Raw genomic sequence first — 57,671 nt, 5'->3', positions numbered from 1 at the left:
ACCGCAAGGCGTTGCCACGACCGCAGGGCGCGCCGGCGGCGGGCGGGGAGGCTCCGCGCGGCGCCGCCGAAACCGCGCTGGCGGCGATCTGGCGCGAGCTGCTGCGCGTCGAGGAAGTGGGAAGGGATGACGATTTCTTCGCCCTTGGCGGCAATTCGTTGATGGCGTTGCGGTTGCTGCGGCAGGTGCAGCAGCGTTTTGGCGAGGGTTGCCTGGCGCTGGCCGACGTGTTCAACACGCCGACCTTGGCGGGGCAGGCTTTGCGCCTGGATATACACGAGACACCGCGCTGCGAAGTGGTGCACATGAACCGCGACGGCGCCGGCATGCCGCTTTACTGCTTCCCTGGATTGAATGTCAATTCGAGCGAGTACGCTGCGGTGGTCGAGGCGCTGGGGCAGGACCGGCCGGTGCGCAGCTTCGTTTGCCACGCGCTGACCGGTGCACGCTGGGACGGGCTGGAGCTGGATCAACTGGCGCGGCGTTACGCTGCCCATATCCGCGCGGAGACGGGTGGGAAGCCTTGCGCTTTGCTGGGCTGGTCGTTCGGCGGCGATCTGGCGTTTGCGACGGCGCGTGAACTGGAGCGCGACCAGCCGCCGGCGCTGGTGTGCGTGGTCGATGTGTTCGAGGGTTACGCGCCGGTGGGGCGCGTGTTGACGGTCGAGGAAAGCGCTGCGGCTGAATTGAAACTGGCGCGCTGGCTCGAGCGGTCGGCCATGGCCGGACGCTGGGATGCGCTGTTTGCGCGCATGACGGCGGACGAGCGCAACGCGGCGCTGTGTCATTTGTTGGACGAAGCCGAACTGCCGCTCGACGGCCCGGCGTTGGGCAGCGGCGAATATAGTTTATGGGTGGCGTTCGATAACGCCATGATCATGGGGCGTTATCGCTATGGCACGTTGGGCGCGCCGTTGCACGCGTTTATGGCCGGCGCGTCGCTGGAGCGCCGTGCGCCCGGGTTGCGGGATTGGAGTGTTCATGCCACGTCGTTTAGCCACAGTGTCGTAGATGGCGTCGACCATCGCGCGATTTTGCTGGCGCCGGCGTTTCAGCAGGAGGTTAAACGGCGCTTGTTGCAAGTTGACGTGTGATTGGGCTTACGTTTGGGGCCTCCGACGGAGCTTGGCGGATTACGCTGCGCTAATCCGCCCTACGTGTTTTAGACGTGTTCAACGTGTGGGGCCGATGGACGGCTTGCTGACGGAGCCCCGCATCGATACCGTGACCGGGAACTTGCGCGTGATGGCGTGCTGCGTGTTGTAGCATTGGTTGAGCAGCCAGCGCACGGCGTTCTGCGTCAGCTCCCGTATCGGTATGTGCACCGACGTCAGGCCCGGCGACGAGAATTCGGCCGAGTAGTCGTCATCGTAGCCGACGATGGATACCTCGTGCGGCACGCTGATGCCGGCGCGGTGCAGGCAGGACATGGCGCCCACGGCCATTTCATCGTTGGCGCAGAATAAACCGGTGAACGGGCGCCGCGCGTCGATCAGTCGCTGGGTGGCGCCGAAACCGCCTTCGCGCGAGAAGTCCGACTCGATCAGCTGCACCGACGCGCGCTCGATGCCGCCGCGCGCCAGCTCGTCGAAGAAGCCATCCATGCGGGCCTTGTTGTCGGAGGTGGCGGCGGGGCCGGAGATGACGGCCAGTTGGCGATGTCCGGCCTCCAGCAGGGTTTGCGCCGCCAGCGCGCCGCCGTGGCGGTGGTCGGGACAGAACGAGGCGTCCTCGAACTGCGCGCTGTGGCGGTTGAGGAAGGCCAGCTTCGGCTGCATTTTGCGCAGCGCCAGCATGTCTTCGTCGTGCAGGTCGTGGCCCAGCACGACGATGCCGTCGCAATCGCGCCCGATCAGAAACTCGACCGCTTCGATCGCCTCGTCGCGCGGCGTGCCGTCGCCGCAGCCGGTGGCCACCACCACGTGGCGGCGCACGGCGCGCAGCTCGATGTCGGTCTGTTTGAGGATGGTGCCATAGTACGCGCCGAAGAACGACGGTACGTAGATGCCGATGATGCCCAGCGATTGCGCCGACAGCGAGCGGCCGATGGACGAGGGGCGGAAGTTGAGCTGTTCGATCGCCGCCTGGACCTTCCGCATCGACTCGGCCGACACCGGGCCGGCGCCCGAGATGGCGCGCGATGCCGTCGACATGCCGACGCCGGCGAGCATTGCGACGTCTTTCAGCGTTGCCACACATTCTCCTGAAGTTATGTAAAGTATATCGGTAAGCCTTATCCTAGCATGATCTCCCTATGAGAATAGGGTATAATCGTCGATTGCTCGTAATTTTCATGGCGCATTTAGCAACCCCAGGCAACCTATCATGCAATCGCAACCACTCTCCCGTATCACCCAGCCCGCCGCCGCCAGCACCTCCGTGACGGGTGCCGCACCGAAGGTCGGCTTCGTCTCGCTCGGCTGCCCCAAGGCGCTGGTCGACTCCGAACAGATCCTCACCCAGCTGCGTGCCGAAGGCTACGAGACGGCCAAGTCGTACGATGGCGCCGATCTGGTGATCGTCAACACCTGCGGCTTCATCGACGCCGCCGTGCAGGAGTCGCTCGACGCCATCGGCGAGGCGCTGGCCGAAAACGGCAAAGTGATCGTGACCGGCTGCCTGGGCGCGAAAAAAGACGCCGCCGGCGACGACATCATCATGAAGGTGCACCCGAAGGTGCTGGCCGTGACAGGCCCGCACGCGCTGGCCGAGGTGATGGACTCGGTCCACTTCCACCTGCCGAAGCCGCACGAGCCGTTCATCGACCTGGTGCCGGCGCAGGGCATCAAGCTGACGCCGAAGCACTACGCCTACCTGAAAATCTCCGAAGGCTGCAACCACCGCTGCAGCTTCTGCATCATTCCATCGATGCGCGGCGACCTGGTGTCGCGTCCCATCGCGGACCTGATGCTGGAGGCGGAAAACCTGTTTAAATCGGGCGTCAAGGAACTGCTGGTCATCTCGCAGGACACCTCGGCCTACGGCGTCGATGTCAAGTTCCGCACCGGCTTCTGGAACGGCCGTCCGATCAAGACCCACATGACGCAACTGACCGAGGCGCTGGGCGAGCTGGCCAAGTCGTACGGCGCCTGGGTGCGTCTGCACTACGTTTATCCGTACCCGCACGTCGACCAGGTCATCCCGATGATGGGCGACGGCCATATCCTGCCGTACCTGGATATCCCGATGCAGCACGCGCATCCCGATGTGTTGAAGCGCATGAAGCGCCCGGCCAGCGGCGAGAAAAACCTCGACCGCATCCAGGCGTGGCGCAAGATGAATCCGGACCTGACCATTCGCTCGACCTTCATCGCCGGCTTCCCCGGCGAGACCGACGCCGAATTCGAATACCTGCTGGACTTCCTCAAGGAAGCGCAGATCGACCGCCTGGGCTGCTTCGCCTACTCGCCAGTCGAAGGCGCCACCGCCAACGAACTGGCCAATCCGGTGCCGGAAGAACTGCGTGAAGAACGCCGCGGCCGCGTGATGCTGCTGCAGGAAGAGATCTCGAAGAACCGCCTGAAGGCCAAAGTCGGCAAGACCGTGCGCGTGTTGATCGATGAAGTCAACCGCAGCGGCGGCATCGGCCGCTCCAGCGCCGACGCGCCGGAAATCGACGGCGTGGTGTACGTCAAGCCGCCGTACGAGCCGCACAAGAAGCTGGTGGTCGGCCAGTTCATCGACGTCAAGATCACCACCTCCGACGCCCACGACCTGTGGGGCGAGGCGCAGTAATCATCACGAAGGCGGGCCCGTTGCGGTCCGCCTTTTTTTTCACTTGGTTTAAACATGACGATCAAAAAATCCCCGCAGACGGCATTGATACACTCCGATTACCAGGCGCCGGAAGGCTTTGCCGCGTTCCCGAGCGCGATCCACCACGCGTCGACGGTGCTGTTCAAGAACGTCGCCGCCATGCGCTCGGGCGACTGGAAAGAGAAGAACGCTTATACCTACGGGTTGCACGGCACGCCGACCACCTTCACGCTGGAGGCGCGCCTGGCCGAGATCGAGGACGGCAAGCACTGCCTGCTGGCGCCGAGCGGCCTGGCGGCGATCGCGATGGTCGATTTCGCCGTGCTCAAGGCCGGCGACGACGTGCTGTTGCCCGATAACGTCTATAACCCCAACCGCGAGCTGGGACGCTGGCTGTCGGCCGATTTCGGCATCACCGCGCGCTATTACGATCCGCTGATCGGCGCCGGCATCGCGGCGCTGATCCAGCCGAACACAAAGCTGATCTGGACCGAGGCGCCGGGCTCCGTATCGATGGAGGTGCCGGACCTGCCGGCCATCTGCCAGGCGGCGCACGCGCGCGGGGTGCTGGTCGCGCTGGATAACACGTGGTCGGCCGGCCTGGCGCTGCGCGGCTTCGATCTGGGCGTCGACATCATCATGCAGGCGCTGACCAAGTATCAATCCGGCGGCTCGGATGTGCTGATGGGCGCCGTCATCACGCGCGACGCCGCGCTGAACGAGCGTTTGAGCATGGCGCACATGCGGCTCGGCATGGGCGTCGGCGCCGACGACGCCTATCTGGTGTTGCGCGGCCTGCCGTCGATGCGTTTGCGCTTCGACGCCCACGACGCGGCCGCGCGCAAGCTGGCCGCCTGGCTGCAGGCGCGTCCCGAAATCACCAAGGTATTGCATCCGGCCTTCGCCGATTGTCCCGGCCACGACATCTGGAAACGTGACTTCAGCGGGGCGGGGGGCTTGTTCTCGGTGCTGTTCGATCCGCGCTTTACCGAACAGCAGACCGACCGCTTCGTCGATGCGCTGCAACTGTTCAAAATCGGCTACAGCTGGGGCGGCGCCAACAGCCTGGTGATGCCGTATCGGATACAGCACATGCGCAAGGACTGGAACGACCAAGGTATACTTGTGCGCTTCAACGTCGGCCTCGAAGACGTCAATGATTTGATCGCGGATATCGAACGCGCAATGGGAGAGATGCAGTGAGCCGTTTTTGGAGCGACATCGTTCATGAACTGACGCCGTACACGCCGGGCGAGCAGGTTCGCATGCCCAACCTGATTAAACTGAACACCAACGAGAATCCGTACGGCCCGTCGCCGAAGGCGGTGGCGGCGATGCAGGCCGCCGTGGGCGACTCGCTGCGGCTGTACTCCGATCCGGCCAACGCGACGGTCAAGGATGCCGTGGCCAAGCGCTTCGGCCTGACGCGCGAGCAGGTTTTCGTCGGCAACAGCTCGGACGAGGTGCTGGCGCATACCTTCCACGCGCTGCTCAAGCACGACAAACCGCTGCTTTGCCCGGATATCAGCTACAGCTTCTATCCAACCTATTGCAGCCTGTATGGCATCGAGGCGGTCCAGGTGCCGCTGAACGTCCGGTTCGAGATCGACGTGGCCGACTACGCGCAGCCGTGCGGCGCGATCATCATCGCCAATCCGAACGCGCCGACCGGCATCGCGCTGCCGCTGAGCCAAATCGAAGCGCTGCTGGACGCGCATCCGGACCAGGTGGTCGTCGTCGACGAGGCTTATGTGGACTTCGGCGCCGACAGCGCCATCGCGCTGCTGGACCGCTACGACAATCTGCTGGTGGTGCAGACGCTGTCCAAATCCCGCTCGCTGGCAGGTCTGCGGGTCGGTTTCGCGGTCGGTCACCCTGATCTGATCGCCGGGCTTGAGCGGGTCAAGAACAGTTTCAACTGCTATCCGCTGGGCCAGGTGGCGCAGGCCGGGGCGGTGGCGGCGATCGAAGACGCGGCGCATATGGCGCGGACGTCGCAAGCCATCATCACCACCCGTGCGTGGCTGACCGCGCGCATGGTGGAACTGGGCTTCGAGGTGCTGCCCTCGCAGGCGAACTTCATCTTCGCGCGCCATCCGCGGCATGACGGCGCGGGCATCGCGGCGGCGCTGCGCGAGCGGGCCATCCTGGTGCGGCATTTCAAGCAGGCGCGCATCGATCAGTTCCTGCGGATCTCGATCGGCACCGACGCCGAATGCGCCGCGCTGATTGATGCGTTAAAAGCGATAGTTTTCTGAATTACGTAGGGCGGATTAGCGGAGCGTAATCCGCCATGCATGTTCCGTCGGCGGCTCATCGATGGCGGATTACGGCGTTCCGCCTAATCCGCCCTACGTGGTTGTAATACCGGGTCAATAGCCGGACAGACCGCACACCGGACGCCATTTTGCGGCCGATCATTGATATACTGTATCTTTATACAGTGTTAAAAGATTGAGGCGACCATGGAGTTGACGGACAAGCTGGAGATCCTGGCGGATGCCGCCAAATACGACGCGTCCTGCGCCAGCAGCGGCGCGCCCAAACGCCATTCCATCGGCAAGGACGGTTTCGGCGCCACCACCGGCATGGGCATCTGCCACAGCTACACGCCGGACGGGCGCTGCGTCTCCCTGCTCAAGGTCCTGCTGACCAATTACTGCCTTTACGATTGCCAGTACTGCGTCAACCGACGCACTTCCAACGTGCCGCGCGCCCGTTTCACGGTGGCCGAAGTGGTCAAATTGACCACCGATTTCTACCTGCGCAATTACATCGACGGCTTGTTTCTCAGTTCCGGCATCATCCAGTCGGCCGACTACACGATGGAGCAGCTGGTGCAGGTCGCGCGCGAGCTGCGCGAGGTGCACCAGTTCCGCGGCTATATCCATCTGAAGACCATTCCCGACGCCGATCCGGCGCTGATCGCCGCCGCCGGCCGCTATGCCGACCGCTTGAGCGTCAATATCGAGCTGCCCACCCAGGACAGCGTGCAAAAGCTGGCGCCGGAAAAAAGCGTCCATACCATCAAGCTGGCGATGGGGTCGATCCGCCGCAAGCTCGATGAAAAGGCCGAGGAGCCCAAGTCGCCGCGCTTCGCACCGGCCGGGCAAAGCACGCAAATGATCGTCGGCGCCGACGCCAGCGACGACCAGCAGATACTGACCACGGCGGAGACGTTGTACGGCAGCTACAAGCTCAAACGCGTGTACTACTCCGCCTTCAGCCCGATCCCGCAAAGCCCTAAAAGCGTGCCGCTGGCGCCGCCGCCGATGCTGCGCGAGCACCGTCTGTACCAAGCCGATTTCCTGCTGCGCAGTTACGGCTTCCAGGTCAACGAGCTGTTGCCGGCGACCGGTAACCTGGCGCTCGACATCGATCCCAAGCTGGCCTGGGCGCTGGAGCACCGCGAGCATTTTCCGATGGACCTGAACCGCGCCGAGCCGCACATGATCGCGCGCATCCCCGGCATCGGCCTGCGCAATGCGCAGCGGCTGATCGACTTGCGGCGGCTGAGGCAAATCCGCTACGCCGATTTGTCGCGCCTGCGCTGCAGCATGAAGAAGATTTCGCCCTTCATCATCACGGCCGATTATTTTCCGTCCAACGACGCCGGCCCGTCCGAACATCTGCGCCGCGCCATGGCCGACGCGCCGCAACAGATGAATCTTTGGCCGGAACTGCAGGCGGCATGATACGGCGGGTGGCCTCGTCGTTCGAGGAATGGCGCGACGCCGCGCGCGGACTAATCGCGCGCCGCGTCGCGCCTGAATTCGTAGAATGGCTATCTAAGCCGGAGGACGGCGATTTGTTCTCTGCCATACCGGACGAGGAAGCCGGCACGACGCCAGCCCGCGATGCCAATCGGGGTCGTACCCCGGATGGGGTACGACCCCTAAGCGGTGGCGAGGGCGCGCCGGCGATGGCAGGCGGGGGTGAACCGCCAGCGACCCTGCGCTTGCCGCGCCAGTTGATGGAACTACTCGACAGCGCCGCCTGTTTCAGCGCACCGGATCGCTGGGCTTTTCTGTACAAGGTGGTCTGGCGCTGGCAACTGGGCGAACACGATGTGATCTCGCCGGCCGATCCGGATGGCGCGCGGCTGCACGGGATGGTGAAGGCTGTTCATCGGGAGGAGCATGACATGCATGCGTATGTGCGTTTCCGCGAGCGCAAGGAGGAGGACGGCGCGCCGCGTTTCGTCGCCTGGTTCGAACCCACCCACGAGGTGCTGCCGCAGGTGGCGCGGCATTTCGCCCGCCGCATGGGCAACGTCACGTGGATGATCGCCACGCCGGATAAAGCCGTGCTGTGGGACGGCGAGCGGCTGCACGAGGCGCCGTCGCTGATGCGCAGCGCGGCCGACATCGACGACGCCGGCGAGGCGTTGTGGCTGACCTATTACCGCAGCATCTTCAACCCGGCGCGCCTGAACGCCGATCTGCTGCGCAGCCATATTCCGTCGCGCTTCTGGAAAAATCTGCCGGAAGGGGCGATCGTGCCGGTCATGGTCAGCGCCGCGGCCAATGGCGAGCGGCGCACCGGCCAGACCGGCACCGTGGGCCGGCGCGGTGGCGCGACCACGATCCCGATCGCCGCCGAGCGCGCGCAGCCGAAGCGCGAGCATCCGACCACGCTCGATCAATGCCGCCGCTGCGATCTGTGGGAGAACGCGACGCAGGCGGTGCCCGGCGTCGGGCCGAAGCGGGCCCGCATCATGCTGGTCGGCGAGCAGCCGGGCGATCAGGAGGATTTGCAGGGCTTGCCGTTCGTCGGCCCGGCCGGCGCGGTGCTGGAAAAAGCGATGGCGCAGGCGGGCATGGAGCGCGACAGCATCTACTTGACCAACGCCGTCAAGCACTTCAAGTGGGAGTTGCGCGGCAAACGCCGGCTGCACAAGACGCCCGCGCAAAAGGAGATCACCGCCTGCCATCTATGGCTGGAGGAGGAGCTGGAGCGCGTGCGTCCCGATGTGGTGGTGGCGCTGGGCAGCACGGCCTTGAAATCGGTGCTGCAGGACGGCGCCGTCACGATGAAATCGGTGATGGGCGCGCCGGTGCAGCACGACGGCCGCTGGGTGGTGACGGTGTACCATCCGTCGTATGTGCTGCGCGCGCCCGACGAGGCCACGCGCCAGCAGGCCTACGAGGTGATCGTCGAAGGCCTGCGCCAGGCGCTGCGCCTGTCGAACGGCTAAACGGCGGCCGCCTCGTTGTTGTTCAGCCGGATGAAGCCGACGATCAGGCGGTAGGCTTTCCAGACCCAGGCGCCGACGAACACCAGCCACGCGACCGGGATGCCGATGATGGTGGCGAACAGCACGCCGCCGACCGCCATCCAGACCACGTACCACCAGAACGAACGGATCATCCAGGTGTGGTGGCTGTGGACGAAGGTGCCCTCGGTGCCGGGGCGCTGCACGTAGTTGATGATCAGCGGGATCACGGAGAACAACCCCAGCGAAAAGACGAAGCTCACGCCGTGGATCACGTAGAGCCACCATGCGGTGGTTTTTGCGGAGCCGACGCGGCTATCCAGAACCAGTTCCTGCGACATGGTATTTCCTTTAAAGTTGGTGGACCTGGTTCAAAGTATAACAACGTCAATTCGGCTTGGGCGGACAAATCGCGCGCAAACGGCGGCGATGGCCGGCAAACGTGCGGCGCCGCACACATGCCGGCCGGCGGTTCGGACCTACAGCGGCCGCACCGGGATGCAGATATCGCACACGATCCGGCCGTTTTCCGGGTTGGTCATGGTGTCGAGGCTGAACATCTCGAAGCAGGGCCGGTCGTCGCACAGCAGGCCGCTGTCGGGCAGCCAGTTGCGCGTCAGCCAGGTCCAGGCGTTGGCGATGGCGGCCGGCTCGCCCTCGAAGCGGGCCACGGCGTAGCGGCCGCCGGGCAGGGTGGTCAGGTCGGCCGAGCCGGCGGCGTCGAAGCCGTCCGGCACCGTGACGCAGGCGTCGTGGTCGGGCGCCGCCAGCGCCTGCGCGGCCAGGCGCTGGCGCGTATCGCGCCGCCATTCGGTGGGCGTGCAGCCGAATTTGAGCTTGAAGGCGCGCGCGAACGCCTCGCCGGAACCGAAGCCGGTGGCCAGCGCCGTCTGCAGCACCGACTCCGCGGGCTTGCAGGCGAGGCGGAAGGCCGCCTTCTCGAGCCGGCGGCGGCGCGCATAATCGCCCAGCGTTTCGCCCATCCACGCGGCGAACACGCGGTGAAAATGGAAGGGCGAGAAATTGGCCACCCCGGCCAGCTGTTGCAGGTCCAGCGGCTGGTCCAGATGCAGGTCGATATGGTTGAGCACTCGGTTCATGCGGCGGGTGTATTCGGCGCGCGGGGAAGGCGGATTGGTGTTGGTCATCTGCTAATTATAGCAATGCGATGGCGTTCCCCGCGTCGCTGGCGTAAAGTGGCGGCTTCCATCTTTTTTTAGAGTGTCGTCATGGGTAAAGCTGTTTCGGTGCTGTTTGTCTGCATGGGCAATATCTGCCGCTCGCCGACGGCGGAAGGGGTGTTTCGTCACCGGGTCGAGGCGGCCGGCCTGGCCGGGCGCTTCATCATCGACTCGGCCGGCACGCACGGCTACCATGTCGGCGAGCCGCCGGACACGCGGTCGATGGAGTACGCGGCCAAGCGCGGCTACGATCTGTCGGCGCAGCGCTCGCGCAAGGTGGCGGCGGCCGATTTCGAGGCCTTCGACCACGTGCTGGCGATGGACCACGACAATCTGCGCCTGCTGGAGGCGGCCTGTCCGCCGCAACACCGGCATAAACTGGGGCTGTTCATGGCGCACGCCAGCCGCGCCGCATCGGACGTCGTCCCCGATCCGTATTATGGCGGCGGCCGGGGTTTCGACCTGGTGCTCGACTATATCGAGGACGCCTCCGATGGCTTGATCGCCTTCCTGAGGGAGAAGTAGGATGGCGGCCCTCGTCGGTGACGGCCTTTGTCTGCGCCCTTTGTTAATGGCGGACGCGCCGGCGCTGGCGCGGGCCGCGCTGGAATCGGTATCGACCGTCGGCGTCTGGCTGCCGTGGTGCGACGCCTCCTTCACCGAGGCCGACGCCGAGCACTGGGTGCGGACCTGCGAAGAGGACCGCGCGGACGGCAGCGCCTACAGCGTGGGCATCTTCGACGCCGCCGGCGGCGAGTACCTGGGCGGCATCGGCATCAACCATATCAACCGCGAGCACGATTTCGCCAATCTGGGTTTCTGGGTGCGGCAATCGCGCCAGGGCGAGCGCATCGCGCCGCGCGCGGCGCGCCTGATGGCCGCTTATGGATTCGGGAAGCTCGGGCTGACCCGATTGGAGATCGTCGCGGCCGAGCAGAATACGCGCAGCCGCAAGGTGGCGGAGAAGGCCGGCGCGCGCTTCGAGGGCATCCTGCACAACCGCCTGGTCATACGCGGCGTGGCGGTGCCGGCGGCGATGTACGCGCTCTTGCCCGAGAGCGGAATCACGTAGGGCGGATTAGGCGGAACGCCGTAATCGGCCATGCATGAGCCGCCGACGGCCCAGCCATGGCCGATTACGCTGCGCTAATCCGCCCTACGAATACAATTGGCGACGCTCAGGTCAGCAGTGGCAGGATGCCGTCCAGGCCGACGAAGTTGAGCGCCACGTTGGCCTGCTCGCGCACCACCGGCTTGGCGCGGAACGCCACCGACATGCCGGAAATGCCCATCATTTTCAGGTCGTTGGCGCCGTCGCCCATGACGATCGCCTGCGACGGCGAGATGCCCAGTTGGGCGCACACCCGTTCGACGGTGCGCTTCTTTTCCTCGGCGTCGACGATGGTGCCGATCACCTTGCCGGTCAGTTTGCCGTCCACCACTTCCAGCTCGTTGGCGTTGGTGTAGTCCAGCCCCAGGCGGGTTTTCAACCGCTCCGTGAAGAAGGTGAAGCCGCCCGATACCAGCAGCGTTTTGAGCCCGGCCTGGCGCACCGCCGCGAGCATGGTCTCCGCGCCCGGCGACAGCTGCAGCCGTTCGTCGTACACGCGCTCGAGCGCCGACGCGTCCAGTCCCTCGAGCAGCGCGACGCGGCGCTTGAGGCTTTCGGCGAAATCGAGCTCGCCGCGCATGGCCGCCTCGGTGATCTCGGACACCTGCGGCTTTAAACCCTGCATGTCGGCGATTTCGTCGATGCACTCGATGGTGATCAGGGTCGAATCCATATCCATGGCGACCAGCTTGAATTCGCTCATCTTGTGGATGCCGATGGAGTAGGTGGCGTCCAGTTGCGCGGCCTGGGCGGCCACCTCGATGGTTTGGCGCAGCGCCGGCGAGAAGGTGATGCCCTCGCAGCGCAGCGCGCGCTCGCCGAGCCAAGTGATGGTTTTCGGCGCGGTGAGGGCGGCGATGCGCTCCAGCCTGGCCTTGCAATCGTCGATCCCCTGCAAAACCAGGTTCATGGTGTCTTTTACGTTTTTCATAGATTTAGCGTTGTTTGGGCTAAGTGGTCAAGGTACGACGCCCGGCTCAAGCGGTCAACTGTTTGATGGCGCCTTTGATCTGGGCCACGCGCGCCGCGAGATCGGGCATGTTGGCGGTGATCTTGAGTTTGTCCTGACCATTTAGCTTGATCTGGCGGTTTTTTTGTATCAGTTCGATGATGCGCATCGGATCGATCGGCGGCTTGGCCATGAACTGCAGCGTGGCCGCCTCGCCGTGGGCGTCGATCTTGACGATGCCCACCGTCTTGGCGGCGATGCGCAGGCGGTGCGTTTCGATCAGCGCCTTGACCGCGTCCGGCAGCTTGCCGAAGCGGTCGATCATCTCCTCCTGCATGTCGTCGATCTTGTCCTGGCTGTTGCAGTTGGCCATACGCTTGTAGATCGATAGCCGTTCGTGCACGTCGCCGCAGAAATCGGCCGGTAGCAGCGCCGGCACGTGCAGGTTGATCTCGGTGGTAGTGGCCAGCGGCGCGGCCAGGTCCGGCTCCTTGCCGGCCTTGAGCGAGCGCACCGCCTCGTTGAGCATGTCCGAGTACAGCTGGAAGCCGATCTCCGTCATCTCGCCGGACTGGCTGTCGCCGAGCACCTCGCCGGCGCCGCGGATCTCCAGGTCGTGCATGGCGAGATAGAAGCCGCTGCCCAGTTCCTCCATCTGCTGGATGGCGTCGAGGCGACGCTGCGCCTGTTTGGTCAGCGACTGCACGTCCGTCACCAGCAGGTAGGCGTAGGCCTGGTGATGCGAGCGGCCCACGCGCCCGCGCAGCTGGTGCAGCTGCGCCAGGCCGAACTTGTCGGCGCGGTGCATGATGATGGTGTTGGCGGTCGGCACGTCGATGCCGGTTTCGATGATGGTGGTGCACAGCAGGATGTTGAAGCGCTGCGCCACGAAGTCGCGCATGACTTTTTCCAGGTCGCGCTCGTGCATCTGGCCGTGGGCGACGGCGATGCGCGCCTCCGGCAGCAGCTCGGTGAGCATCGCCATGCGGTTCTGGATGGTTTCGACCTCGTTGTGCAGGAAATACACTTGCCCGCCGCGTTTCAGCTCGCGCAGGCAGGCCTCGCGGATGATCGATTCGCCCTCGCTGCGCACGAAGGTTTTGATGGCCAGCCGCTTTTGCGGCGCGGTGGCGATGACGGAGAAGTCGCGCAGCCCCTCGAGCGCCATGCCCAGGGTGCGCGGGATCGGCGTGGCCGTCAGCGTCAGCACGTCGACCTCGGCGCGCAGCGACTTGAGCGCCTCCTTCTGGCGCACGCCGAAGCGGTGCTCCTCGTCGATGATGACCAGGCCCAGACGGGTGAACTTGACGTCGTCCGACAGCAGCTTGTGGGTGCCGATGACGATGTCGAGGGTGCCGTCGGCCATGCCCTTGATCGCCTGCGTGATCTCCTTGCCGGTGCGGAAGCGCGACATTTCGGCGATGCGCACCGGCCAGTCGGCGAAGCGGTCGGCGAAGGTTTGCGCGTGCTGTTCGGCCAGCAGCGTGGTCGGCGCCAGGATGGCGACCTGCTTGCCGCCCATGACGGCGATGAAGGCCGCGCGCAGCGCTACCTCGGTCTTGCCGAAGCCGACGTCGCCGCACACCAGCCGGTCCATCGGCTTGCCCGAGGTCATATCCTTGATGACGTTGTTGATCGCCTCCTGCTGGTCGGGCGTCTCGTCGAAGCCGAAGCTGTCGGCGAAGCGCTCGTAGTCGTGCGCCGAATATTCGAACGAATGGCCCTGGCGCAGCGCGCGGCGGGCGTACAGGTTCAATAGCTCGGCGGCGGTGTCGCGCACCTGCTCGGCGGCCTTGCGCTTGGCCTTTTCCCACTGGCCCGAGCCGAGCGAATGCAGCGGCGCGTCCTCCGGCGAGGCGCCCGAGTAGCGCGAGATCACGTGCAGCTGCGACACCGGCACATACAGCTTGGTGTCCTTGGCGTATTCCAGGTGCAGGAATTCGGTTTCGCCCTCGCCCAGGTCCATGCTGGTCAGGCCCATGTAGCGCCCGATGCCGTGGTTGATGTGCACCACCGGATCGCCGATCTTGAGCTCCGACAGGTCGCGCACCATCGACTCGACCTGGGTGACGGCTTCCTGCTTCTTTTTGCCGACGCGGCGGCCCGAGCCCGCATACAGCTCGGTCTCGGTGATGAAGATCAAATTCTCGTTCGGCGTCGACAGCTCGAAGCCGGCATGCAGCGGCGCCACGCCCAGCGCCAGCTTGGCGCCGGAGGTGGCGAAGCCCTCGAAGCCCTCGACCGGCGTCAGCGCCAGGTCGTATTCGGTGAAGTACTGCTGCAGCGTTTCGCGCCGGCCGTTCGATTCGGCGCAGATCATCACGCGGCGTCCGGCCTGCAGCAGGTAGGCCCGCAAATTGGCCAGCGGGTCGTCGTTGTGGCGGTTGACGGCGATGTTGGGCACCGGCGCCGACAACTCGGAGGCGCCGAGGTTATCATCCTTGGCGTCCTTCGAGATCACCAGCCGGCCGTACGGCTTGGCCAGCGTGAAGAACTGCTCGTCCGACAGGAACAACGCCTCCGGCGCCAGGATCGGGCGTTCGCGGTCGGCGCGCAGGAAGCGGTAGCGCGAGCCGGTGTCGGTCCAGAAGCGTTTGATGGCGGCGTCGATGTCGCCCACCAGGGCCAGCGCGGCGCCCTGCGGCAGGTAGTCGAACAGGGTGGCGGTGTCCTCGAAGAACAGCGGCAGGTAGTATTCGATGCCGGCCGAGGCGATGCCGCTGCTGATGTCCTTGTAGACCACCGAGCGCGATGGGTCGCCCTCGAACTGTTCGCGCCAGCGGCTGCGGAAGGTGGTGCGCGCCGCCTCGTCCATCGGGAACTCGCGCCCCGGCAGCAGGCGCACCTCGGCCACCGGGTACAGCGAGCGCTGGGTGTCGGCGTCGAAGGTGCGGATGGTCTCGATGGTGTCGCCGAACAGGTCGAGCCGGTAGGGCAGGGCGGAGCCCATCGGGAACAGGTCGATCAGGCCGCCGCGCACCGAGTATTCGCCCGGCGACATCACCTGCGTCACGTGGGTGTAGCCGGCCAGCGTCAGTTGCGACTTCAGGCGCGCCTCGTCGAGCGCTTCGCCTTTTTTGAAGAAGAAGGTGTAGGCCGCCAGGAACGACGGCGGCGCCATGCGCACCAGCGCCGTGGTGGCCGGCACCAGCATCACGTCGCACTGGCCGCTGGAGATCTCGTGCAAGGTGGCCAGGCGCTCGGACACCAGGTCCTGGTGCGGCGAGAAGGCGTCGTAGGGCAGCGTTTCCCAATCGGGCAGCAGGTGGCAGCGCAGCTGGTCGCCGCCGAACCAGGGGATCTCGTCGCGCAGGCGCTGGGCGTCGCCGGCGTTGGCCACCACCACGGCCAGCATGCGGCCCTGCGACTTCAGTTCGAGCGCGGTGAGCGCGAGCGCGTAGGCGTCCGAGGAGCCGTGCAGCGTGGGCAGGGCGAAGCGGTGACCGGGCTTGGGAATCGATTTGGCTAAGACTAAAGACACAATAAGGGCGACGCAGCTTTAACGGTTACGGGTGGTTGGCCGGCGGCCGGGGCGCGCCGCCGTGGCGGCGACGCCGATGGCGACATTATAGACGATGCGTCGCAGGGCGGTGGGGCGCTCGACCGGGTGCAAGCCCCAACCCGCACCCCGTGGGGTCGGACCCCGTCGGGTCCGACCCCGGCATGCCGGTTGCGACCCCGGCATGCCGCCGTGCGGGGTCAAACGGGGATCGGCGGCCGGTTGGCCACGCCGAACGGCACGTGCACCATCGGGATGTTGCCGCCGACCGACTTCAAATGACTAAGCTGGTCGTCGAAGAAGATGTGCGGCTTGAAGATGCCCAGCACGCGCGACTTCTCCATGCCGCCGAGGAAAAACGTCTCGTTGGCCGACACGCCCCAGCTTTTGAGCGTGGTGACGACCCGCTCGTGCGAGGGCGCGCTGCGCGCCGTGATGATGGCGATGCGCAGGATCTTCTTGTAGCCGGGATCGCGCCGCTGCGCGCGCTCCTCGAGCCGCTGCATCAGCGACAGCTTCTGGAACAGGTCGGCCAGCGGCCCGGGCTGGTGCGGGATGGCGACCCGCTCGCGCTCGTGGGCGTGGAACTCGGCGACGTCGTTGTTGCGCTTGAACACGGTTTCGGATTCGTCGTCGGCGATCACGCCGTCGAAGTCGAAGGCCACGCGCAGTTCGCCGTCGTCGTCGTCGTCCTCGGTGCGCGAGGGCAGCACCAGGCCGGCCGGGTAGTTGGCCGCGAGCGCGTTGCGCACGTCCTCCTCGTTGGCGCTGAGAAACAGCGACGTGTTGAAGGCGGGCAGGTAGGTGTACGGCGACTTGCCGGTGACGAAGCAGGCGCGCGAGATGTCGAGCTGGTAGTGGGCGATCGAGTTCATCACGCGCAGGCCGGTCTCGGGCGAGTTGCGCGACAGCAGCACGACCTCGACCGGCGACGATTGCGCGTAATGCTTGTTGATGCTCAGGAAGCGGCGGATGAAGGGGAAGGCGACGCCCTTGCCCAAGATTACGTCGATGTGGCGTTCCTGATACTTTCGGTATTCCTCGGCGCCGCCCTCCAGATAGATCTTGTGCGATTCGGTCAGGTCGAACAGCGCGCTGGAGGCGATGCCGATCACCAGTTTGTGTTCAATTGGGTAAGCCATGGTTACAGTGACGGGATGGACGTGCCAGGTTGCAAGAGTCACCACTGTACCCGATCCGCGCCGACCGCGGCGGCCATATCGGAAATTTCATCGCGGCAACTGTCGTTTGGTTTTATACTGCCGCTGTTTTCGACCAATCCGCGCCCGTCGCGGCCCCTCCGGCGTGCTCCATCTCGATACCCTGTTACTGGTCCATTTGTGCGTGACGCTGCTGACCACGGCGCTGGTGGCGGCGTCGGCCAACTACGCCGACAGTCCGCCCGAGCTGCGCTGGTGGGCCGCCGGCAACGTCTGCGTGTCGCTGGGGGTGGTCATGTCGCTGGTCGAGACCTTGCCGGCGCTGCTCACCAGCGTGGCCGGCTACGGCGTCATCGCCTTCGGCCTGGCGCTGGTGTTGCGCGGGTTGCGGGTGCACGGCGCCTCGACCTTGCCGTGGCCGGCGATCGCCGCCATCACCGGCGTGGCGCTGCTGGTGCCGTGGTATTACACGGTGCTCGCGCCCAGCCGCGCGGCGCGCCTGGTGTTTAGCGGCTTTTATTTCGGCGCCCTCGATTTGTGGTGCGCGGCGGCCATCGCGCGCCACGGCGGCTGGCGCGTCAACGCCATCGCCGTGACCGGGTTTGTCGCGCTGGGCTGCGCGTTGTTACTGCGCGGCACGGGCATGCTGCTCGACGCCGACCTGGCCGGTCCGGCCAACGCGCTGATGATGGGCGTGACGGCGCTGGTGATCCCGCTGGCGCAGATCTGCATCGCGTTCGGGCTGATCGTGATGGTGATGTGGCGCTACGCCGAGCGGCTGCGGCGGCTGTCGACGCTCGACACCTTGACCGGCACGCTCAACCGCGCCGGCCTGGAGCTGCAGGGCAAGCGGGTCGGGCTGCGCGCCCAGCGCGGCGGGCGCAGCCTGGCGGTGGTGATGATCGACGTCGACCATTTCAAGAGCATCAACGACAGCCACGGCCACCTGGTCGGCGACGAGGTGCTGCGCCATTTGTCGGCGCTGCTGCGGCGCGAGTTGCGTCCGCACGACGTGCTGGCGCGCTTCGGCGGCGAGGAGTTCGTGCTGGTGCTCGACGATTTGCGCCTGGCCGACGCGCTGGTGCTGGCCGAGCGGCTGCGCGCGCGCATCGCCTCGACCGAGGTGGCGCTGGCCGACGCCGTGGTGCGCTTCACCGCCAGCCTGGGCGTGGCCGGTTCGGACCGGCACGGCTACGACCTGATCCGGTTGATCTCGGCCGGCGACGCGGCGCTGTACCAGGCCAAGCGCGACGGCCGCAACCGGGTGGGCGCCGGCTGAGCGCCGGGTGGACGCCGGGGCGGGTGTTCCAGCCACGCCACAACGGCCACGATAGTTGTTGACGTGGCATCGGCCGGGCCGCATATTGTGGGGGATTCAAATAATAAAGCAAGCCACTATCTGGCGCAGCAGCAAAGTGAAGCAGCCTTCTTGGCTGCTTTTTTTTGTGACGCGCGTCAAACGCAGCGCGCGCCGACCGTGTTAACTTGGTGATTCCGCCCGTGCCCCGAGGAGCGATCATGCCGGTCAACAACGAAGAGAATCCGATTGAAAACCCGCACCGTGGCGACTATGATGGACGCGTCGAGGGACGTCTGGCCGTGGTGGAAAAACGCGTCTCGGCGGTGGAGGTGGACGTGGCCGTCATACGCACCAGCTTTGCGACCAAGGAGGATGTGCAGTCGCTGCGCAACGAGATCCACGCGTTGAGCGAGCGCGTCCTGACGGCTTTGCATGAGCAAAAGCTTGAATTCAATCAGGCGCTGGCCAGCCAAAGGGAGGATTTTTACGCGGCCCTGGCGCGGCAGGGGGAGCAGTTCCACGGGGCGCTGGCCGAGCAGCGCGAGGAGATCCTGGCGGCGCTGGCCAGGCAGCGCGAGGAGGTCTTTGCCGCGCTCGCCAAACAGCGCGAGGAGTTCCACGCCGCGCTGACCAAACAGCGCGAGGAGTTCCACGCCGCGCTGTCCAGGCAGCGTGATGACTTGCACGCCGCGCTGGCCAAACAGCGCGACGAGTTCCTGGCCGCGCTGACAAAACAGCGCGACGAGTTCCAGGCCGCGCTGACAAAACAGCGTGACGAGTTCCTGGCCGCGCTGACCAGACAAGGCAACGAGCTCCATGCCGCGCTGTCCAGGCAGCGCGAGGATTTCAACGCCGCGCTGGCCGACAACCGCATCGATTTGTACAAAATGCAGATGGCCCACATGTGGAAGCTCTACGGCTTCGCCTCGCTGCTGATTGGCGGCGTCTATTTCATCGCCCGCTACGTGCATTGAGCCGCTAGACGGCGCTGACGATGATGGTCACGCGGCGGTTCTGCGCGCGGCCGGCCTCGGTGGCGTTGTCGTCGATCGGGCGGGCGTCGCCGTAGCCCTTGCGGCGGATGTCGCCCTCCTTGAAGCCGGCCGCCTCGAACACCCGCGCGGCGGCGGCGGCGCGGCGCTCCGACAGCGCCAGGTTGTAGGCGGGCCGGCCCTGGTTGTCGGTGTGGCCTTCGATATCGAGCTCGCGCACGCCGACCGACAACAGCACCGTGGCCGTGGCGCGGATGTCCCGGGTCCCCTCGTCGGTCAGCTTGTCGCTGTCGAAGCCGAACGTGACCCTTGCGCCGAGCTCGCCGCCGCCGTCGGTCGTCAGGCTTTTTTCCCAGCCGCGCGCGGTCGGCTTGAAGCCCAGCGACTGCAGCGCCGCCTGGCGCGCCGGGACGACCGGCGCGGCCGGCGGCGGCGGGGTGGCGCAGGCGCCCAGCAGGGCGCCCGCCAGCGCGGCGGCGAACAGGTGGACCAGGGCCGCGCGGGCCGGGCGGCGGGAAAATGCGATCTTCATGGAGACACTTCTATAACGAGGGTTGGAAAAGGGCGTCGCTGCCGCGCGCGCGGCTCTTGGCCACGTACATGGCCGAATCGGCCGAGCTGACCAGGGCCTCGATGCTGTCGCCGTGGTCCGGATAGATGGCGCCGCCGATGGTCACCTCCAGCGGCAGCAGCTGGCCGTCGCCCAGGCGCAGCGGCTCGCTGAGCGATTGGCGGATGCGCGCGATCGACGACAGCACGTCGGCCGGTTCGCCGATCGGGTACAGCAGCACGACGAACTCGTCGCCGCCCTGGCGCGCCACGAAGTCGGTCTCGCGCACCGCCGCGCGCAGCCGCTGCGCCAGCACTTCGAGCAGGGCGTCGCCGACCGCGTGGCCCATCGAATCGTTGACCTGCTTGAAGCGGTCCATGTCGATGAAGAGCACCGCCGCGCGCTCGCCGAGGCGGCGGCAGCGCGCCAGCGCCTCGCGCAGGTGCTCGGCCAGGTAGCGCCGGTTGGGCAGGCCGGTCAGGCCGTCGTGCAGGCTGGTGTGGCGCAGGCGCCGGTTGGCGCTGCTGAGCTCCTCGTGGCGCTCGGCGATCTCGTGCTGGTGCGATTGCAGCTCGGCCAGCAGGTCGTTGAAGTCGGCCGCCAAGGTGTTGATCTCGTGCACCGCGCTGACGTCGGCGCGGGCGTCGAAGCGGCGGTGCCGGCGCAGCTCCTTGGTCAGGCGTACCAGCGCGTACACCGGGTCGACGATCTGGCGCGCCAGCCGGCGCGACCACCACCAGGCCGCCACGGCGCTCAGCGCCAGCGACGACAGCAGCGCCGCCAGCAGGCCGGCCAGCGAATCGAGCAGCACGCGGCCGTCGGCGCCGAGGCGCACCTCGCCCAGCGGGCGGGCGCCGGCCGCCACCGGCGCCGACACCGTCATCGGCAGCAGCCAGCCGGCCACCCGCCGCGCCAGCGCGTCGCGCCGCCCGGCCGCCGGCCGCTCATAGCGCAGCAGCAGCGCGCCGTGGCGGTCGAGCACCTCGACGGTGGCCAGGCGCTCGCTGTCGGCCAGCGGCTTGACCAGCTCCATCAGCGCGTCGACGTCCTTGAAGCGCAGCGCCGGCTCGCCGGCGTAGGCCAGCGAGCGGGCCGCCAGGGCCAGCGCGTGGCTGGCTTGCTGTTGCAGGTGGTAGAGCGTGACGCCGCCCATCAGCGCGCTCGCGCAGCCGAGCGCCACCAGCGCGCTGCGCCACTGGCCGTTGCGCACCAGGGTGGCGATGTGGTGTCGGCCCGGCTTCATCGGGCGCCGCCTTCGCGCACGCCCAGCTGCAGCATGCGCGGGTTCAGGCGCAGGCCGCTGAAGGCGATGGCGTCGAGGTTGGCGCGGAAGCGCAGCCCCTTGGGGCCGTCGATCAGGCAGATCTGGCCGGCGTAGGAGCAAAAGCCCTCGCCGCGGCCCAGGGTCAGGATGGGGCGTTTGTTCAATTTGAGCAGCAATTCTTGTCGGGGCCCGGCCGCCATGTCCGGAAACAGCACCGCCTGGCAGTCGAACAGCTCGGCCGCCTGCGCCGGCGCCATGTGGCGCAGCGCGACGCGCACCGGCGGCGCCGGCGCCAGCGCGCCCAGGGCGCCGGCCAGGCCCGCCGCGGCGGCGTCGTTGTCGGCCAGGCACAAGGTGATCGGCGCGGGGGCGGCCGGCCAGCGCGTGTAGTGGATGATGCCCAGCACCAGGTCGGCCAGCTCGTCGGCGCCGGCGGCGGCCTGCGCCAGCGCGCCGCCGGGCAGCTGGGGCAGCGCCAGCGCCAGGGCCGCGATCAGCAGGCGCCGCAGGGGACGAAGTCGGAGGGGTGGCAAGGGGGCGTATCCGTGGTGGGGGAATCGAGCCGGAATTTTGCGGTGAATGTGTCCGAAAGACAAGTGAAATATGCGCCGGGCAGCGATCGGGCCGAAAATGGCGCCGCGCGCCTGTGCTAAGATGCCCGCGCAGGTTATCAATACAACACCACAGCAGGGACTATCTTGCAGGCACACTTCAACCTAGAGCAATTCCGGGGCATGACGCCGCTCGACGGCGTCAACATCTGGTCCTACGTGCTCGACCGCAACGCCGCGCGCATCACCGTCAAGCGCCGCAAGCCGGCGCTGGAGAACCTCGAGCGCATTTTCAACGCCACCTTCAAGCTGGCCAACGAGGTTGGCTTCCGTGCCATGACCTTGCGCGACCTGTGCCACGAGACCGGCCTGTCGATGGGTGGGCTGTACGGTTATATCAGCAACAAGGACCAGCTGGCCGAGATGATCGAGGACGTGGTGCGCCACGCCACCCACGAGATGCCGCGCCTGTTCGACGGGCTGGCCGCGCCGCTCGACAAGCTCGAGGCGCTGATCCGGGCGTCGATCTACGTGTCCGAGATCCTGCAGCCGTGGTTTTATTTCGTCTTCATGGATTCGCGCGTGCTGCCGGCGCAGCACCGCCACACGGCCAAGGCCTCCGAGCTGCACGTGCAGGCGCTGTTCGCCGGCGTGATCGCCGCCATCCCCGGGCGTCCGGCCGGCGACGCCGAGCTGGTCGCCGCGCACCTGATCGCCACGTTCCAGGACTGGTACGTCAAGCGCTGGAAGTACCGCGCCGCCAACGTCGACCCCGACCTGTTCGCCGACAGCGCCGTGCGCATGATGCGCGGCTATCTGTCGGCCTGAGCGCCGGCGCGGCCGTCACCGCTTAGTGGGCCGCTACTGGGCCGCGACCGGGCCGCTACTGGGCCGGCGGCGCCGTGCCGGCCGGCACCGGCGCGATGTTTTCGGCGCCCGGCGCCGTCTCGTCGATGTCGAGCGTGCGGCGCGCGGCGTCGCCGGTGAACTCGTCGTACAGCCACTCGCCGTCGACCTGCGTCAACCCGGCCGGGGCCGGGCGCTCCTGGGCCGGCCGGTCGCGCATCGCCACCTTCATGTAATCGATCCAGATCGGCAGCGCGGCGGTGGCGCCGAACTCCTTGCCGCCGAGCGATTTGGAGTCGTCAAAGCCCATCCACGACACCGCCACGATGCCGCCGCCGTAGCCGGCGAACCAGCCGTCGACCGCGTCGCTCGAGGTGCCGGTCTTGCCGGCCAGGTCGTGCCGTCCGAGGCGCGCCACGGCGCCGCCGGTGCCGGTGCGGGTGACCTCGCGCAGCATGCCGTCGGTGACGAAGGCGTTGCGCGGATCGATCACGCGGGCGTCGTCGGGCAGCGTGGCGCGCGGCTTGGTCTCGCTGATGATCTTGCCGTCGCCGTCGACGATCCTGGCGATCAGGTAGGGCTCGACCGTGTAGCCGCCGTTGGCGAACACCGCGTAGGCGCCGGCCATCTGCGCCGGCGTGACCGAGCCGGTGCCCAGCGCCATGGTCAGGTTCTTCGGATGCTTGGCCAGGTCGAAGCCGAACTTGCCCAGGTAGTTGTGCGCGTACGGCACCGTGATGGCGCGCAGGATGCGCACCGAGACCACGTTCTTGGATTCGGCCAGCGCGTAGCGCATGGTGATCGGGCCGTCGAACTTGCCGTCGTCGTTGCGCGGGCTCCACGCCTCGTTGCCGGTGTCGGCGCCGGTCAGCTCGAGCGGCACGTCGTTGATCAGGGTGGCCGGCGAAAAGCCTTTTTCCAGCGCGGCCGAATAGACGAACGGCTTGATCGCCGAGCCGGGCTGGCGCCAGGCCTGGGTCACGTGGTTGAACTTTTGCAGGTTGTAGTCGAAGCCGCCGACCATCGCGTGGTAGCCGCCGCTGACGGCGTCCACCGACACGAACGCGGCCGCCACCTGCGGCACCTGCGAGATGGCCCAGGCGTTCTTGGCGCCCTGGGTGATGCGGATCACGGCGCCGGGGCGCAGGCGCAGCGCGTCCTTGGCCTTGTCCGACAGCGCGGCGGCGGCCAGGCGCAGGCCGTCGCCGCTGATGGTGATCTCCTCGCCGCCGGGGTTTTGCACCTTGACCGCCTTCGGTCCGGCCTCCAGCACCACGGCCGGGATCAGGCGGTCGCTGCTCGGGCGGCGCTGCAGCGCCTCCTCGATGGCGTCGTCGCGCTCCTCCTCGCCGGCCGGCAGCGTGATGAACGCCTCCGGGCCGCGGTAGCCGTGGCGCTGGTCGTAATTGAGCACGTTGCGGCGCACCGATTCGTAGGCCGCGTCCTGGTCGGCCTTGACGATGGTGGTGTAGACGCTGATGCCCTTGGTGTAGGCGTCCTCCTTGAACTGGGCGTAGACCGCCTGGCGCGCCAGTTCGGCCACGTATTCGGCGTGGGTGTCGAACTGCTGGCCGCGATTGCGCACGTGCAGCGTCTCGTGCAGCGCCTTTTGGTACTGGTCCTCGGTGATGTAATTGAGCTCGCGCATCGACTTGAGCACGACGCGCTGGCGCTGCTTGGCGCGCTTGGGGTTGACCGCCGGGTTGTGGCGCGCCGGATTTTGCGGCAGCCCGGCCAGCATGGCCATTTCGGCGACATCGAGCTCGCCGAGCGACTTGCCGAAATAAGTCTGCGCGGCGCTGCCGAAGCCGAACGAGCGCTGGCCCAGGTAGATCTGGTTCATGTACAGCTCGAGGATTTGCTCCTTGCTGAGCGCGGCCTCGATTTTCAGGGCCAGCATCACCTCGTTGAGCTTGCGGCCGTAGAATTTGTCGCGGGTCAGGAAGAAGTTGCGCGCCACCTGCATGGTGATGGTCGAGCCGCCCTGTTTCGAGCCGCCGCCCAGGTTGGCGCGGGCGGCGCCCAGCGCGCGCCGCCAATCGATGCCATTATGTTCATAAAAACGCTTGTCCTCGATGGCCAGCAGCGATTTCTTCATCATCTCCGGCATGTCCTTGATGGCCACGAAGTCGCGGTGCTCCTCGCCGAATTCGCCGATCAGGGCGTTGTCGGCGGTGTAGATGCGCAGCGGGATCTTGGGCCGGTAGTCGGTGATGGCGTCGAGCGCCGGCAGGTTCGGCGCCACCACCAGCAGCAGGTAGGCCAGCAGCAGGGCGCCGGCGATGAGCGCGGCCACGCCGGCAAAGATGAAGCCCCGGATGGCGTTGCGGCGGTTGATCCACTGGGGCAGGGCGGTAGGGGAAGCTGTCAAAACTTTATCTCGCGGTGGTGATCGTGGCCCGATTATAGACCATCAAAATTTGCGTTCCCTTAAACCGAACGTGGCTTTTTGGGGTGGCCCCCTATGATGAAAGGCAATTTTCACGTAACGTAGAAGGTATCCGATTAATTTGGCTGGACTACCGGGGAAGACATGGCGGAACCGCGGCACACACTCGATTGCGACGTCCTGATCGTCGGCGGCGGCATCAACGGCGCCGGCATCGCGCGCGACGCGGCGGGGCGGGGCTTGTCGGTGGTCTTGTGCGAGAAGGACGACCTGGCGGCGCACACCTCGTCGGCGTCGACCAAGCTGATACACGGCGGCCTGCGTTATCTCGAATACTACGAATTCGACCTGGTGCGCAAGGCCCTGCTCGAGCGCGAGACCTTGCTGCGCGCCGCGCCGCACATCATGTGGCCGCTGCGCTTCGTCATGCCGCACGCGCGTGGCCAGCGTCCGGCGCTGCTGATCCGCGCCGGCCTGCTGCTGTACGACCTGCTGGCCAAGCGCGAGCTGCTGCCGGCGTCGTGCGGCGTCAACCTGCGCCGCCACGCGGCCGGCAAGCCGCTCAAGCCGGAGTTCCAGCGCGGCTTCATCTACTCGGACGGCTGGGTCGACGACGCGCGCCTGGTGGTGCTCAACGCCATCGACGCCAGCGAAAAGGGCGCCACCATCCTGACCCAGGCCGTGTGCAATTCGCTGGTGCGCAAGGCCGCCGGCTGGGAGGCGACCTTGTATAAGCCCAGTTGCGGCGACATCCGTGTCAACGCCCGCTACGTGGTCAACGCCGCCGGGCCGTGGACGGCCGAAGTGCTGCACCGGGCGCTGCCGAAGCAGGACGGCGGTCATCTGCGCCTGATCAAGGGCAGCCACATCGTCGTCAAGCGCATTTTCGAGCATGACAACGCCTATATCTTCCAGCATCCGGACGGGCGCATCGTGTTCGCCATTCCGTATGAGCGCGACTTCACGCTGATCGGCACCACCGATCTGGATTATCACGGCGACGCCAACCAGGTCGCCATCGGCGAGGACGAAATCGCCTATCTGTGCCAGCTGGCCAGCCAGTATTTCGTCCAGCCGATCGTGCCCGCCGACGTGGTGTGGACTTATTCGGGCGTGCGCCCGCTGGTCGAGGACGGAGCCGACGCCAAGGCCGTCACGCGCGACTACCGGCTCGAGGTCGACGACGAGGGGCCGCCGATGCTCAGTGTTTTCGGCGGCAAGATCACCACTTTCCGCAAGCTGGCCGAGGAGGCGGTCGATCTGATCGCCAAGTCGCTGGGCAACCGCCACGGCGGCTGGACGCACAACGCCTGCCTGCCGGGCGGGGATTTGTACGGCGCGGAGCCGCGCAATGAATCGGTGCTGCGGTTCGACGCGTGGGTGCGCTCGATGCAGGCGCGCTACGCGTGGCTGCCGCCGTTGCTGGTGCTGCGCTACGCGCGCGCGTATGGCACGCGTATTCATACCTTGCTGTGCGACCGCACCGAGGTGGCCGACATGGGCGAGGAAATCTCGCCCGGGCTGTATGCGACGGAGGTGGAGTATCTGCGCCGCTACGAGTGGGCGCGCACGGCGCAGGATATCCTGTGGCGGCGCTCGAAACTCGGTTTGCATCTGCCGGCGGATACCGCCGACAAGCTGCAGGCCTGGCTGAATGCCAATCCGATGCAGCGTACCTGATGTTCGTCACATGGCGGCGCACCTGATAATCACGTAGGGCGGATTAGGCGGAACGCCGTAATCCGCCATTCTTTGAGCCGCCGGCGGCGCATACATGGCGGATTACGCTACGCTAATCCGCCCTACGTGATTTAGATGATTCAGATGATACAGATGATTCTGGCTCGTACGCGCCCAGTCGCCGCTGCTCGTCCACGCTGAAACTGGCGTCGCGCAGGTGCTGCAAGGCGGCGTCGTTCCGGCTCGCCGGCTGCGCCATCAGCGCCGCGCGCTGCGCCAGGTAGGCGCCGATGCGCGCCTTCCACGCCGCCTCGTCGCGGTCGACTTCGGCCAGGCGCGCCGCCGCCTCGGGCGATAACGCGGCGGCGCGCACGCGGTAGACCTCATTGTCGCCCGCGCCGTTGGCGCGCAGCCGCGCCACCGATTCCTCCAGCCGCAGTATCCTGGCCGGCGCCTCGCGCTCCTCGCGCAGCGCGGCCGGCATGCGCTGGTCCAGCTCCGCCAGCCGCGCCTTCTTCTGCCCGGCGTCCAGCCGTTTGTCGCTGTCGATCTCCAGCCGCGCCACCGCGTCGTCGTCCTGGGCGTCGCCGGCCCCGAACAAGCCCGCGCTTTGCTCCGGCGTGAAGTAGGCGGGGCGCAGCCGCCGCATCGCCAACAGCCGCGCGCGCGCCGCCTGCGCCATGTCGCCGGCCGGCGGCAAGCTCGCTTCGACGCCGGCCAGCGCCTGTTTATAACCGAGGTAGCTGCCCAGCAGTTGCTTCGCCTGCCGCGCCGGCCCCGGTTTCAGGCGCCGATCGAGCTCACGTTCGATCTCCGACCTGATCGCGTCCAGGTCTTTCTCCCCCAGTCCCGCCAGATAGTAGTCGAACAGATGTCCCAGCTCGGCGTCGACCACCAGCTGTTCGCCCGCCAGCGTCCTCAGGTCGCCGTCCGGCCGGGTGCCCGCCATCGATGGCACGAACGCAAAAAGGCCGGGGCCGGGCTTGGGCGGGGACGCCTGCGCCGGCGGCGCCACCTTGTCGGTGCCGAAGTAAAGCGCGCAGCCGGCCAGCAGCAGGGCGGCTATCCCGGCTTTTTTCGCGGTCGTGTTCATGGCGCTTCCTTAGAGCCCGAGTCCCTGCAGGCGGTTGGCCTGCTGGCGGAACACCGTCACGGGACTGGTTTCAAACAAGTTGACGATGCCGACCGCCTGATTGATCTCGTCGAGGTGGTTCATCGCGTAGTCGTCGCGGATCACGCGGCCAAGATGGCTGGAACAGGTACTCACCAGACCATCGTTCTTTTCGCCGCTGAAGGCCGCCGACGTCAGCGCCAGCAGCGGATCGGCCGGATCGAGGACGTTGGTGTACGGTTGGCCGCCGCTCCAGGAGAAGTAGTACACGCCGCGCACCTGGTAGGCGCCTTCGCCGCAGGCCGACTGCGGCACGCCCTCCGGGTGGCGGCTGTTGAAGGCCAGCGAGCCGGCGGTGCTCAGCGAGTCGAACGAGGCCTGGGCGTTTTGCGGCAGGTCGCCGCCGCCGGACAGGTAGCTGACCAGATTGGCCACGGCGCCGACCAGGGCGTTGCTGACGCCGGGGATGGCGTTGGTCAGCACGTCGGCCACCCTGGAGCCTTTGTTGACGCCGGCGACGCTGGTGACCGACGCCACCAGGTCGGGCCTGACCGAGGCCACGTAGCGCGCCGTCGGGCCGCCATGGCTGTGGCCGATCAGGTTGACCTTGGCCGCGCCGGTGGCGGCCAGGATTTGCTTGACCTGCGTGAGCAGCTGTTCGCCGCGCACCTCGGTGCTGTTGGCCGCCGATACCGACGTCACGTGGACGCTGGCGCCGCCGCTGCGCAGCGCGGACGGAATGCCGTAAAAATACTCGACGGGGCCGATGTTATCGAAGCCCATCAGGCCGTGTACCAGCACGATCGGGTACTTGGTCTGGGTGTAGCCGGCCGCCCAGGATGGCGCGGGCAGGGCGGCGAGGGCGGTGAGGGCGATGACGGTGCGCGATACGTATTTCCAGAAGCGATTCTTCATTTTGTCTCCATTAGTTATTTTTTAGGAAATGAGAAGCTGGGAAAGCGCCGGCGCCATGATCAAAAACAAAGCAAGCGCTCGGTATTTGAATGTAGCACTGTTATTCAAGGAAAGCATGACGCGGCGCAATATCGTGGCAAAAAAGCTAAAGTGCAAAAAAAACCGCCCGGTTCGACCCGGGCGGCTTCGCCCCCATGCGGGAGCGGTTGATTCGAGCCGGCGGCTTACTTCACGCCGTGCATCAGCTTTTGAATCAACGGCGCGATCAGGAACAGCAGCACGCCGCCGGCCATCAGCGAGTAGAAGCCGAAGGTGTAGCCCGACAGCGCCGACGTCACCGACATGCCGCTCTCGCCGGACACCGCCGACGCGAAGATGCCCGACAGGTTGTTGCCGATGCCGGTCGACAGGAACCAGCCGCCCATGCCCAGGCCGACCAGGCGGGTCGGCGCCAGCTTGGTCACCATCGACAGGCCGATCGGCGACAGGCACAGCTCACCGATCGATTGCAGCACGTAGACCATGAACAGGGTCCAGAACGGGATCTTGTTGTCGATATCGACCAGCATCGACAGCGCGTACATCAGCAGGCCGAAGGCCGAACCGTTAAACAGCAGGCCCAGGCCGAATTTGCGCGGGATCGACGGATTCTTGTTGCGCATCGCCACCCAGATGAACGCGATCAGCGGCGCGAAGGTGATGATCGCCAGCGAGTTCACGGTCTGGAACCACGCCACCGGGAAGGTCCAGTTGAACATTTCGCGGTCGACGATTTTATCGGCCAGGAAGGTGAACGAGCTGCCCGCCTGTTCGAAGAACATCCAGAACATGATATTGAAGAAGAAGATCAGCAGCATGGCGATGACGCGGTCGCGCGCGACCTTGCCGTTCTTGATCCCCTCGATCAGCAGCATCACCGCCAACAGGATGAACAGCACCGTCAGCACCGCCTGCAGGCTCTTGGCGCCGGCGGCGAGCAGCAGGTAGACCACCGGGATCACGCACAGCGAACCGACGATCACATACAGCAGGCGCTTTGGATCGCCGGTTTGGGTGTCGGTCGCGCCGATGCCCTGCAGGTTGCGGCGGCCGATGAAGAACCACACCAGGCTAATTAACATGCCGACGCCGGCCGACATGAACACCACTTTGTAAGCGGGCATGCCGTTGCTGCCGAAGATCGCCGTGGCCAGCCACTCGGTGAGCACCGGGGCGACCATCGCGCCGGAGTTGATGCCCATGTAGAAAATGGTGAAGCCCGAATCGCGGCGGGTGTCGCCGGTGGAGTACAGCTTGCCGACCATGGTCGAGATGTTCGGCTTGAACATGCCGTTGCCGACGATGATGGTGGCCAGGCCTAGCTTGAACACCGTCTGGTCGGGGAAGGCGATCATGAACAGGCCCGCCGCCATGAAGGCCGCGCCGACCAGGATCGAACGCTGGTACCCCAGCACGCGGTCGGCGACGTAGCCGCCGAACAGCGCGGCGGCGTACACCAGCGCCAGATAGGAGCCGTAGACCAGATTGGCGGCCGATTCGCCGGAGGAATCGCCGTTATAGAATTGCGCGACGACGTAGAGCACGAGCGCCCAACGGATGCCGTAGAAAGCGAACCGCTCCCAGAATTCGGTCATGAACAACATCCAGAGCGGGGCCGGGTGGCCCATGATCTGTTTGAACTCGGGAATAGCGACTTCCGTGTTGGTGGTGGTAGCACCGCTCATGCGGCTTCTCCTAATTTATGATCGATGAAAAGTGTCTCCGCCTCCCTCGTGGGGAGCCAAATTGGGCGCCATTTTAATCTACAAATGGAACGTGACGCACTTTTTGAGGCATCGGCAGCAAGAATGTGTCATTTGTGATAAGGAATGGGCGAGCGGTTGGGGAATGCGCGCCGCACGCAATCTCCGACCCAAAGAGCGCCGAGTTGTCGTATATTGGCATTGCAAGCCTACTACGTGACATCGAATCTGAATAAGGATTTTCGCAACATGGAACATGACGTTATCGATACTTTGATTTCGCCGGAAGGACAACTGGAGATCCTTTCGAAGGCGGAAGTGAACAAGCTGCTCGACACGAGCCAGGGCGGCCTATATAACGTCTTTCGCAATTGCGCGCTGGCCGTGCTCAATTGCGGCAGCACCATCGACGACGGCAAGGAGCTGCTGGAGCGCTACCAGTCCTTCTCGATCAGCATCGTGCAGCGCGAGCGTGGCATCAAGCTCGATATCAAGGGCGCGCCGGCGATCGCCTTCGTCGACGGCAAAATGATCAAGGGCATCCACGAGCACCTGTTCGCGGTGCTGCGCGATATCGTCTTCGTCAGCAACGAGGTCACCGACACGCAGAAGTTCGACATGAACCGCACCGAGGACATCACCGACGCGGTGTTCCACATCCTGCGCAACGCCGGCGTGCTCAAACCGATGCTCAATCCGAACCTGGTGGTGTGCTGGGGCGGCCATTCGATCAACCGCGCCGAGTATAACTACTCGAAGGAAGTGGGCTATCAAATGGGCCTGCGCGACCTGGATATCTGCACCGGCTGCGGCCCGGGCGCGATGAAGGGGCCGATGAAGGGCGCCACCATCGGCCACGCCAAGCAGCGCCTGTCGCGCGGCCGCTACCTGGGCATCACGGAGCCGGGCATCATCGCCGCCGAATCGCCCAACCCGATCGTCAATGAACTGGTGATCATGCCGGACATCGAAAAGCGCCTGGAGGCGTTCGTGCGCACCGGCCACGGCATCGTCGTGTTCCCCGGCGGCGCCGGCACGGCCGAGGAGATCCTCTACATCCTCGGCATCCTGCTGCATCCCGATAACGCCGACATTCCGTTCCCGCTGGTGTTCACCGGACCGGAGACGTCGCGCGAGTACTTCGTGCAGATCAACCAGTTCATCCTCGACACGCTGGGCCCCGAGGCGCAGCAGCGCTACAAGATCATCATCGACGATCCGGAACTGGTGGCGCGCGAGATGCAGGCCGGGATCAAGCAGGTGCGCGAATTCCGCAAGAGCCGCAGCGACGCCTACTACTACAACTGGGGCCTGAAGATCGACCGCGAGTTCCAGAAGCCGTTCGCGCCGACGCACGAGAACATGCGCAATCTGAGCCTGCACAAGAACCAGGAAGTGCATCTGCTGGCGGCCAATCTGCGCCGGGCGTTCTCCGGTGTCGTGGCGGGCAACGTCAAGGACGAAGGCATCCGCGCGATCGAAAAATTCGGCCACTTCGAGATCCACGGCGACAAGGAGATCATGGGGCCGATGGACGCGCTGCTGGCGTCGTTCGTCGAGCAAAGCCGGATGAAACTGGCGGGCAAGGCGTATACGCCGTGCTACCGCGTGATTCAATAAACCCGCTAACCCGCTAACCCGCTAACCCGCGCGCATGACGCACGGCGCGCGTGGTGGTGGGGTCGTACCCCGTACGGGGACTCGGCGTCCCCGTACGACCCCTTTGACGGTTCGGGTTTAATCACGCCGGCCAATCGCGCCGGCCGTGCCCCTCCATCTCGCGGTCGATATAAAACGCTGCGCTGACCAGCGCCAGATGCGTGAAGCCCTGCGGGAAATTGCCGGTCAACCTGGCCCGCTCGTCGAATTCCTCCGCATACAGCTGCAAGTGATTCGCGTACCGCAGCAGCTTTTCGAAGATCATCCTGGCTTCGTCCATCCGGCCGGCGCGCGCCAGGCACTCCACATACCAGAACGAACAGGCCGAGAACGCGCCTTCCTTGCCCGGCAAGCCGTCATCGCGCTTGTAGCGGAACACCATGCCGTCGTCGGTGAGGCGGTCGCCGATGGCGTCGAGCGTGGCCAGCCAGCGCGGATCGGTGGCGCCGACGAACCGCACCAGCGGCATCAACAACAGCGCCGCGTCCAGATCCTTGCCGCCGCGCTCCTCGACAAAGTGGCCCGCCTTCTCGTGCCAGAAATTGGACCAGATATCGTCGTGGATCGCGTTGCGCACTTTGATCCAGCGCGTGAACGGCGCCGCCAGCGAGCGTTTGCTGGCCAAGCGGATCGCCCGGTCGATCGCCACCCAGCACATCAGCCGCGAATGCAGATGGTGGCGCGGCGGCCCGCGCACCTCCCAGATGCCGGCGTCGGCCTCGTTCCAATGGCGGCACACATAATCGATCACCCGGCACACGCCTAGCCAGCGGTCGTGCGAAATGGCCTCGCCGTATTTATTACTTAGGTAAATCGAGTCCATCAACTCGCCGTAGATATCCAGCTGCAGCTGCGTGACAGCGTCGTTGCCGATGCGGACCGGCGCCGCGCCGCCGTAACCGGCCAGGTGCCCGAGCGAGCGTTCGGGCGCGATCTCGCCGCCGTCCAGCGCGTACATCACCTGCAGCTGCCCGCGCTTGCTGGAGTGGAGCGCGCGGTCGCCCAGCCAGCGGTAAAAGTCCTTGGCCTCGTTGTGGTAGCCGAGCCGCATCAGCGCGTAGATCGAGAACGACGAATCGCGTATCCACGCGCCGCGGTAGTCCCAGTTGCGGATGCCGCCGCGCGCCTCGGGCAGGCCGAAGGTGCCGGCGGCGGCGATCGAGCCATGCCGGCGCGACGTCAGCAGCTTGAGCACCAGCGCCGAACGGGTCACGGCGTCGCGCCAGCGACCCTTGTAGGTCGATTGTCCGGCCCAGGCGCGCCAGCGGGCGATGGTGGCGTCGATCAGCCGGCCGATGGCGTCGGCGTCGGCCAGCTCTTCATGCGCCTCGTCGAGCATCAAGGTCACGCTCTGGCCGGCGCGCAGGGTGACGACGGCGGTCACTTCGCCTTCCGCCTTGACGAAATCGACATCGCCGCTCAGTCGCAACGATGGATTGCCTTTGCCGGAAAAGATCGCGCAGCCTTCCTTGATCGCGACCGAGGGCGCCACGCGCGCGTAATCGTAGCGCGGCGCGCAGCGCAGGCGGATCGTCGCCTTGCCACGGGTGACGGCCACGCGCCGCACCAGCCGGGTGGGGGCCTCGCCGGCATCGTCGGTGTCGATCATCAGGTCGGTGATTTCGGCGCTGGCGTCGCTGCCCATCCAGCGCGTCAGCAGCACGTTGGTGTCGGGCAGATACATCTGGACGATCCGTGGATCGTCGATCTGCGGCGACAGCTCGAACACGCCGCCCCTGTCCGCGTCAAGCACCGCTGCGAAGATGCTCGGGCTGTCGAGGTTCGGCCAGCACATGTAGTCGATGGCGCCGTCGCAGGCCACCAGCGCGATGGTCGCCAGGTTGCCGATGACGCCATGGTCGGCGATATCGCGTTCGGCGCGCGCCTTTGCCTTCGGCCCGGTTTTGCCGGCCGCCGCCCTGGCCTTGGGGCCGGCGGCCATCAGCCGTTGTCCTCGAAGCCCGGATACAGCGACATGCCGCCGTCGACGAACAGCGTGCTGCCGACCACATAGTCCGCCAGGTCCGAGGCCAGGAACAGCGCCGCGTTGGCCACGTCCTCCGGTTTGCCCACTCGGCCATAGGGGATCAATTTAAGCAGTTCGGGCGTGCCGCCGGCGGCGGTCACCTCGGCGTTGATCGGGGTCTTGATGGCGCCCGGCGCGATGGCGTTGATGCGGATCTTCTCGGGCGCGACCTCCTGCGCCATCGTTTCCATCAGCAGGTGCACGCCGCCCTTGGACGCCGCGTAATTGACATGGCCGGCCCACGGTATGCGCTGGTGGACGGAACTCATGCAAATGATCTTGCCGATCGCGCGCGAGACCTCGCGCTGGCCCTGTTTGCGGAACAGGCGCACCGCCTCGCGCATGCACAGGAACTGGCCGGTCAGATTGGTTTTGAGGACGCCCTCCCACTGGGCCAGCGTCATGTCGGCGCTGGGGGCGTCGTCCTGGCGGCCGGAGTTGGCCACCACGATGTCGACCGCGCCGAAGTGTTTGACGGCTGAGGCGAACAAGGCCTGCACCTCCGGCTCTTCGCCGACGTCGGCCTGGACGGCGATGGCCTGGCCGCCATCGGCGGCGATCAGCGCGACCACTTCGTCGGCCTGGTCCTGGTGGCTATGATAGTTAACGACGACGTTGGCGCCGGCCTTGGCGAATGCCAGCGCGATGCCGCGCCCGAGGCCCGAATTGGCGCCGGTGACGATCGCGGTTTGATGCTGCAGCGAGAGGTGCATGACGGGCTCCTTGCGACGGATGTTGTCCCATTCTAGGCCCGCCCGGGGATTTCGGCAGCGCGCCTATCATCACGTAACGCTCCCACCGCACGTAATAGCTCAAAACCCGCCCGCCTTCACCGACATGCGCGCGTTACCACTTAGGGGTCGTACCCCGGTCGGGGTACGACCCCGCCTGGCCTGCGGGTTTCGCCCGCGCCGAAGGCGAAAAAAAACCGCTCGGGGGAGCGGTTTTCGTGGAGCGCTTACTCTTCGCGGCGCAGGTGCGGGAACAGCAGCACGTCGCGGATGTTCGGCGAGTCGGTGATGATCATCATCAGGCGATCGATGCCGATGCCGCAACCGCCGGCCGGCGGCATGCCATATTCCAGCGCGCGGATGTAGTCGGCGTCGTAGAACATCGCCTCCTCGTCGCCGGCGTCCTTGGCCGCCACCTGGGCCAGGAAGCGCGCCGACTGGTCTTCGGCGTCGTTCAACTCCGAGAAGCCGTTGGCGATCTCGCGCCCGACCATGAACAGCTCGAAGCGCTCGGTGATGCCCGCTTCCGTATCGGAGGCGCGCGCCAGCGGCGACACTTCGGCCGGGTAGTCGATGATGAAGGTCGGCTCCCACAGCTGCGCTTCGGCGGTTTCCTCGAACAGCGCCAGTTGCAGCGCGCCCAGGCCGGCCGTGGCGAACGGCTTGACGCCGAACTTCAGCAGTTCCTTCTTGATGAACTCGGCGTCCTTCAGCTGCTCCGGCGTGTAGCCCGGCGCGTACTTGTTGATCGCCTCGACGATGGTCAGGCGGTGGAAGGCCTTGGCCAGATCGAGCTCCTTGCCGCCGTAGGTCAAGGTGGCGGTGCCGTGGGCGTCGATCGCCGCCTGGCGGATGATCTCCTCGGTGAAGTTCATGATCCACTTGTAGTCGGTGTAGGCCGCGTAGAACTCCATCATCGTGAATTCCGGATTGTGGCGGATCGACACGCCCTCGTTGCGGAAGTTGCGGTTGATTTCGAACACGCGGTCGAAGCCGCCGACCACCAGGCGCTTGAGGTACAGCTCCGGCGCGATACGCAGGAACATCTGCATGTCGAGCGCGTTGTGGTGGGTGATGAACGGCTTGGCCGCCGCGCCGCCCGGAATGGCGTGCAGCATCGGCGTTTCCACTTCCATGAACTCGTTCTTTTCCATGAAGCGGCGCATCGACGAAATCGCGGCGGTGCGCGCCTTGAAGGTGCGGCGCGTTTCCTCGTTCATGATCAAGTCGACGTAGCGCTGGCGGTATTTGGTTTCCTGGTCGGCCAGGCCGTGGAATTTGTCCGGCAGCGGGCGCAGCGACTTGGTGATCAGGCGCAGTTCCGACACCTTGATGGTCAGTTCGTCCGTCTTGGTCTTGAACAGCGTGCCGACCACGCCCAGGATGTCGCCCAGGTCGTAGTGGTGCAGGGCGGCCATCGCCGCCTCGCCGGTCAGGTCCAGCGTGGCGTAGATCTGGATGCGGCCGTCGGCTTTAGGGCCGGACGAATCCTGCAGCGTGGCGAAGGCGGCCTTCTTGCCGGCTTCGCGCTTGAGCATCATGCGGCCGGCCAGCACCACGGTGACCGGGGCGGCTTCCAGCTCTTCGCGCGATTTCTCGCCGTACTGCGCGTGCAGGTCGGCGGCCTTGTGTTCCGGCTTGAAGTCGTTCGGGAAGGCGATGCCTTGTTCGCGGATGGCGGCCAGCTTGGCGCGGCGCTCGGCGATGATCTTGTTCTCGTCGGGCGCTGCTGCTTGTTCTTGAAGATCCGTAGTCATGGTCTGTTTCTAGGTTGAGGTGATGATTAGTTGGTGGCGGCGCCAGCGTACGGCTCGGACGCGAACAGCGCGTCGATATCGAGCTCGCTGAAGTCGCGTGCCACGGCGATGACGTTGTCGTATTCGGCGAAGGCCTCGGCCGGCAGGGTGGTCGTCAGCACCACCGCGCGCATGCCGGCGCGGCGCGCCGCCTCCACGCCCAGCGGCGCGTCCTCGAACACGATGCTGTCGGCGGGCAGGGCGCCGGCGCGCTCGGCGGCCAGCAGGAACACGTCCGGATTGGGCTTGCCGCGGGCGACGTCGGCCGCGCCGGCGATGGCGTCGAACTGCTTGCGCAGATCGAGGCCGTCGAGCGTGAAGGCGATGTTCTCGTTGGGCGCGGCGGTGGCCACGGCCAGCTTGATGCCGGCGCTTTTCGCGGCGGCGATGAACTGGTCGAAGCCGGTCGTCACCGCCAGGTGCGGCGCATACAGCTCGCGGTACAGCGACTCCTTCTCGAAGTCGAGCGCCGCGCTTTCCTCCCTGGTCAGGTGCTCGCCCAGGTAGGTGCGCATGATCTCATGGCCCTGGCGGCCGGCCGTGTCGCGGAAAAACGCGTCCGGGTCCAGCGTGTGGCCGCGCCGCTCGAAAAACGCCAGCCACGATTTGGTGTGGAAGGCCATGTTGTCGACGATGGTGCCGTCCATGTCGAAGATGAACGCGCGCGCCGTTGAAGATGCCCCTGATGTCATTTATACGCCTTGTTTGAGCGATGCGGAGATGAAGTCGTCGAGGTCGCCGTCCAGCACGCCCTTGGTGTTGCCGGTCTCGAAGTTGGTGCGCAAATCCTTGATGCGCGACTGATCGAGCACGTAGGAGCGGATCTGGTGGCCCCAGCCGACGTCGGTCTTGGAGTCTTCCAGCTTCTGCTGCTCACTCATGCGCTTGCGCAGCTCCATCTCGTACAGCTTCGCCTTCAGCATCTCCATCGCCTCGGCCTTGTTGCGGTGCTGCGAGCGGTCGTTCTGGCACTGCACCACGATCCCGGACGGGCCGTGCGTCAGGCGCACCGCCGAATCGGTCTTGTTGATGTGCTGACCGCCGGCGCCGGACGCGCGGTAGGTGTCGATGCGCAGGTCGGCCGGATTGATCTCGATGTCGATCGAATCATCGACCTCCGGGTACACGAACAGCGACGTAAACGACGTGTGGCGGCCGTTGGCCGAGTCGAACGGCGACTTGCGCACCAGCCGGTGCACGCCGGTCTCGGTGCGCAGGAAGCCGTAGGCGTAGTCGCCTTCGACCTTGATGGTGGCGGTCTTGATGCCGGCCACCTCGCCGTCGGACTGCTCCATGATCTCGACCTTGAAGCCTTTGCGTTCGGAGTAGCGCAGGTACTGGCGCAGCAGCATCGAGGCCCAGTCCTGGGCCTCGGTGCCGCCGGCGCCGGCCTGGATGTCGATGAAGCAGTTGTTCGGGTCCATCGGATTGTTGAACATCCGGCGGAACTCCATGCCCTCGATGACCTTGCGCACTTCCTCGGCGTCGACGATCAGCGCCTCGAGCGTGTCGTCGTCGCCTTCCTCCTTGGCCATGGCGAACAGGTCGCCCATGTCTTTGAGGTCGGTGTCGGCCTTGGTCAGCGCGTTGACGATCGCCTCCAGCGATTTTTTTTCCTTACCGAGATCCTGGGCCTTTTTCGGGTCGTTCCAGACCGTCGGGTCTTCCAGTTCCTCGTTTACTTGTTCGAGTTTCTCCGACTTTTTATCGAAGTCAAAGATACCTCCGTAGTTCGGCTTCGCGGGTCGTCAGATCGGCGAGCAGGGCGGAGAGGGCGTTAATGCGTTCGGCTTCCATGTTTTCTTCTTTTCTAGGCTGAAATCAAACCTTGGATTATACCGGATCAGGGGTGGCGCCGGGCGCTTGTCTGTCCGCGCGCCGGGAAAAACGCCCGGCCCGGCCCCGGGCGGGCACGGCTTTTGCATGCGGGCAGTCACCTGCCGGTTGTAAAATACTGACATTTTGAACACAGCCGGTATAAAATATGCACCCATTCGGTGAAGAATATTGATGCGAGGAAATGTCGCACCCGTCCCGCCGGCCGTCCCCAACCTGTACACACATCGACCTCTATGCGCGCGTTCATCGTCCTGCCTGTTTTGCTGATCGGCTGCGGCAGCTTGCCGGGCGGCGGCACGACGCCGGCGGGGACCGAGGCCACCGTGGCGCTGCTCGAGACGACCGACCTGCACGCCAACGTGCTCGGTTACGACTACTACAAGCTCAAAGCCGATCCGTCGATGGGACTCGATCGCACCGCCACCTTGATCCAGCAGGCGCGCGCCGAATTCCCCAACAACCTGCTGCTCGATAACGGCGATGCGCTGCAAGGCACCGCACTGGCCGACTACCAGGCGCTGGCCTCGCCGGTCGGCTGCGACCAGGCGCCGGCGATCTACAAGGCCATGAACCTGCTGGGCGTGGACGGCGCCGGCGTCGGCAACCACGAATTCAACTACGGCTTGCCGTATCTGAACCAGGTCACCGGCAGCCATTTCGACGTCGACGGCGTCGCCGCCGACGCGCCGCGCTGCGCCGGCCCCGCGTTCCCCATCGTGCTGGCCAATATCTACAGCGCCAGGACCCGCCAGCCGCTGTTCGCCCCGTACGCCATCCTTACGCGCCGCGTCGCCGCCACCGGCCCCGATGGCCGGCCGCTGACGGCCACCCTCAAGGTCGGCGTGATCGGCTTCGCGCCGCCGGGCGTCCTGTCGTGGGACAAGCACTGGCTGGACGGTAAAGTCTACGCCGAGGGCGTGCGCGAAACGGCGCTCAAGTACATCCCGCAAATGCGCGCGCAGGGCGCCGACCTGGTGGTGGCGGTCTCGCACGGCGGGCTTGACGGCGCCCCGTACACGTCGGAGATGGAGAACGCCAACTACTATCTGGCGCAGGTGCCCGGCGTGGACGCGATGCTGATCGGGCACGCGCACCAGCAGTTCCCCAATCCGGCCAGCACGGTCGCGTCGTTCGATCTGCCCGGCGTGGACAAGGCCGGCGGCACGGTGCGCGGCGTGCCCGCCGTGATGGCCAGCCTGTGGGGCAAGCACCTGGGCGTGATCGCGCTGCGCCTGCAGTACGACGGCAAGGCCTGGAGCGTCGACAAGGGCCGCACCACGGTCGAAGCGCGCCGCACGCGCACCGCCGGCGGCTACGTGCCCGCCGATCCGGCGTTCGGCGCGCTGATCGCCGCCGAGCACGAGGCCACCATCCGCTACGTGCGCACGCCGGTCGGCACCAGCGACTTCCGCATGTCGTCGTATTTCGCCGATGTCGGCGACGTCAGCGCCATCCAGCTGGTGAACCAGGCGCAGACCGACTATGTGACCGATTACGTCAAGGCCAACCTGCCGCGCTACGCCGGCTTGCCGGTGCTGTCGATGGCGTCGCCGTTCAAGGCCGGAGCGGCCGGCGTGCGCGATTACACCGACGTCAAGCCGGGCGGAGTGGCGCTCAACAACGCGGCCGACCTGTATCTGTATCCGAACGCGCTGCACGCGGTCAAGCTGGACGGCGCCGGCCTCAAGGCGTGGCTGGAAAAGTCGGCCGAGCGCTTCAACCGCATCGATCCGGCCAGCGGCGCGCAGCAGGAGTTGATCAACGCCTCCTTCGCCAGCTTCAACTTCGACATGCTCACCAGCGCCGACGTCACTTACCAGATCGACGTCACCAGGCCGGCCGGCCAGCGCATCGTGGCGCTGCACTATAAAGGTGCGCCGCTCGCACCGTCGCAGCAGTTTCTGGTCGCGACCAACAACTACCGCGCCAGCGGCGGCGGTCATTTCCCCGGCCTCGATGGCGGCAAGACGGTGATCGAGGCGCCCGACAGCAGCCGCGACGTGCTGATCTCGTACATCAAGCGCGTCAAGACGCTGACCCGCGCGCGCAACGCGTCGACGCGCAGCTGGCGCTTTGCGCCGGTGGCGACCAAGGGCGCGGTGGTGTTCCACGCGGCGCCCGGCATGATCGAACTGGCCAGGGAGGCCGGCCTGGCGTCGGTCACGCAGATCAAACCGGACGATGGCGGCGGCAAGGGCTTCGCGCTGTACGCCATCGACTTGTCGAAATGAGTGGAGGAGCCATGCTGCCTGTCGTGCGAAAACTGATCGGGATGCTCACGCTGCTGGCGGCGGCCGCCGGTTCGGCCTGCGCCGCGCCGGTGGACGAGGCGCGCCTGTACCTGCGCGGCGGGCAGGGCGTGAAAGTCGATTTGCCGAAGGCGTTCTCGCTGTTCCAAAGCGCCGCCAGGGCCGGCGATCCGCACGCGGCCTACTACCTGGGCATGATGTACCAGAACGGCATGTCCGTCGCGCGCGACACCAGGGCCGCCGCGCGCTGGCTGGAGTTCGCCGCCAACCGCCAGATGCCGGCGGCGATGTTCGCGCTGGCCAATCTGTACCTGAGCGGCGACGGCGTCAAACGCGACGAGCAAGCCGCCCGCCGCCTGATCGAAAAGGCCGCCGACCTTGAATATCCGGACGCGGTGATGGCGATGGCCATCGGCCTGCGCGACGGCTCGATGGGGTTCGAGCGCAACGAGGCGCTGGCCGAAACCCAGATGCGCTTCGCCAACCGCGCCTTGAAGCAGCGTCCCGTCGGCGGCATGTAGGCCGCGCCACATCACCATCTTTATCCTTACTGCTTGCTTACACTCGGCCGGACTTGTGCACGCCGCGCGCTTGCTGCGATGCGGCACAGCTATCTGTTGCCGGTCCCGATACACTCCCCTACAATGTTTCACCGATGGGGCGACTTAGCAGCCGATTTTCCAGCGTGGACGACTAATATAAAAACGTTGTAAACAGGAGATGACACATGAAATTGACACTGAAATTGGTGGTGGCAGGTCTGGCACTCGGCTTCTCGGCTTCCTCGATGGCGGCCGATCCCATCAAGATCGGCGTCGCCGGGCCGTTCACCGGTGGCTCCGCGCCGATGGGCGTATCGATGCGCGACGGTGTCAAACTGGCGGTGGCGGAGATCAACGCCAAGGGCGGGCTGCTGGGCCGCCAGATCCAGCTGGTTGAACGCGACGACGAAGCCAAGAACGAACGCGGCGTGCAGATCGCCCAGGAGTTGATCAACAAGGAGAAGGTGGTCGCCACCGTCGGCTACATCAACACCGGCGTCGCGCTGGCGTCGCAGCGCTTCTACCAGGAAGCCAAGATCCCGGTCATGAACAACGTCGCCACCGGCTCCATCGTCACCAAACAATTCGCCGACCAGCCGGAGAATTACATCTTCCGCAATTCGGCCAACGATCAGATCCAGTCGCAGATGATCATCAAGGAAGCCGTCGACAACCGCAAGTTCAAGAAGGTCGCCATCCTGGCCGACTCCACCAACTACGGCCAGCTCGGACGCGAGGACCTGGAGAAGGCGCTCGACAAGAAGGGCATGAAGGCCGTGGCGACCGAGAAGTACAACCTCAAGGACGTCGACATGACCGCCCAGCTGCTCAAGGCCAAACAGGCCGGCGCCGAGGTGGTGCTCACGTACGGCATCGGCCCCGAGCTGGCGCAGATCGCCAACGGCATGGAAAAGCTGGGCTGGAAGGTGCCGCTGATCGGCAGCTGGACGCTGTCGATGGCCAACTTCATCGACAACGCCGGCAAGAACGGCAACGGCACCCGCATGCCGCAAACCTTCATCCAGGACCCGACCACGCCCAAGCGCAAGGCCTTCATCGACGCCTACGTCAAGGCCTACAATCCGCCGGGCGGGCGCATGCCGTCGCCGGTGTCGGCGGCGCAGGGCTACGATTCGATCTACCTGCTGGCCGCCGCCATCAAGCAGGCCAATTCCACCGAGGGCCCGAAGGTCAAGGCCGCGCTGGAGAACCTCAACGAGAAGATCGACGGCGTCGTCACGTCCTACAGCAAGCCGTTCACCAAGGATAACCACGAAGCCATCACGGCGGACATCACCGTGTTCGGTGAAGTCAAGGACGGCAAAGTCGTGCTGGCCAAATAAGGTCCGCACCGATTCCCGCACCGGCCAGCCTTGAGATTCAAGCCTGGCCTTTTTCTTGTGTTCGTTTTTTGCCGCGCGCGGCAAGGTGAAATCATGGAAATCTTCCTGCAACTGGCGTTCAGCGGCATCGCGCTCGGCATGATCTACGCGGTCATCGCCTTCGGCTACCAGCTCACGTTCGCCACCTCCGGCACGCTGAACTTCGGCCAGGGCGAATCGCTGATGCTCGGCGCGCTGGTCGGTCTGAGCCTGGTCGGCACCATCCACGGCGGCCCGTACATGGGCTACCTGCTGATGATCCCCCTGGTGATCGTCTTCGGCGCGCTGCAGGGCATGTTCGTCGAATGGATAGGCGTGCGGCCGGCGATCAAGATCAAGTCCGAATTCGGCTGGATCATGTCGACCATCGCGCTGGCGATCATCTTCAAGAACGTCGCCGAGAACATCTGGGGCAAGGACGACCTGACTTTCCCCTCGCCGCTCAGCTCCGCGCCGTTCCAGATCTTCGGCGCCAACGTGCAGCCGATGCAGGTGGCGGTCATCGTCGGCGCGCTCGCCATCATGGCGGCGGTCGAAATCTTCAACCGCAAATCGATCTACGGCAAGGCGGTCGTCGCCACCGCCAACGACCGCGACGCGGCGGGCCTGATGGGCATCAACACCCGCGTGGTGATCACGTTCTCGTACGCGCTGTCGTCGGCGACCGCCGCTTTCGCCGGCGTGCTGGTGGCGCCGCTGACCCTGACCGGCGCCACCATGGGCGCCTCGCTCGGCTTGAAGGCTTTCGCCGTGGCCATCATCGGCGGGCTGACGTCGGGCGTGGGCGCCATCGTCGGCGGCCTGATACTGGGCATCGCCGAAACCACCACCGGCTACTACATCTCGACCGGCTACAAGGAGGTGCCCGGATTGCTGCTGCTCCTGCTGGTGCTGGCGATCAAGCCGTCCGGCCTGTTCGGCAAAGCCGCCATCAAAAAGGTCTGACCCATGAACAAGACGATAGTGGCGGCGAGCGTGGCGGGGCTGGCGGTGCTGGTGCTGTATCCGGTGCTGATCCCGAATCCCTACTACATCCATCTGTTCGAAACGATTTTGATCTACGCGATCCTGCTGTTCGGGCTCGATATCGTGGTCGGCTACACCGGCCAGGTGTCGCTCGGCCACGCCGGCTTGTTCGGCATCGGCTCCTACGCCACCGGCGTGATGGTGTTCAAACTGGGCGCGCCGTTCTGGATCGCCATTCCCGCCAGCGTGCTGGGGGCGGCGGTGTTCGGCGCCATTCTCGCGCTGCCGGCGCTGCGCGTGACCGGACCCTATCTGGCGATGGTGACGCTGGCCTTCGGCACCATCATCCAGATCCTGATCAACGAGATGACCTTCCTGACCGAAGGGCCGATGGGGTTGAAAATCTCCAAGCCGGTCATGTTCGGCCAGAAGCTGAGCGAAGTCCAGTACTACTACATGTGCGCCGCGCTGATGGTGGTGTCGCTGGTCGTCGTGCACCGTATCCTCAAATCGAACCTGGGGCGCGCCTTCGAGGCGCTGCGCGACAGCCCGATCGCCTCGGACTGCATGGGCGTGTCGGTGTACCGCTACAAGGTGTACGCCTTCATCATCAGCGCCGGTTTCGCCGGACTGGCGGGCAGCCTGTACGCGTATTCGGAGGAATACATCTCGCCCAACACCTACAACTTCGAGTTGACCATCCTGTTCCTGCTGGCGGTGATCATGGGCGGCCGCAAAACGCGCTCGGGGGCGCTGATCGGCGCGCTGATCGTCGTCATGCTGCCCAGCTTTTTGGCCGACATCGAATTGTTCCGCAAGATCGCGGTGGCCGCCGCCGTGCTGGGCGTGGTCGGCGCGGGCCTGTTGCTGGCGAAGGGGCGCGTCACGCCGCAACGCGTGGTCGTACCGCTGGTCGCCACCATCGGCATGGCCGCCTTCTCCTTCAAGCTGGAGAACATCGTCGACTGGCGCCTGACCATCTTCGGTTTGATGACGCTGTTCGTCGTCTACTATCTGCAGGACGGCATCGTCGGCTTCCTGCAAGGGCTGCTGGGCAGGGGCGCGGTGCACGCCAAGGCGGTGCTGGCCAGCGGCGTCGAACCGTTCGCCCGGGCCAAGGGCGGCAACGCCGGCGACACGCTGCTGGACGTGAACCAGATCCTGATGCAGTTCGGCGGCCTCAAGGCGCTCAACCAGGTCGACATGCAGGTCGTGCAGGGATCGGTGCACGGCCTGATCGGCCCGAACGGCTCGGGCAAGAGCACGATGATGAACGTGCTGACGGGGATCTACAAGCCGACCGCCGGACAGGTGTCGTTCGCCGGCGCCGTCATCTCGGGCCGCACGCCGTCGCAGATCGCGCTGGGCGGCGTCGCCCGCACCTTCCAGAACGTGCAGCTGTTCGGCGAGATGACGGCGACCGAGAACGTGCTGGTCGGCCTGCACAACACGTTCAAATCGAATGTGCTGGACGTGATGCTGCAAACGCCGCGTTACAAGCGCGAGGAGCGCGCCGCGCGCGACCGCGCCGCCAGCATATTGGAGTTCGTCGGCCTGTCGGCGATGGCCGACGAGGAAGCGCGCAACCTCCCGTACGGCAAACAGCGGCTGCTGGAGATCGGCCGCGCGCTGGGACTCAGTCCGCGCCTGCTGCTGCTCGACGAACCGGCGGCCGGGCTGACGGCGCCGGACATCAAGGAACTGATGGCGATCATCCGCAAGATCCGCGACCACGGCATCACCATCATCCTCATCGAGCACCACATGGACGTGGTGATGGCGTTGTCGGACACGGTTACGGTGCTGGACTTTGGCCAGAAGATCGCGGAGGGCAAGCCGGCGGCCGTGCAAAGCGATCCGAAGGTGATCGAAGCGTACCTGGGCGGCAGCGGCGAAGAACACGGCGGCATGGCGGCGCCGGCGGCACACTAACGAGGACAGCACATGCTATCGATCTCCAATCTGCACGCCGCCTATGGCAAAGTCGAAGTCCTGCACGGCATCTCGCTGGAAGTCCCCAAGGGCAAATTGGTGACCCTGATCGGCTCCAACGGCGCCGGCAAGACCACCACCATGCGCGCCATCTCCGGCATGATCAAGCCGAAGGAGGGCCGGGTCACGCTCGGCGGCAAGGACATCACCGGTCACGACTCACACCGGATCGCGCGCGCGGGGTTGGCGCATTCGCCGGAAGGGCGGCGTGTGTTCGCCTCGATGACGGTGACGGACAATCTGCTGCTCGGCGCCTTCCCGCGCTTCACGCGCGCGCGGCCCAGGGGCGACATCAAACACGATCTGGAAAAGGCGCTGGAGCTGTTCCCGCGTCTGAAGGAGCGGCAGGGGCAACTGGCCGGCACTTTGTCCGGCGGCGAGCAGCAGATGCTGGCGATGGCGCGCGCCATCATGCTCAACCCGGACGTGGTGCTGCTCGACGAACCGTCGATGGGACTGGCGCCCATCCTGGTGGAGGAAGTGTTCCGCATCATCCAGCGGCTGAAGTCGGAGGGCGTGACGATGCTGCTGGTGGAGCAGTTCGCCGCCGCCGCGCTGAATGTGGCCGACTACGGCTATGTGCTGGAGAACGGCAGTATCTCCGTCCACGGCCCGGCCGAAAGCCTGAAGACCGATCCGAAGGTGATCGCCGCCTACCTCGGCGGCGGCCACTAACTAACCCCCAGCGGGAGAGTCCGCCGGTTGTTGTTCTATAAACTAAAAATAACTTTTTCGGCTGGTTATAATGCCAATTAATATTATGTGAGAATTGGAGAGAATTAAAACTAAAACATTGAATTGCATTTGTATAAACTAAAATATATCGATATATTGCAACATTTTTGATTGCCTTGGGGAAATTGCGTCTATATAATTCGCAATTAATAATTCTACAGGGCAACAAATGAGGTCGTTTTACAAGCTGTCGTACGGTGTTTTTGTGCTGTGCAGCATCACGCCAATCCGCGTTTCGGCCCAGTCGACGACCGAACTGACCACGCAGCAACTGCAACGCCAGCAGCAGCGCGAGCGGGCGCTCACCGAGCAGGCCGAGGAGAAGCGGCCCGACGTGCGCCTGCCGCGCGCGCCCGCGCAGACCGGGGCGACCTATCCGGCCGACGAACAACCGTGCTTTCCCATCTCCCGGATCACGCTGATGGGCGAAGGCGCCGACCGCTTCGACTGGGCGCTGGCCGCCGCCGATGACGCCGTCGGCCGCTGCCTCGGCAGCGTGGGCGTCAATACCGTTATCGGCAAGGTGCAAAACGCGCTGGTCGCGGCCGGCTATGTGACCACCCGCGTGCTGGCCGCACCCCAGGATCTGCTGGCAGGCCAATTGCGGCTGTTGGTGGTGCCTGGCCGCATCCGCGCCATCCGCTTCGCCGCGCCGGCCGACCAGAACGGCCCGTCGTGGCGCACCGCCGTGCCCGCTTCGCCGGGCGATATCCTCAACCTGCGCGACATCGAACAGGCGCTGGAGAACTTCAAGCGCGTTCCGACCGCCGAGGCCGATATCGATATCGTTCCCGGCGAGCAGCCCGGCGACAGCGATTTGGTGATCAAATGGCGCCAGGCGTTTCCCGTGCGTGTGAGCCTGTCCGCCGACGACAGCGGCGGCAAGTCGACCGGCAAGTACCAGGGCGGCGTCACCGTGTCGCTCGACAACCTGCTCGGCTGGCACGAACTGATGTATTTCAGCGCCAACCGCGACCTGCCGGCCGGCGGCGCCGCGGCCGAACACGGCACGCGCAACTACGCGCTGCATTATTCGATGCCGGTGGGATATTGGCTGCTGTCGCTCAACGCCAGCCATTACCGCTACTACCAGTCCATCGCCGGCGCCAATCAGAACTACATCTACAGCGGCACCAGCGGCAATGCCGACCTGAAGGCCGCGCGCGTGCTGTACCGCGACGCGGCCCGCAAGACCACCGCCGCGCTGCGCCTGTATCAACGCCGCAGCAACAATTTCATCGACGATACCGAAGTGCAGGTGCAACGGCGCCAGATGGGCGGCTACGAATTGAGCCTGTCGCACAAGGAGTTCGTCGGCGCGGCGACGCTCGACGGCGCGCTGACCTACAAGCGCGGCACGCATATGTTCGGCACCTTGGCGGCGCCCGAGGAAGAGTTCGGCGAGGGCACGTCGCGCCCGGCCATCATCGGCGCCGACGCCACCTTCACGCTGCCGTTCGCGCTGGCTTCGGCCAAGCTGCAATACCAGGCCACCTGGCGCGCCCAGTGGGAGCGCGACCGCTTGATCCCGCAGGACCGCTTCGCCATCGGCGGGCGCTACACCGTGCGCGGCTTCGACGGCGAGAGCAGCCTGTCGGCCGATCGCGGCTGGTTGCTGCGCAACGAGTTGATCTGGTCGGTCAACGGCGCCAACCAGCTGTATCTGGGCCTTGACCATGGCGAGGTGGGCGGCGAGCGCACCGCATTGCTCGCCGGCACCAGCCTGACCGGCGGCGGCCTGGGCTGGCGGGCCCAGCTCGGCGGCGCCCAGCTCGACCTGTTCATCGGACGGCCGATCCGCAAGCCCGAACACTTCCGTACCGCCTCAAACACCGGCGGCTTCAGTTTGAACTACCAGTATTAACCCGCATGCGCCGGCCCCAACCCCGCCGGCAGAAAGTATCGTCATGAACAAGCTGTGCTATCGCATCGTCTTCAACAAACGCCGTGGTCTTTTGATGGCCGTGCAGGAAAACGCCAGCAGCCAGGGCAAGGGACGCGGGCAGGCCGGCGCGGCGTCGAGCGGCGGCGCCGACCGCGCCGGTCCGATGACGACGCGCCTGCGCGGCATGGCCTTGGCGCTGCTGGGGGTGATGGGCGGCTCGGCGGCGATGATGAACATGGCGGCGGCCCAAATCGTCGCCGACCCGAGCGCGCCAGGGCGCCAACAAGCGACGGTGTTGAACACCGCCAACGGCGTGTTGCAGGTCAATGTACAGACGCCAAGCGCGGCCGGTGTGTCGCGCAATGTCTACAACCGCTTCGACGTGCCCAAGAGCGGCGCCGTGCTGAATAATTCACGCAACGCCGTGCAGAGCCAGCTGGGCGGCTGGATCGATGGCAATCCCTGGATGGCGCAGGGAACGGCACGCGTGATTCTCAACGAGGTCAATTCCAACAATCCGAGCCAGTTGCGCGGCTATATGGAGGTGGCGGGCAACCGCGCCGAGATGGTGATCGCCAATCCGGCCGGCATCGTGGTCGACGGTGCCGGTTTCATCAACGTCAGCCGGGCCACCCTGACCACCGGCACGCCGCTGCTGAATCCGGCCGATGGCGCGCTCAACGGTTACTCCGTGCGGCGCGGGCAGATCAGCTTGGAAGGCGCCGGACTCGACGCCCGGCTGACCGACTACACGGCGCTGATCGCGCGCTCGGTGCAATTGAACGCCGGCGTGTGGGCGCAGCAGCTGGCGGTGACGACCGGCGCCAACGACGTGACCTTGACCACCGACGGCGCGGGCGCGGCCAGCACGATGCTGGCGCCCGCCGAGGGCAGCGGCGAGGTCCCGCGCTACGGTGTCGATACGGCGCTGCTGGGCGGTATGTACGCCAACAAGATTACGCTGATCGGCACCGAGGCCGGTGTCGGTGTGCGCAACGCCGGCAGCCTCGGCGCGGCGGCCGGCGAACTGGTCGTGACCAGCGCGGGCCGGCTGGAAAACGCCGGCAGTATGAGCGCGAGCAATGCGGTGCGGGTGGACGCGCGCGGCGGCATCGCCAACAGCGGCAAGGTGTACGGCGAGGCCGATGTCTCGCTGGGCGGCGCGGCGGCGATCGACAACAGCGGCACCGTGTTAGCGGTGGGGGCGCTGGCGCTCAACACGCCGGCCGCGCTGAGCAACAGCGGCACGCTGAGCGGCCAGGCCGGCTTGCAAGTGACCGCCAACACGCTGACCAACAGCGGCACGATCAGCAGCGACCGGCGCGCGGCGTTGTCGCTGCGGGGCGATATCGACAATCATCACGGATTGATCCAGGGCCAGAGCGTGGCGCTGAGCAGCGCGGCCGGCAGCCTTGGTAACCAATCCGGCCAAATCGTGCAAAGCGGCGCGGCGCGGCTGGACATCGCCGCCACGTCGCTGGATAACAGCGGCGGCGGACAGGTGGGGGCGGCGCCGGCCGTCGGCGGCACCGCGACCGGCCCCGGCCCCGGCAGCGGTGCCGATGGTGGAAACGCCGGCAACCCGGGCGACGGCGCGGGGGCCGGTGGCGGTGGTGATGCCGGCGCCGTGACGCCAGCGCCGACCCCGACGCCTGCCGCGCCCGCGACCACCCCGGCGCCAGCGCCAACCCCCGTGCCCGACGGCTACCTCCAGATCGCCGGCGCCATCGATAACGGCGCGGGCCGTATCATGTCCGGCGGCGATATCGGCGTCGGTGTCAGGTCGCTGAACAACGCCGGCGGCCAGTTGAACCTGTCGTCGTTGGACGTCAACGGCGGCGCCTTCAGCAACGGCGCCGGCCAGTTGAGCGTGCTGCACGACTTCCGTCTGCGCACCGGCGCGTTCGACAACCAAAGCGGAAAAATCATCGTCGGCGGCAATTTTACCGGCCAGTCGCAGGGCTTCGACAATGGCGGCGGCTTGTTGTCGGCCGGCGCCAACCTCGCCCTCAACAGCGGCGCCATCAGCAATGTCAACGGCAAGATCGTCGCCGCCGGCCGCGTCGCGCTCGACGCCGGTGGCGCCGTCGACAATCAAAACGGTTATATCCAGGCATCGACCGGGCTGTCGTTGACCGCCACCGGCAGGCTCGACAATCAAGCCGGCGTGATCGAAACGACCGCCGCGACCGCCACGATGGCGGTCGCGGCCGGCGATATCGACAATGGCAACGGCCGCATCGCCAACGCCGGCGGCGGCGCCAGCAGCATCAGCAGCGCTAGCAATCTGCTCAATAGCGGCCTGATCGGCGCCAACGGCGCCTTGCTGCTGGACGCGCAGACCATGCGCAACGAGGGCACGGTGCAAGCGGTCACCGACATGCGCTTGGCCGTCAAACGGCAACTGGACAACGGCGGCGACATCAGCAGCGGCGGCAAGCTCGACTTCATCGAGGACGCGGCGACGCTGAACAACCCCGGCCGGATCGCCGCCGGCGGCGCTATCACGGTCGCGGTGGCGCATGTCAACAACGCCGCCGGCCAGATCGGAACGGCGGCCGGCTCCGGCGCCGACGTGGCGCTGAGCGCGCAGGACGTCAACAACCGCGGCGGCAACGTGATCGCCGACGGCAACCTCGCCGTCACCGCCAGCAACACCGGCCTGGACAACTCCTTCGGTCTGATGCTGGCGCAGCGCGACGCCGCCATCGTCGCCGCCGTCACACTGCTGAATGAGCAGGGGGCGATCGAGACCGCCGGTCCGGTCAGCAAACTGGACGTGCAAGCGGGTACCATCCGCAATCTCTCCGGCCGCATCGTCAACGTCGGCCGCGGCGACACCGACATCCGCGCCGCCGGCGAGATCATCAACAGCGGCCTGGTAGCGGGTAATGGCTGGCTGGGCATGACGGCGGCAGCCATCGACAACAGCGGCACCATGACCAGTGGCGCCGATCTCGACATCGTTGTGGCGGGGTCGCTCACAAACAATGGCCTGATCAGTAGCGCCGACCAGTTAAGGCTGCTCGGCCCCAACGCGGACGTGCGCAACTACGGACAGATCAGTTCGGCCGGCAACATGCAGGTATGGGTGGACCGGCTGACCAACGGCGGCCTGATCGCCGCCACCGGCGGGGCCGACACCATCATGTCACTGCGGGGCAATACGCTGGACAACGATGGCGGCAAGATCATCGCCGGCGGCAGCGCCGCGCTGAACTTTAGCGGAGCGATCAGCAATAAGGGCGGCACCGTGCAGGCCGCCCGGGACATGCGGATCGAGGCCGGCGGCGGGCTGAACAACACCGACGGCGTGATCGAGGCCACCGGCGCGCTCAGCAAGCTGGAGGTCAGCGCGCTGTCGATCGACAATACCACCGGCCGCATCGTCAACGTCGGCACCGGCGACGCCAGCGTCACGGCCGCCACGGGCATCCTCAACAGCGGCTTGATCGCCGGCAACGGCACGCTGAACGTGGAGGCGCAAAGCCTGGACAACACGGCCACCGGCGCCGTGACGTCGGGCTTGGCCATGACGGTGGGCGTTAGCGACCGCCTGCAAAACGACGGCACGATCCAGAGCAACGGCGCGCTGACCTTCACCCGCACCACGGCCGAGCTAGGCAACACCGGCCTGATCAGCGCCAACGGCGACTTGCTGGTCAAGGCCGGGCACCTGAACAACGACGACGGCGACATCGCCACGGCGGCCAAGTCGGACGCCAACCTGGTCATCGCCAGCGACAGCCTGAGCAACCAGCGCGGCCGGATCTTATCGGATGGTGCCGGCGACATCGCCGTCGCCGGCGCGGCCGACAACCGCGACGGCGTGGTGCAGACCCGGCGCGACCTGACCTTGGGCGCCGGCGCGTTGCTCGACAACCGCAACGGCGTGGTCGAGACGCTGGCGGCCACCAGCGCGATGCATGTGGCCGGCGGCGCGATCGACAACACCGGCGGGCGCATCGTCAGCGCCGGCACCGGCAATTCCAGCGTGACGTCGGCGTCCTACATCCAGAACAGCAAGCTGATCGCCGCCAACGGCAGCCTGGCCGTGGCCGCGTTGACGCTCGCCAACAGCGCCGGCGGCGAAGTCTCGTCCGGCGCCGCGTTGCAACTGGCCGTGCGCGACAAGCTCGACAACGCCGGCGTCGTCAGCAGCGTTGGCGCCATGACGTCCACGCTGGCGACCGGCACCTTGACCAACACCGCGCGCATCGTTGCCGGCGGTGAGATGCGACTGCTGGCCGGCGTGCTCAACAACGATGGCGGCCAGATCGCCACGCTCAAGCAATCGCAGGCCGATGTCGGCATCACGGCCGATGCCGTCTCCAATCGTGGCGGCTTGATCCAGGCCGACCGCAACGCCATTTTCACCCTGACGGGCGCGATGAACAACGCCCAGGGCGTGATCCAGGCGGCGCGGGACCTGCGCGTCGACGCCGGCGGCGCCATCGACAACACCGCCGGCGTGCTGGAAGCAATCGGCAGCGGCAGCATGCTGCGGGTGCAGGCCGGCGCCATCGACAACAGCGGCGGGCACATCGTCAACGTCGGCACCGGCGACACGCATGTCGGCGCCGATGCGCTGCTGCTGAACGGCGGCCTGGTGGCCGGAAGTGGCAAGCTCGACGTCACCGCGCAAACGCTGCGCAACACGGCCGGCGCGACCATCTTCGCCGGAACCGATATGACGCTGGGCGTCACCCAGCAGTTGCAAAACCTGGGCGCGATCAACAGCACGGGCACGCTCGACACCACGGAGGTGACGACGTCGGTGCAAAATCGCGGCACCATCATTTCCGGCGGCAAGGCGACCTTGAACGTGGGCGCGTTCGACAACGATGGCGGACAGCTGGCGACGGTCAAAGGTTCCGGCAGCGATATCGCGCTGACCAGCGACAGCCTGAGCAACCGCGACGGCGCCATCCTCGCTGACCACGGCGCGCGGATCGCGGCGGCGGGCGCGGTGGACAATACGCGCGGCACCATCCAGGCGCGGCAGGACATGGGGCTCGACGCCGGCGGCGCGCTTAACAACACCGGCGGCGTCATCGAAGCGATCAACGCCGAAAGCACCTTCAGCCTGAACGCCGGCGCGATCGACAACACGGGCGGGCGCATCGTCAACGTCGGCACGAACGCGACGTCGGTCGCGGCGCGCGACGGCATCGTCAACAGCGGCCTGATCGCCGGCAATGGCGATGTCAGCCTGGCCGCCAGCACCTTGCAGAACCAGGCGGGCGGCAATGTCGTGTCCGGCGCCGATCTGGACCTGGCGGTCGCGCAGCAGCTCGATAACCGTGGCACCATCAGCAGCGGCGGCACGCTCGACTTCAGCCGCGCCACCGTCGTGGTCAACAACCGTGGCCAGATCGCCTCGGCCGGCCAAGCCCACATCGCGGCCGGCGTGCTGAACAACGACGGCGGCCAGATCGCCACCCTGAGCAACAGTGCCGCCGATATCGTGATCGACAGCCAGAGCATGAGCAACCAGGGCGGCAGCGTGCTGGCCAACGGCAGCGCCTTGCTCGACGTGAAGGGCGCGGTCAACAATGCCGGCGGCACCATCCAGGCGCAGCGCAACCTCGACCTGTCGGCCGGCGGCCTGCTGAGCAACTCGGGCGGCGTGATCGAAACGGCCAACGTCGCCAGCCTGTACACGATCAGCGCTGGCGCCATCAGTAACGGCAGCGGGCGCCTGGTCAACGTCGGCGGCGGGCTGACGTCGATCAGCGCGAGCGGCGCCATCACCAGCAACGGCATGATCGCGGGCAATGGCGATCTGTTTCTGTCGTCGCGCACCGCGCAGAACGGCGGCACGGTGGCGTCGGGCGGCGACCTGCAGCTGGCGGTCACCCAGCAGATGCAGAACATGGGCACGGTCAGCAGCGCCGGCACCTTGCGATTCACGCAAGCGGGCGCCAGCTTTAGCAACAGCGGCCAGATGATCGCCGGTGGCCAGGCGACCTTCAGCGCGGCCAGCTTCAACAACGATGGCGGCCAGATCGCCACGGCCGGCGCGTCCGGCGCGGAGATCACTGTCGACAGCAACACTATCAGCAACCGGGGCGGCAAGATCTTGGCCAGCGGCGACGCCAGCTTGACCAGCGGCGGCGGTCTGGACAACACCGGCGGCAAGGTACAGGCGGGGCGCGACATCGACATCGCCGCCGCGGGCGCGCTGGACAACATGGCGGGCGCCATCGAAGCGGGCGGCGCCGCCAGCAAACTCGACATCAAGGCCGGCGCCATCGACAGCACGGCCGGGCGCATCGTCAACGTTGGCAGCGGCGACACCAACGTGCACAGCGACGGCGCCATCGTCAACAGCGGCGTTCTGGCCGGCAACGGCGACCTGAATCTGAGCGCCAGGACGCTGGCCAACAATACCGGCGGGGCCATCGGGGCCGGCGGCGACCTGCTGCTGAAGATCACCGGGCAACTCGACAATCACGCCGACATCACCGGCACCGGCACCTTGCTGTTCGACCAGTCCGCCGCCAACCTGAACAACAATGGCAAGATCGTCGCCGGCGGCAAGGCCACGTTCGTCGCCAACGCCATCGTCAACGACGGCGGCCAGATCGCCACGGCCAAGGACAGCGGCGCCGACCTGTCTTTGACCGGCAAGAGCCTGAGCAACGTCGGCGGACAGATCCTGTCGGACGGCAAGGCGGTATTAGCCATCGACGGCGCGCTGACCAACACGCAGGGCACCTTGCACGCCATCGGCGATCTGGAGCTCAAGGTCACGGGCGCGTTGAGCAACGATGCCGGCGTCATCGAGGCGGTGGGCGCGGCGTCGGCGCTGACTGTCTCCGCGCAATCGATCGACAACGGCAGCGGCAAGATCATCAACATCGGCAGCGGCGACGCCACCATCACCAGCCTGGGCGCGATCGGCAACAACGGCACCATCGCCGGCAACGGCAATATGGCGATCAAAGCCACCACCTTGAGCAGCGGCGCCAACGGCAATATCGCCACCGGCAAAAACCTCGACTTGCAGGTGACGCAGCAGCTGGACAACCAGGGCAAGATCAACAGCGCCGGCACGCTGACCTTCAACCAGGCGGGCGCCACGTTGAACAACAGCGGTTCCATCGTCTCGGCCGGCAACGCGCTGATCGTCGCCAATGTCGTCAAGAACGACGGCGGCAGCTTGGGGACGGCGGCCGGCTCGGAAGGCGACCTCAATCTGACCGCCAACCAGCTGAGCAACGAGGGCGGCCACGTCACGACCGGCCGCGACCTGATCGTCACCACGCACACGCTGCTGGGCAACGGCGAGTTGCAGGGCGGCCGCGACCTGGCGTTGACGATGGACGGCGACTACACGCAAGGGAACGGCACCCAGCAGTTCCACTCGAACCGCGACCTGAGCCTGACGGTGACGGGCAACATCACCAACAACGCGACCTTCGAAGCGGTGCGCAACCTCACGCTGAGCGGCAACGCCGTCACCAACAACGCCGGCGCCGTCATTCAGGGACAGGGCGTGGCGATCAAGGCGGCGGGCGATGTCAACAACGCCGGCGAGATCAACGGCGAGACCGCGCTCGACATCAACAGCGGCGGCACGGTCAACAACGACAACGCGATCGTCGGCGGCGATTTGACGCTGACGGCGCAAAACCTTAACAACACCACGGCCACGTCATTGGTCGGCGCGACCAATTCGATGAGCCTGGGCGTTTCCGGCACGGTGAACAATACCGGCGGAGGAACGATCTACAGTTCCGGCAGCCTGTCCATCGCCGGCGCCTTGACGGGCGGCCAGACGGCCGTGGTCAACAATATTTCGTCGACCATCGAGGCGGGCGGCGATCTGGTGCTGAACGCGGGCACGCTGAATAACATCCGCGAGAACGTTTCGCTGGTCAAGGTGCAGACGGTCGACGAGACCAAGCAGATGCAGTTGCCCGAGTGGTATCACAACGGTGACAACCATAAAAACTTCGACCCGAACTCCGCCAACTATTTCCCGCACGAAGTGTACTTCGTCAATCCTGACGACGTTCTGGAGAACGCCACCTTTGTCGCGCCGGATGGGAATACCTACGGCCGTGCCGTGATACGCACGCACGCCAACGATTCCGCCTTCGTTGCTGGTGGAAGCGGTCTGTACAGCTCATACGGCGCCAAGGCGCGCATCTCGATGAGCGATGGCACACGCGTGCTGTTTTATTTGTACAGCTCGGATAACCAGGCCAATCCGGACCAAGGCGGCCCCGAGAGCAGTGCGTACCAATACGTTGATCAAGTCACCAGCTGGACGGACGCCGGGCCGACGTTCTCCAACCAGTACGGCAGTTGCGCCGCAAACTGCATTCGTTTCGTGACCCAGCCGAACTACTACGATCCGACCACCATCATCAACCGGGAAAAAATCCGGTCACTGAAATCGGAGGCAGGCAAGCTGGAGCAGTCGCGGGTGGCGCACCACGTGGCGATTGAAGACCAGGTTGCGCCGACCTCGGGTGCATTGGCGCAGATCCTGTCCGGCGGCAACATGCACATGACCGTCGGCCAGTCGCTGATGAATCAGTACGGCAACATCGTCGCCAACGGCGCGCTGGTCGTCGACGGCGGCGCCGCCATCACCAACGAGGGCGCCACGCTGTACCGCACGCACACCTTCGACGGCACCTGGCGCACTTACGATGGCGATGTGACCGCCTACACCATGCCGACCCTGAACGAAGTGATCGGCACGGCGGCCGGCATCATCTCCGGCGGCAAAGGCGTCAGCATCACCGGCCGCAGCTTCACCAACGTCGATGTCACCGCCGGCACGGCCGGCAACATCCGCGACAGCGTCAACGTGGTCGCCACCGGCAACAACATCGCCACCGCCGCCAGCCACGCCTCCGGCAGCGGCGGCAGCGGCGGCAGCGCCTACGGACAGGTGGGCGGCAGCGGCGTCGGCAACCACGCCTCCGTCGGCGGCCGCAATGGCGCGAGCGGCTTGGTCAACAACGCCATCGCCAACGGTCAGGCCGGCGCCAGCGGCACCGGCAACAACGCCCAAACCGTGCTCGACACCAACGGAAGCGGCCTGGTCAACAACGCCGGCGACGCCCAAAACGCCAGCGGCAGCGGCATCTCCGCTGGCGCCCGGAATGCCGACCGCGTCAGGGGCAGCGGCGCCAACGGCGGCGCCCTGGGCGACCTCGCCACTGGACACGGCGTCGGCCAGACGCAGGGCGCCTCGCAGGTCGGCGGCGGCGCCAACGCGGTCAAGGTCGCGCCCAACGGCTTGTCGACGATCAATCCCGACGCCAACGGCAGCTATGTGTTCGAGACCCGTTCGCAGTTCGCCAACCGCGGCAACTGGGTCAGCAGCGACTACCTGCTCAACCAGCTGGCGATGGACCCGTCGGCGACCCAGAAACGCCTGGGCGACGGCTTCTACGAACAGAAAATGGTGCGTGACCAACTGATCGAGCTGACCGGCCGCGCGCCGGCCTCCGGCGAAAGCGACGACAGCCGCTACAAGGCGCTGCTGACCAGCGGCGTCAGTTTCGCCCAGCAGTTCGACCTGCGGCCCGGCATCGCATTGACGGCCGACCAGATCAGCCACCTGACCAGCGACATCGTCTGGATGGAGACCGAAACCGTCATGCTGCCGGACGGCACCGTCGAGAAGGTGCTC

General features: G+C 66.0%; 39 protein-coding genes (1 of these 39 running past the window's edge). 21 read left to right on the top strand and 18 right to left on the bottom strand.

All coding sequences use genetic code 11. The features are described 5' to 3' along the window. Positions 1-1,094 carry the 3' portion of a non-ribosomal peptide synthetase gene (locus JOD97_RS12050; protein ID WP_209717632.1) on the top strand. 2,947 nt of this gene lie to the left of the window's left edge, so the window shows 1,094 of its 4,041 coding nt (coding positions 2,948-4,041); its start codon lies off the left edge, out of view; its stop codon occupies positions 1,092-1,094. 78 nt (positions 1,095-1,172) lie between these two features. On the opposite strand, the gene JOD97_RS12045 is transcribed toward JOD97_RS12050, so the two are convergent. After that, entirely contained in the window at positions 1,173-2,195 is a 1,023-nt protein-coding gene (locus JOD97_RS12045; protein WP_209717629.1) for a LacI family DNA-binding transcriptional regulator, read from the bottom strand. A gap of 130 nt (positions 2,196-2,325) precedes the next feature. On the opposite strand from JOD97_RS12045, the gene rimO reads away from it, so the two are divergent. The 5 genes from rimO (at position 2,326) to JOD97_RS12020 (ending at position 8,953) form a co-directional block, all read left to right on the top strand. Next, on the top strand, positions 2,326-3,735 hold the full coding sequence (rimO, locus tag JOD97_RS12040) for a 30S ribosomal protein S12 methylthiotransferase RimO (protein ID WP_229264406.1): 1,410 nt from the start codon (positions 2,326-2,328) through the stop codon (positions 3,733-3,735). A gap of 54 nt (positions 3,736-3,789) precedes the next feature. After that, positions 3,790-4,959 (top strand): cystathionine beta-lyase, encoded by a 1,170-nt coding sequence (locus JOD97_RS12035; protein WP_209717626.1) that lies wholly within the window; start codon positions 3,790-3,792, stop codon positions 4,957-4,959. Beyond that, positions 4,956-6,014, top strand: a complete 1,059-nt coding sequence (gene hisC, locus JOD97_RS12030) for a histidinol-phosphate transaminase (protein WP_209717623.1) — start codon at positions 4,956-4,958, stop codon at positions 6,012-6,014. Before JOD97_RS12035 ends, hisC begins: the two co-directional genes overlap by 4 nt. A gap of 207 nt (positions 6,015-6,221) precedes the next feature. Beyond that, the gene (locus JOD97_RS12025) at positions 6,222-7,451 is read left to right on the top strand and encodes a putative DNA modification/repair radical SAM protein (RefSeq protein ID WP_209717621.1); all 1,230 of its coding nucleotides are present in this window, start codon (positions 6,222-6,224) and stop codon (positions 7,449-7,451) included. Continuing rightward, a complete protein-coding gene (locus JOD97_RS12020) occupies positions 7,448-8,953 on the top strand; it encodes a UdgX family uracil-DNA binding protein (protein WP_209720267.1) in 1,506 nt (501 codons plus the stop codon). Before JOD97_RS12025 ends, JOD97_RS12020 begins: the two co-directional genes overlap by 4 nt. Here the strand turns inward: JOD97_RS12020 and JOD97_RS12015 are convergent. Further along, positions 8,950-9,312, bottom strand: coding sequence for a hypothetical protein (locus JOD97_RS12015; RefSeq protein WP_209717619.1), 363 nt, complete (start codon positions 9,310-9,312; stop codon positions 8,950-8,952). The two genes, JOD97_RS12020 and JOD97_RS12015, sit on opposite strands and share 4 nt — an antisense overlap. 138 nt (positions 9,313-9,450) lie before the next feature. Next, a complete protein-coding gene (locus JOD97_RS12010; RefSeq protein WP_209717616.1) occupies positions 9,451-10,119 on the bottom strand; it encodes a GyrI-like domain-containing protein in 669 nt (222 codons plus the stop codon). 81 nt (positions 10,120-10,200) lie between these two features. Between JOD97_RS12010 and JOD97_RS12005 the strand changes: the two genes are divergently transcribed. Both JOD97_RS12005 and JOD97_RS12000 read left to right on the top strand, forming a co-directional pair. Then, complete coding sequence (locus tag JOD97_RS12005) at positions 10,201-10,677, top strand: low molecular weight protein-tyrosine-phosphatase (RefSeq protein WP_209717614.1); 477 nt, start codon at positions 10,201-10,203, stop codon at positions 10,675-10,677. Position 10,678: 1 nt separating this feature from the next. Then, entirely contained in the window at positions 10,679-11,224 is a 546-nt protein-coding gene (locus JOD97_RS12000; RefSeq protein WP_209717609.1) for a GNAT family N-acetyltransferase, read from the top strand. A 106-nt stretch (positions 11,225-11,330) separates the two neighbouring features. On the opposite strand, the gene serB is transcribed toward JOD97_RS12000, so the two are convergent. The 3 genes from serB to JOD97_RS11985 all read right to left on the bottom strand — a co-directional run bounded on the left by serB (position 11,331) and on the right by JOD97_RS11985 (position 16,853). Further along, positions 11,331-12,173, bottom strand: a complete 843-nt coding sequence (gene serB, locus JOD97_RS11995; protein WP_209720264.1) for a phosphoserine phosphatase SerB — start codon at positions 12,171-12,173, stop codon at positions 11,331-11,333. 67 nt (positions 12,174-12,240) lie between these two features. Further along, complete coding sequence (mfd, locus tag JOD97_RS11990; protein WP_209717606.1) at positions 12,241-15,693, bottom strand: transcription-repair coupling factor; 3,453 nt, start codon at positions 15,691-15,693, stop codon at positions 12,241-12,243. A gap of 218 nt (positions 15,694-15,911) precedes the next feature. Further along, positions 15,912-16,853, bottom strand: a complete 942-nt coding sequence (locus JOD97_RS11985) for a 5'-nucleotidase (RefSeq protein WP_209717603.1) — start codon at positions 16,851-16,853, stop codon at positions 15,912-15,914. A 163-nt stretch (positions 16,854-17,016) separates the two neighbouring features. On the opposite strand from JOD97_RS11985, the gene JOD97_RS11980 reads away from it, so the two are divergent. Together JOD97_RS11980 and JOD97_RS11975 are read left to right on the top strand one after the other, a co-directional pair. Then, the gene (locus JOD97_RS11980) at positions 17,017-18,150 is read left to right on the top strand and encodes a diguanylate cyclase (protein ID WP_373999838.1); all 1,134 of its coding nucleotides are present in this window, start codon (positions 17,017-17,019) and stop codon (positions 18,148-18,150) included. Between the two features lie 239 nt (positions 18,151-18,389). Further along, positions 18,390-19,145 (top strand): apolipoprotein A1/A4/E family protein, encoded by a 756-nt coding sequence (locus JOD97_RS11975; RefSeq protein WP_209717597.1) that lies wholly within the window; start codon positions 18,390-18,392, stop codon positions 19,143-19,145. Positions 19,146-19,149: 4 nt separating this feature from the next. On the opposite strand, the gene JOD97_RS11970 is transcribed toward JOD97_RS11975, so the two are convergent. The 3 genes from JOD97_RS11970 to JOD97_RS11960 are packed head-to-tail and all read right to left on the bottom strand — an operon-like array spanning position 19,150 to position 21,510. Further along, complete coding sequence (locus tag JOD97_RS11970; protein WP_209717594.1) at positions 19,150-19,695, bottom strand: OmpA family protein; 546 nt, start codon at positions 19,693-19,695, stop codon at positions 19,150-19,152. A 10-nt stretch (positions 19,696-19,705) separates the two neighbouring features. Then, positions 19,706-20,956, bottom strand: a complete 1,251-nt coding sequence (locus JOD97_RS11965) for a sensor domain-containing diguanylate cyclase (RefSeq protein WP_209717591.1) — start codon at positions 20,954-20,956, stop codon at positions 19,706-19,708. Beyond that, the gene (locus tag JOD97_RS11960) at positions 20,953-21,510 is read right to left on the bottom strand and encodes a YfiR family protein (protein ID WP_209717588.1); all 558 of its coding nucleotides are present in this window, start codon (positions 21,508-21,510) and stop codon (positions 20,953-20,955) included. Before JOD97_RS11960 ends, JOD97_RS11965 begins: the two co-directional genes overlap by 4 nt. 201 nt (positions 21,511-21,711) lie before the next feature. On the opposite strand from JOD97_RS11960, the gene JOD97_RS11955 reads away from it, so the two are divergent. Further along, complete coding sequence (locus tag JOD97_RS11955; RefSeq protein ID WP_209717586.1) at positions 21,712-22,356, top strand: TetR/AcrR family transcriptional regulator; 645 nt, start codon at positions 21,712-21,714, stop codon at positions 22,354-22,356. 55 nt (positions 22,357-22,411) lie between these two features. On the opposite strand, the gene JOD97_RS11950 is transcribed toward JOD97_RS11955, so the two are convergent. Beyond that, entirely contained in the window at positions 22,412-24,745 is a 2,334-nt protein-coding gene (locus tag JOD97_RS11950; protein ID WP_209717583.1) for a penicillin-binding protein 1A, read from the bottom strand. A gap of 162 nt (positions 24,746-24,907) precedes the next feature. On the opposite strand from JOD97_RS11950, the gene glpD reads away from it, so the two are divergent. After that, positions 24,908-26,443 (top strand): glycerol-3-phosphate dehydrogenase, encoded by a 1,536-nt coding sequence (gene glpD / locus JOD97_RS11945; protein ID WP_209717580.1) that lies wholly within the window; start codon positions 24,908-24,910, stop codon positions 26,441-26,443. 112 nt (positions 26,444-26,555) lie between these two features. On the opposite strand, the gene JOD97_RS11940 is transcribed toward glpD, so the two are convergent. From JOD97_RS11940 to JOD97_RS11930, 3 genes are all read right to left on the bottom strand, one after another. Further along, positions 26,556-27,536, bottom strand: a complete 981-nt coding sequence (locus tag JOD97_RS11940; RefSeq protein WP_209717576.1) for a lipase secretion chaperone — start codon at positions 27,534-27,536, stop codon at positions 26,556-26,558. A gap of 9 nt (positions 27,537-27,545) precedes the next feature. Next, positions 27,546-28,469 carry a triacylglycerol lipase gene (locus JOD97_RS11935; RefSeq protein WP_209717573.1) on the bottom strand — a complete coding sequence of 308 codons (924 nt, stop codon included), beginning with the start codon at positions 28,467-28,469 and terminating at the stop codon, positions 27,546-27,548. A 224-nt stretch (positions 28,470-28,693) separates the two neighbouring features. Further along, the gene (locus tag JOD97_RS11930; protein ID WP_209717570.1) at positions 28,694-30,193 is read right to left on the bottom strand and encodes a peptide MFS transporter; all 1,500 of its coding nucleotides are present in this window, start codon (positions 30,191-30,193) and stop codon (positions 28,694-28,696) included. A gap of 267 nt (positions 30,194-30,460) precedes the next feature. Here JOD97_RS11930 and ppnN point away from each other — a divergent pair, with 267 nt between their 5' ends. Then, a complete protein-coding gene (gene ppnN, locus JOD97_RS11925; protein WP_209717567.1) occupies positions 30,461-31,831 on the top strand; it encodes a nucleotide 5'-monophosphate nucleosidase PpnN in 1,371 nt (456 codons plus the stop codon). Positions 31,832-31,952: 121 nt separating this feature from the next. Here the strand turns inward: ppnN and JOD97_RS11920 are convergent, their stop codons facing one another. From JOD97_RS11920 to prfB, 5 genes are all read right to left on the bottom strand, one after another. Further along, on the bottom strand, positions 31,953-33,812 hold the full coding sequence (locus JOD97_RS11920; protein ID WP_209717564.1) for a glycoside hydrolase family 15 protein: 1,860 nt from the start codon (positions 33,810-33,812) through the stop codon (positions 31,953-31,955). Further along, entirely contained in the window at positions 33,812-34,609 is a 798-nt protein-coding gene (locus JOD97_RS11915; RefSeq protein WP_209717561.1) for an SDR family oxidoreductase, read from the bottom strand. The genes JOD97_RS11920 and JOD97_RS11915 overlap by 1 nt, the downstream gene beginning before the upstream one ends. Before the next feature lie 245 nt (positions 34,610-34,854). Then, a complete protein-coding gene (lysS, locus tag JOD97_RS11910) occupies positions 34,855-36,384 on the bottom strand; it encodes a lysine--tRNA ligase (RefSeq protein ID WP_209717558.1) in 1,530 nt (509 codons plus the stop codon). A 26-nt stretch (positions 36,385-36,410) separates the two neighbouring features. Next, positions 36,411-37,115, bottom strand: a complete 705-nt coding sequence (locus JOD97_RS11905) for an HAD family phosphatase (RefSeq protein ID WP_209717555.1) — start codon at positions 37,113-37,115, stop codon at positions 36,411-36,413. Then, a protein-coding gene (prfB, locus tag JOD97_RS11900; RefSeq protein ID WP_209717552.1) for a peptide chain release factor 2 occupies positions 37,116-38,220 on the bottom strand; the annotation gives its coding sequence in 2 pieces (ribosomal slippage) (positions 37,116-38,138 and positions 38,140-38,220; 1,104 coding nt in all). A gap of 275 nt (positions 38,221-38,495) precedes the next feature. On the opposite strand from prfB, the gene JOD97_RS11895 reads away from it, so the two are divergent. The 8 genes from JOD97_RS11895 to JOD97_RS11860 form a co-directional block, all read left to right on the top strand. Further along, positions 38,496-40,493 (top strand): bifunctional 2',3'-cyclic-nucleotide 2'-phosphodiesterase/3'-nucleotidase, encoded by a 1,998-nt coding sequence (locus JOD97_RS11895; RefSeq protein WP_209717550.1) that lies wholly within the window; start codon positions 38,496-38,498, stop codon positions 40,491-40,493. Between the two features lie 23 nt (positions 40,494-40,516). Next, positions 40,517-41,032 carry a tetratricopeptide repeat protein gene (locus JOD97_RS11890; RefSeq protein WP_373999837.1) on the top strand — a complete coding sequence of 172 codons (516 nt, stop codon included), beginning with the start codon at positions 40,517-40,519 and terminating at the stop codon, positions 41,030-41,032. A 206-nt stretch (positions 41,033-41,238) separates the two neighbouring features. Further along, on the top strand, positions 41,239-42,396 hold the full coding sequence (locus JOD97_RS11885) for an ABC transporter substrate-binding protein (protein WP_209717548.1): 1,158 nt from the start codon (positions 41,239-41,241) through the stop codon (positions 42,394-42,396). Between the two features lie 93 nt (positions 42,397-42,489). Further along, the gene (locus JOD97_RS11880; protein WP_209717546.1) at positions 42,490-43,380 is read left to right on the top strand and encodes a branched-chain amino acid ABC transporter permease; all 891 of its coding nucleotides are present in this window, start codon (positions 42,490-42,492) and stop codon (positions 43,378-43,380) included. 3 nt (positions 43,381-43,383) lie between these two features. Next, on the top strand, positions 43,384-45,333 hold the full coding sequence (locus JOD97_RS11875; protein ID WP_209717544.1) for an ATP-binding cassette domain-containing protein: 1,950 nt from the start codon (positions 43,384-43,386) through the stop codon (positions 45,331-45,333). 12 nt (positions 45,334-45,345) lie between these two features. Then, positions 45,346-46,068, top strand: a complete 723-nt coding sequence (locus tag JOD97_RS11870) for an ABC transporter ATP-binding protein (protein WP_209717542.1) — start codon at positions 45,346-45,348, stop codon at positions 46,066-46,068. Positions 46,069-46,297: 229 nt separating this feature from the next. Next, on the top strand, positions 46,298-47,992 hold the full coding sequence (locus tag JOD97_RS11865; protein WP_209717541.1) for a ShlB/FhaC/HecB family hemolysin secretion/activation protein: 1,695 nt from the start codon (positions 46,298-46,300) through the stop codon (positions 47,990-47,992). A gap of 43 nt (positions 47,993-48,035) precedes the next feature. Beyond that, positions 48,036-57,671 (top strand): filamentous hemagglutinin N-terminal domain-containing protein (locus JOD97_RS11860; protein WP_209717539.1); only part of this gene is annotated, 9,636 nt, incomplete at its 3' end.

The organism is Duganella sp. 1411 (assembly GCF_017833525.1).
Classification (GTDB): domain Bacteria; phylum Pseudomonadota; class Gammaproteobacteria; order Burkholderiales; family Burkholderiaceae_D; genus Rugamonas.
The sequence above is the reverse complement of the archived record's forward strand: the minus strand, read 5'-3'. Positions and strand labels throughout refer to the sequence as shown.

Excerpts from the sequence above, each read along its gene's own strand:
- rimO (WP_229264406.1), top strand. The coding sequence starts at position 2,326 with ATGCAATCGCAACCACTCTCCCGTATCACCCAGCCCGCCGCCGCCAGC.
- JOD97_RS12035 (WP_209717626.1), top strand. The coding sequence starts at position 3,790 with ATGACGATCAAAAAATCCCCGCAGACGGCATTGATACACTCCGATTAC.
- JOD97_RS12025 (WP_209717621.1), top strand. The coding sequence starts at position 6,222 with ATGGAGTTGACGGACAAGCTGGAGATCCTGGCGGATGCCGCCAAATAC.
- JOD97_RS12020 (WP_209720267.1), top strand. The coding sequence starts at position 7,448 with ATGATACGGCGGGTGGCCTCGTCGTTCGAGGAATGGCGCGACGCCGCG.
- JOD97_RS12015 (WP_209717619.1), bottom strand. The coding sequence starts at position 9,312 with ATGTCGCAGGAACTGGTTCTGGATAGCCGCGTCGGCTCCGCAAAAACC.
- JOD97_RS12010 (WP_209717616.1), bottom strand. The coding sequence starts at position 10,119 with ATGACCAACACCAATCCGCCTTCCCCGCGCGCCGAATACACCCGCCGC.
- JOD97_RS12005 (WP_209717614.1), top strand. The coding sequence starts at position 10,201 with ATGGGTAAAGCTGTTTCGGTGCTGTTTGTCTGCATGGGCAATATCTGC.
- JOD97_RS12000 (WP_209717609.1), top strand. The coding sequence starts at position 10,679 with ATGGCGGCCCTCGTCGGTGACGGCCTTTGTCTGCGCCCTTTGTTAATG.
- serB (WP_209720264.1), bottom strand. The coding sequence starts at position 12,173 with ATGAACCTGGTTTTGCAGGGGATCGACGATTGCAAGGCCAGGCTGGAG.
- JOD97_RS11985 (WP_209717603.1), bottom strand. The coding sequence starts at position 16,853 with ATGGCTTACCCAATTGAACACAAACTGGTGATCGGCATCGCCTCCAGC.
- JOD97_RS11975 (WP_209717597.1), top strand. The coding sequence starts at position 18,390 with ATGCCGGTCAACAACGAAGAGAATCCGATTGAAAACCCGCACCGTGGC.
- JOD97_RS11970 (WP_209717594.1), bottom strand. The coding sequence starts at position 19,695 with ATGAAGATCGCATTTTCCCGCCGCCCGGCCCGCGCGGCCCTGGTCCAC.
- JOD97_RS11965 (WP_209717591.1), bottom strand. The coding sequence starts at position 20,956 with ATGAAGCCGGGCCGACACCACATCGCCACCCTGGTGCGCAACGGCCAG.
- JOD97_RS11955 (WP_209717586.1), top strand. The coding sequence starts at position 21,712 with ATGACGCCGCTCGACGGCGTCAACATCTGGTCCTACGTGCTCGACCGC.
- glpD (WP_209717580.1), top strand. The coding sequence starts at position 24,908 with ATGGCGGAACCGCGGCACACACTCGATTGCGACGTCCTGATCGTCGGC.
- JOD97_RS11940 (WP_209717576.1), bottom strand. The coding sequence starts at position 27,536 with ATGAACACGACCGCGAAAAAAGCCGGGATAGCCGCCCTGCTGCTGGCC.
- JOD97_RS11935 (WP_209717573.1), bottom strand. The coding sequence starts at position 28,469 with ATGAAGAATCGCTTCTGGAAATACGTATCGCGCACCGTCATCGCCCTC.
- JOD97_RS11930 (WP_209717570.1), bottom strand. The coding sequence starts at position 30,193 with ATGAGCGGTGCTACCACCACCAACACGGAAGTCGCTATTCCCGAGTTC.
- ppnN (WP_209717567.1), top strand. The coding sequence starts at position 30,461 with ATGGAACATGACGTTATCGATACTTTGATTTCGCCGGAAGGACAACTG.
- JOD97_RS11920 (WP_209717564.1), bottom strand. The coding sequence starts at position 33,812 with ATGGCCGCCGGCCCCAAGGCCAGGGCGGCGGCCGGCAAAACCGGGCCG.
- JOD97_RS11915 (WP_209717561.1), bottom strand. The coding sequence starts at position 34,609 with ATGCACCTCTCGCTGCAGCATCAAACCGCGATCGTCACCGGCGCCAAT.
- lysS (WP_209717558.1), bottom strand. The coding sequence starts at position 36,384 with ATGACTACGGATCTTCAAGAACAAGCAGCAGCGCCCGACGAGAACAAG.
- JOD97_RS11905 (WP_209717555.1), bottom strand. The coding sequence starts at position 37,115 with ATGACATCAGGGGCATCTTCAACGGCGCGCGCGTTCATCTTCGACATG.
- JOD97_RS11895 (WP_209717550.1), top strand. The coding sequence starts at position 38,496 with ATGCGCGCGTTCATCGTCCTGCCTGTTTTGCTGATCGGCTGCGGCAGC.
- JOD97_RS11885 (WP_209717548.1), top strand. The coding sequence starts at position 41,239 with ATGAAATTGACACTGAAATTGGTGGTGGCAGGTCTGGCACTCGGCTTC.
- JOD97_RS11880 (WP_209717546.1), top strand. The coding sequence starts at position 42,490 with ATGGAAATCTTCCTGCAACTGGCGTTCAGCGGCATCGCGCTCGGCATG.
- JOD97_RS11875 (WP_209717544.1), top strand. The coding sequence starts at position 43,384 with ATGAACAAGACGATAGTGGCGGCGAGCGTGGCGGGGCTGGCGGTGCTG.
- JOD97_RS11870 (WP_209717542.1), top strand. The coding sequence starts at position 45,346 with ATGCTATCGATCTCCAATCTGCACGCCGCCTATGGCAAAGTCGAAGTC.
- JOD97_RS11865 (WP_209717541.1), top strand. The coding sequence starts at position 46,298 with ATGAGGTCGTTTTACAAGCTGTCGTACGGTGTTTTTGTGCTGTGCAGC.